Annotated in this window: 54 protein-coding genes and 1 riboswitch (2 of these 55 running past the window's edge); of the genes, 21 read left to right on the top strand and 33 right to left on the bottom strand. The window is 48.2% G+C overall.

The genetic code is table 11. The features are described from left to right. The 7 genes in view from mlaF to murA are tightly spaced (at most 12 nt apart) and all read left to right on the top strand, a layout consistent with a single transcriptional unit that may run on beyond the window. A protein-coding gene (gene mlaF / locus L9P36_RS01630) for a phospholipid ABC transporter ATP-binding protein MlaF (RefSeq protein WP_237464428.1) crosses the window boundary here: on the top strand, nt 1-334 show its final stretch. The gene continues 464 nt to the left of window position 1, outside the view; only the last 334 of its 798 coding nucleotides appear in the window; its start codon lies off the left edge, out of view; it ends in the stop codon at nt 332-334. Continuing rightward, nucleotides 334-1,110 carry a lipid asymmetry maintenance ABC transporter permease subunit MlaE gene (mlaE, locus tag L9P36_RS01635; RefSeq protein ID WP_237464430.1) on the top strand — a complete coding sequence of 259 codons (777 nt, stop codon included), beginning with the start codon at nt 334-336 and terminating at the stop codon, nt 1,108-1,110. The genes mlaF and mlaE overlap by 1 nt, the downstream gene beginning before the upstream one ends. Nucleotides 1,111-1,113: 3 nt before the next feature. After that, entirely contained in the window at nt 1,114-1,596 is a 483-nt protein-coding gene (gene mlaD / locus L9P36_RS01640) for an outer membrane lipid asymmetry maintenance protein MlaD (RefSeq protein WP_237464431.1), read from the top strand. Between the two features lie 3 nt (nt 1,597-1,599). Next, complete coding sequence (gene mlaC, locus L9P36_RS01645) at nt 1,600-2,298, top strand: phospholipid-binding protein MlaC (RefSeq protein ID WP_435532753.1); 699 nt, start codon at nt 1,600-1,602, stop codon at nt 2,296-2,298. Continuing rightward, nucleotides 2,295-2,612: an STAS domain-containing protein gene (locus L9P36_RS01650; protein ID WP_237464433.1), complete on the top strand. Its 318-nt coding sequence runs from the start codon at nt 2,295-2,297 to the stop codon at nt 2,610-2,612. Before mlaC ends, L9P36_RS01650 begins: the two co-directional genes overlap by 4 nt. 11 nt (nt 2,613-2,623) lie before the next feature. Then, a complete protein-coding gene (gene ibaG / locus L9P36_RS01655; protein ID WP_237464434.1) occupies nt 2,624-2,881 on the top strand; it encodes a BolA family iron metabolism protein IbaG in 258 nt (85 codons plus the stop codon). 12 nt (nt 2,882-2,893) lie between these two features. Further along, nucleotides 2,894-4,150 carry a UDP-N-acetylglucosamine 1-carboxyvinyltransferase gene (murA, locus tag L9P36_RS01660; protein ID WP_237464435.1) on the top strand — a complete coding sequence of 419 codons (1,257 nt, stop codon included), beginning with the start codon at nt 2,894-2,896 and terminating at the stop codon, nt 4,148-4,150. 113 nt (nt 4,151-4,263) lie between these two features. On the opposite strand, the gene degS is transcribed toward murA, so the two are convergent. Both degS and zapG read right to left on the bottom strand, forming a co-directional pair. Beyond that, nucleotides 4,264-5,334 carry an outer membrane-stress sensor serine endopeptidase DegS gene (gene degS / locus L9P36_RS01665; protein ID WP_237464436.1) on the bottom strand — a complete coding sequence of 357 codons (1,071 nt, stop codon included), beginning with the start codon at nt 5,332-5,334 and terminating at the stop codon, nt 4,264-4,266. Nucleotides 5,335-5,538: 204 nt separating this feature from the next. Further along, on the bottom strand, nt 5,539-5,958 hold the full coding sequence (gene zapG, locus L9P36_RS01670; protein WP_237464437.1) for a Z-ring associated protein ZapG: 420 nt from the start codon (nt 5,956-5,958) through the stop codon (nt 5,539-5,541). A 116-nt stretch (nt 5,959-6,074) separates the two neighbouring features. Between zapG and zapE the strand changes: the two genes are divergently transcribed. The 8 genes from zapE (at nt 6,075) to sspB (ending at nt 12,257) form a co-directional block, all read left to right on the top strand. Continuing rightward, a complete protein-coding gene (gene zapE / locus L9P36_RS01675) occupies nt 6,075-7,208 on the top strand; it encodes a cell division protein ZapE (protein ID WP_237464438.1) in 1,134 nt (377 codons plus the stop codon). A 168-nt stretch (nt 7,209-7,376) separates the two neighbouring features. Further along, nucleotides 7,377-7,805: a 50S ribosomal protein L13 gene (gene rplM / locus L9P36_RS01680; protein WP_237464439.1), complete on the top strand. Its 429-nt coding sequence runs from the start codon at nt 7,377-7,379 to the stop codon at nt 7,803-7,805. Nucleotides 7,806-7,821: 16 nt separating this feature from the next. After that, nucleotides 7,822-8,214 (top strand): 30S ribosomal protein S9, encoded by a 393-nt coding sequence (gene rpsI / locus L9P36_RS01685; protein ID WP_237464440.1) that lies wholly within the window; start codon nt 7,822-7,824, stop codon nt 8,212-8,214. 276 nt (nt 8,215-8,490) lie between these two features. Then, complete coding sequence (petA, locus tag L9P36_RS01690; protein WP_237467821.1) at nt 8,491-9,081, top strand: ubiquinol-cytochrome c reductase iron-sulfur subunit; 591 nt, start codon at nt 8,491-8,493, stop codon at nt 9,079-9,081. After that, on the top strand, nt 9,078-10,292 hold the full coding sequence (locus L9P36_RS01695; RefSeq protein ID WP_237464441.1) for a cytochrome b: 1,215 nt from the start codon (nt 9,078-9,080) through the stop codon (nt 10,290-10,292). The genes petA and L9P36_RS01695 overlap by 4 nt, the downstream gene beginning before the upstream one ends. Before the next feature lie 44 nt (nt 10,293-10,336). Further along, nucleotides 10,337-11,065 (top strand): cytochrome c1, encoded by a 729-nt coding sequence (locus tag L9P36_RS01700; protein ID WP_237467822.1) that lies wholly within the window; start codon nt 10,337-10,339, stop codon nt 11,063-11,065. 89 nt (nt 11,066-11,154) lie between these two features. Next, nucleotides 11,155-11,787 (top strand): stringent starvation protein SspA, encoded by a 633-nt coding sequence (gene sspA / locus L9P36_RS01705; RefSeq protein WP_237464443.1) that lies wholly within the window; start codon nt 11,155-11,157, stop codon nt 11,785-11,787. Nucleotides 11,788-11,789: 2 nt separating this feature from the next. Continuing rightward, nucleotides 11,790-12,257, top strand: a complete 468-nt coding sequence (gene sspB / locus L9P36_RS01710) for a ClpXP protease specificity-enhancing factor (RefSeq protein ID WP_237464444.1) — start codon at nt 11,790-11,792, stop codon at nt 12,255-12,257. Nucleotides 12,258-12,397: 140 nt separating this feature from the next. Here the strand turns inward: sspB and dolP are convergent, their stop codons facing one another. The 4 genes from dolP to L9P36_RS01730 are packed head-to-tail and all read right to left on the bottom strand — an operon-like array spanning nt 12,398 to nt 15,928. Next, nucleotides 12,398-13,123: a division/outer membrane stress-associated lipid-binding lipoprotein gene (gene dolP, locus L9P36_RS01715; RefSeq protein WP_237464446.1), complete on the bottom strand. Its 726-nt coding sequence runs from the start codon at nt 13,121-13,123 to the stop codon at nt 12,398-12,400. Between the two features lie 5 nt (nt 13,124-13,128). Continuing rightward, nucleotides 13,129-13,722, bottom strand: coding sequence for a phosphoheptose isomerase (locus L9P36_RS01720; RefSeq protein ID WP_237464448.1), 594 nt, complete (start codon nt 13,720-13,722; stop codon nt 13,129-13,131). Between the two features lie 3 nt (nt 13,723-13,725). Next, nucleotides 13,726-14,181, bottom strand: coding sequence for a YraN family protein (locus tag L9P36_RS01725; protein WP_354004715.1), 456 nt, complete (start codon nt 14,179-14,181; stop codon nt 13,726-13,728). After that, nucleotides 14,078-15,928, bottom strand: coding sequence for a penicillin-binding protein activator (locus L9P36_RS01730; RefSeq protein ID WP_237464450.1), 1,851 nt, complete (start codon nt 15,926-15,928; stop codon nt 14,078-14,080). Before L9P36_RS01730 ends, L9P36_RS01725 begins: the two co-directional genes overlap by 104 nt. A gap of 61 nt (nt 15,929-15,989) precedes the next feature. Here L9P36_RS01730 and rsmI point away from each other — a divergent pair, with 61 nt between their 5' ends. Then, nucleotides 15,990-16,856 (top strand): 16S rRNA (cytidine(1402)-2'-O)-methyltransferase, encoded by an 867-nt coding sequence (rsmI, locus tag L9P36_RS01735; RefSeq protein ID WP_237464451.1) that lies wholly within the window; start codon nt 15,990-15,992, stop codon nt 16,854-16,856. A gap of 115 nt (nt 16,857-16,971) precedes the next feature. On the opposite strand, the gene thiQ is transcribed toward rsmI, so the two are convergent. The 13 genes from thiQ to zrgA all read right to left on the bottom strand — a co-directional run bounded on the left by thiQ (nt 16,972) and on the right by zrgA (nt 30,927). Next, nucleotides 16,972-17,721 carry a thiamine ABC transporter ATP-binding protein gene (thiQ, locus tag L9P36_RS01740; RefSeq protein ID WP_237464454.1) on the bottom strand — a complete coding sequence of 250 codons (750 nt, stop codon included), beginning with the start codon at nt 17,719-17,721 and terminating at the stop codon, nt 16,972-16,974. Beyond that, entirely contained in the window at nt 17,714-19,357 is a 1,644-nt protein-coding gene (gene thiP, locus L9P36_RS01745) for a thiamine/thiamine pyrophosphate ABC transporter permease (RefSeq protein ID WP_237464455.1), read from the bottom strand. The genes thiQ and thiP overlap by 8 nt, the downstream gene beginning before the upstream one ends. Continuing rightward, entirely contained in the window at nt 19,333-20,331 is a 999-nt protein-coding gene (gene thiB / locus L9P36_RS01750) for a thiamine ABC transporter substrate binding subunit (RefSeq protein WP_237464457.1), read from the bottom strand. The genes thiP and thiB overlap by 25 nt, the downstream gene beginning before the upstream one ends. A gap of 79 nt (nt 20,332-20,410) precedes the next feature. Further along, nucleotides 20,411-21,211: a DUF547 domain-containing protein gene (locus L9P36_RS01755; RefSeq protein ID WP_237464459.1), complete on the bottom strand. Its 801-nt coding sequence runs from the start codon at nt 21,209-21,211 to the stop codon at nt 20,411-20,413. A 75-nt stretch (nt 21,212-21,286) separates the two neighbouring features. Next, entirely contained in the window at nt 21,287-21,889 is a 603-nt protein-coding gene (leuD, locus tag L9P36_RS01760) for a 3-isopropylmalate dehydratase small subunit (protein ID WP_237464460.1), read from the bottom strand. A gap of 9 nt (nt 21,890-21,898) precedes the next feature. After that, nucleotides 21,899-23,320, bottom strand: a complete 1,422-nt coding sequence (gene leuC, locus L9P36_RS01765) for a 3-isopropylmalate dehydratase large subunit (RefSeq protein WP_237464461.1) — start codon at nt 23,318-23,320, stop codon at nt 21,899-21,901. Nucleotides 23,321-23,322: 2 nt separating this feature from the next. Beyond that, nucleotides 23,323-24,414 carry a 3-isopropylmalate dehydrogenase gene (gene leuB / locus L9P36_RS01770; protein WP_237464462.1) on the bottom strand — a complete coding sequence of 364 codons (1,092 nt, stop codon included), beginning with the start codon at nt 24,412-24,414 and terminating at the stop codon, nt 23,323-23,325. Then, entirely contained in the window at nt 24,414-26,006 is a 1,593-nt protein-coding gene (leuA, locus tag L9P36_RS01775) for a 2-isopropylmalate synthase (protein WP_237464463.1), read from the bottom strand. The genes leuB and leuA overlap by 1 nt, the downstream gene beginning before the upstream one ends. Nucleotides 26,007-26,349: 343 nt before the next feature. Then, nucleotides 26,350-27,294, bottom strand: a complete 945-nt coding sequence (locus L9P36_RS01780; protein WP_237464464.1) for a TIGR03899 family protein — start codon at nt 27,292-27,294, stop codon at nt 26,350-26,352. Between the two features lie 474 nt (nt 27,295-27,768). Further along, complete coding sequence (locus tag L9P36_RS01785; protein WP_237464466.1) at nt 27,769-28,239, bottom strand: DUF3299 domain-containing protein; 471 nt, start codon at nt 28,237-28,239, stop codon at nt 27,769-27,771. A gap of 10 nt (nt 28,240-28,249) precedes the next feature. Next, entirely contained in the window at nt 28,250-29,506 is a 1,257-nt protein-coding gene (locus tag L9P36_RS01790) for an ABC transporter permease (protein ID WP_237464468.1), read from the bottom strand. Next, the gene (locus L9P36_RS01795) at nt 29,503-30,198 is read right to left on the bottom strand and encodes an ABC transporter ATP-binding protein (RefSeq protein WP_237464470.1); all 696 of its coding nucleotides are present in this window, start codon (nt 30,196-30,198) and stop codon (nt 29,503-29,505) included. The genes L9P36_RS01790 and L9P36_RS01795 overlap by 4 nt, the downstream gene beginning before the upstream one ends. A gap of 36 nt (nt 30,199-30,234) precedes the next feature. After that, a complete protein-coding gene (gene zrgA / locus L9P36_RS01800; RefSeq protein ID WP_237464472.1) occupies nt 30,235-30,927 on the bottom strand; it encodes a zinc uptake protein ZrgA in 693 nt (230 codons plus the stop codon). Between the two features lie 125 nt (nt 30,928-31,052). Here zrgA and L9P36_RS01805 point away from each other — a divergent pair, with 125 nt between their 5' ends. Then, entirely contained in the window at nt 31,053-31,361 is a 309-nt protein-coding gene (locus L9P36_RS01805; protein ID WP_237464473.1) for a hypothetical protein, read from the top strand. Nucleotides 31,362-31,406: 45 nt separating this feature from the next. Further along, on the top strand, nt 31,407-32,360 hold the full coding sequence (gene metA / locus L9P36_RS01810; protein ID WP_237467824.1) for a homoserine O-acetyltransferase MetA: 954 nt from the start codon (nt 31,407-31,409) through the stop codon (nt 32,358-32,360). 93 nt (nt 32,361-32,453) lie between these two features. Here the strand turns inward: metA and L9P36_RS01815 are convergent, their stop codons facing one another. Beyond that, complete coding sequence (locus L9P36_RS01815; RefSeq protein WP_237464475.1) at nt 32,454-33,794, bottom strand: cation:proton antiporter; 1,341 nt, start codon at nt 33,792-33,794, stop codon at nt 32,454-32,456. A gap of 224 nt (nt 33,795-34,018) precedes the next feature. Between L9P36_RS01815 and metH the strand changes: the two genes are divergently transcribed. Beyond that, the gene (gene metH, locus L9P36_RS01820) at nt 34,019-37,729 is read left to right on the top strand and encodes a methionine synthase (RefSeq protein ID WP_237464476.1); all 3,711 of its coding nucleotides are present in this window, start codon (nt 34,019-34,021) and stop codon (nt 37,727-37,729) included. Between the two features lie 98 nt (nt 37,730-37,827). Here the strand turns inward: metH and lysC are convergent, their stop codons facing one another. The 3 genes from lysC to uvrA form a co-directional block, all read right to left on the bottom strand. After that, the gene (lysC, locus tag L9P36_RS01825) at nt 37,828-39,117 is read right to left on the bottom strand and encodes a lysine-sensitive aspartokinase 3 (RefSeq protein WP_237467825.1); all 1,290 of its coding nucleotides are present in this window, start codon (nt 39,115-39,117) and stop codon (nt 37,828-37,830) included. A 148-nt stretch (nt 39,118-39,265) separates the two neighbouring features. Further along, nucleotides 39,266-39,434, bottom strand: a riboswitch (Lysine riboswitch). Nucleotides 39,435-39,506: 72 nt separating this feature from the next. Continuing rightward, a complete protein-coding gene (locus L9P36_RS01830) occupies nt 39,507-41,234 on the bottom strand; it encodes an O-antigen ligase family protein (RefSeq protein WP_237464478.1) in 1,728 nt (575 codons plus the stop codon). Nucleotides 41,235-41,237: 3 nt separating this feature from the next. Next, nucleotides 41,238-44,075 carry an excinuclease ABC subunit UvrA gene (gene uvrA, locus L9P36_RS01835; RefSeq protein WP_237464480.1) on the bottom strand — a complete coding sequence of 946 codons (2,838 nt, stop codon included), beginning with the start codon at nt 44,073-44,075 and terminating at the stop codon, nt 41,238-41,240. A gap of 215 nt (nt 44,076-44,290) precedes the next feature. Between uvrA and L9P36_RS01840 the strand changes: the two genes are divergently transcribed. Beyond that, nucleotides 44,291-44,839, top strand: a complete 549-nt coding sequence (locus tag L9P36_RS01840) for a single-stranded DNA-binding protein (RefSeq protein WP_237464481.1) — start codon at nt 44,291-44,293, stop codon at nt 44,837-44,839. Between the two features lie 95 nt (nt 44,840-44,934). Here the strand turns inward: L9P36_RS01840 and L9P36_RS01845 are convergent, their stop codons facing one another. The 9 genes from L9P36_RS01845 to argR all read right to left on the bottom strand — a co-directional run bounded on the left by L9P36_RS01845 (nt 44,935) and on the right by argR (nt 56,020). After that, complete coding sequence (locus L9P36_RS01845; protein ID WP_237464483.1) at nt 44,935-45,918, bottom strand: D-cysteine desulfhydrase family protein; 984 nt, start codon at nt 45,916-45,918, stop codon at nt 44,935-44,937. Nucleotides 45,919-45,991: 73 nt separating this feature from the next. Then, nucleotides 45,992-47,425 (bottom strand): Na+/H+ antiporter NhaC family protein, encoded by a 1,434-nt coding sequence (locus L9P36_RS01850; RefSeq protein WP_237464484.1) that lies wholly within the window; start codon nt 47,423-47,425, stop codon nt 45,992-45,994. Nucleotides 47,426-47,435: 10 nt separating this feature from the next. Continuing rightward, nucleotides 47,436-48,584: a trans-sulfuration enzyme family protein gene (locus L9P36_RS01855; protein WP_237464485.1), complete on the bottom strand. Its 1,149-nt coding sequence runs from the start codon at nt 48,582-48,584 to the stop codon at nt 47,436-47,438. 486 nt (nt 48,585-49,070) lie between these two features. Further along, nucleotides 49,071-49,445 (bottom strand): RidA family protein, encoded by a 375-nt coding sequence (locus L9P36_RS01860; RefSeq protein WP_237464486.1) that lies wholly within the window; start codon nt 49,443-49,445, stop codon nt 49,071-49,073. 29 nt (nt 49,446-49,474) lie between these two features. Next, nucleotides 49,475-50,767, bottom strand: a complete 1,293-nt coding sequence (locus L9P36_RS01865; RefSeq protein ID WP_290368702.1) for an L-cysteine desulfidase family protein — start codon at nt 50,765-50,767, stop codon at nt 49,475-49,477. A 296-nt stretch (nt 50,768-51,063) separates the two neighbouring features. Further along, entirely contained in the window at nt 51,064-51,495 is a 432-nt protein-coding gene (locus tag L9P36_RS01870) for a universal stress protein (protein WP_237464488.1), read from the bottom strand. Between the two features lie 52 nt (nt 51,496-51,547). Continuing rightward, nucleotides 51,548-54,175: a TRAP transporter permease gene (locus L9P36_RS01875; protein ID WP_237464489.1), complete on the bottom strand. Its 2,628-nt coding sequence runs from the start codon at nt 54,173-54,175 to the stop codon at nt 51,548-51,550. Between the two features lie 111 nt (nt 54,176-54,286). Further along, on the bottom strand, nt 54,287-55,258 hold the full coding sequence (locus L9P36_RS01880) for a TAXI family TRAP transporter solute-binding subunit (RefSeq protein ID WP_237464490.1): 972 nt from the start codon (nt 55,256-55,258) through the stop codon (nt 54,287-54,289). Nucleotides 55,259-55,549: 291 nt separating this feature from the next. Beyond that, on the bottom strand, nt 55,550-56,020 hold the full coding sequence (gene argR / locus L9P36_RS01885; RefSeq protein WP_237464491.1) for a transcriptional regulator ArgR: 471 nt from the start codon (nt 56,018-56,020) through the stop codon (nt 55,550-55,552). 320 nt (nt 56,021-56,340) lie between these two features. Here argR and mdh point away from each other — a divergent pair, with 320 nt between their 5' ends. Continuing rightward, nucleotides 56,341-57,288, top strand: coding sequence for a malate dehydrogenase (gene mdh, locus L9P36_RS01890; protein WP_237464492.1), 948 nt, complete (start codon nt 56,341-56,343; stop codon nt 57,286-57,288). 100 nt (nt 57,289-57,388) lie between these two features. Here the strand turns inward: mdh and ispB are convergent, their stop codons facing one another. Beyond that, nucleotides 57,389-57,671, bottom strand: the 3' portion of a protein-coding gene (gene ispB, locus L9P36_RS01895; RefSeq protein WP_237464493.1) for an octaprenyl diphosphate synthase. It continues 689 nt past the right edge of the window; the window shows 283 of its 972 coding nt (coding positions 690-972); the start codon falls outside the window, past its right edge — the gene reads right to left on this strand; it ends in the stop codon at nt 57,389-57,391.

The raw sequence follows: 57,671 nt of genomic DNA on the forward strand, positions 1-57,671 counted from the left end.
GCGCGCGATTGTGCTGGATCCAGAACTGGTGATGTATGACGAGCCTTTTGTCGGCCAAGACCCGATCACCATGGGCGTACTGGTTAAACTGATTCGCGATTTGAATCAGGCATTAGGTTTGACTTCAGTGGTGGTTTCCCATGATGTGCCTGAAGTGATGAGTATTGCTGATTATGTGTACCTGCTCGCAGATGGCAAAGTGATTGCTGAAGGGACACCGGAGGCGCTTGAGCAAATGGATGATGACATGGTGCGCCAATTTATTCAGGGATTGGCTGATGGTCCCGTGCCATTTCGTTATCCTGCCAAGCCATTGGCTGAGGAGTGGTTGTAATGCAATGGATTATTGCGCTGGGCGCACGTACATTGGCGGTCACCCAAGCGATGGGACAGGCAACCTTAATGCTGTTTGGCGCGTTAGTGGGTAAACCGCAGCCGCGAAAAATGGCACCACTGCTATTTCGCCAGCTATATGTTTTGGGCGTGCAATCTTTGGCGATCATCATGGTTTCTGGCCTATTTATCGGCATGGTGATTAGCTTGCAAGGCTATTTAGTGCTGGTGGATTTTGGTGCTGAAACCAATTTGGGCCAGATGGTTGCGTTGTCTTTGCTACGTGAATTGGGTCCGGTGGTAACAGCGCTACTCTTTGCTGGCCGCGCAGGCTCAGCATTAACCGCTGAAATTGGCTTGATGCGCGCTACCGAGCAACTTTCCAGTATGGAGATGATGGCTGTTGACCCACTGCGTCGTGTGATCTCACCTCGTTTCTGGGCTGGCGTGATTGTGATGCCACTACTCACAGCGATTTTTATCGTGGTGGGTATTTGGGGCGCAGAGTTAGTCGGCGTGGATTGGAAGGGCATTGACCACGGTAGTTTTTGGTCGGTAATGCAGGCATCCATTGAGCTTGGCTATGACGTTGGCAACTGCATGATCAAGAGTTTGGTTTTTGCCGTGACGGTCACTTGGATCGCGCTATTTAACGGTTACTACGCAACGCCAACATCGGCTGGGATTAGCCAAGCCACCACACGAACCGTGGTGCATGCTTCGTTGGCGGTATTGGGATTAGATTTTGTGCTCACCGCACTTATGTTTGGAAATTAACGTATGCAACAAACACGTAAATTAGAACTTTGGGTTGGTTTGTTCGTTTTAGCGGGAATCGCTGCGCTTTTGGTGTTGGTATTTAACATCGCCAATGTCAAAGGGCTGAGCCAAAGTGAGAGTTATCAGTTAACGGCTCGTTTTGACAATATTGGTGGGCTGAAAGTGCGCTCACCAGTAAAAATTGGTGGGGTGGTTGTTGGGCGCATCAGCGATATCGACTTAGATGTAGCGACTCACACGCCTGTGGTGACCATGAATATCGACAGTAAATATGGTTATTTCTCTGAGACCACATCGGCTTCTATTTATAGCGCGGGTCTTCTTGGCGAGCAGTTTGTGGGACTAATTCCCGGCTTTGTCGATGAGGAGGAAGGCTTTGATATGCTCGGTGATGGCGATGAAATACAAGATACCAAATCGGCACTGATCCTCGAGGATTTGATTGGCCAAGTGGTATACAGCTTAAAAGGCGAGGATGAATAAATGATGATGAAATTGCGCCAAATTAAGTTAGGCCAAGGGCAGATAGCCCAATGGTTTGTCGGTTTGAGCTTGATGCTGGCCATGCTATCTAGCAGTGTGCAAGCAAAAACGGTGGATCAAACTGACCCCTATCGTTTGATTGACGAGGTGGCACAAATTACCTTTGCGCGCCTCAAGGCAGAGCAGCCAAATATTGCGAAAAATCCTGAAATCTTACGCACCATTGTTAATGAGGAGTTGTTGCCTTACGTCAATGCGCGTTATGCCGCTTATAAAGTGCTGGGTAATCAGCAGTTGAAGAAATCGACGAAAGATCAACGCGATGCATTTGTGGTGGCTTTTGAAGATTATATGATTGCTTCCTATGCGCAGGTGATGACCAAATACAGCGATCAAACCGTGAAAGTGGAAGCCGCTCAGCCTGTACCAGCCGATCGCAAGATTGTGACTGTGCGTGTTGATCTGATTGAGGGGTCCCATCCACCGCTTCGCATCGACTTTAAATTGCGTAAAAACAAAGATGGTACTTGGCAAGCCTTTGACATGGTGGCTGAGGGTATCTCTATGGTGCAAACTAAGCAAAGTGAATGGCGCGATCCGCTAAAAAACAAGGGCATCGAAGCGGTGACGCAAGAGTTGCAACGTTTGGGTCGCCAACCGATTCGTTTGGATGGTGATGATGTGGATAGTAAAGCGCCATGAGTGAGCCAGCGCTAACCTTGGATATCGATGCCAAGGCTTTAACCTTATCTGGCGAACTGACGCGTCAGAGCATTCCACACCATTGGCCAAAAGGCTGGCAATGGATCGCTAAAGCCGAACAATGGCCAGTAATTTTAACAAATGTGACTCGGATCGACTCTGCAGGCGTGGCAATTCTGCTTCATTTGATACAGCAGGCTCGAATGCAAGGATGTCATGTATTATTATGCGCAGTTCCAAATCAGCTTCAGACTCTTCTGAAGCTTAGTAATCTTGATTCGGTGATTACTGAACATCTTGAAGATGTGCAATAAAGGGTGGCTAAGTGGACATTAGCGAAATTAAAACAATTCTAGAGCAGCAGCTAGATCTAGCTGAGGTTCATGTCAAAGGCGATGGTAGCCATTTTGAAGTAATCGCTGTGGGTGAGCTTTTCGACGGTATGAGTCGTGTGAAAAAGCAACAAACCATTTATGGACCATTGATGGAGCACATCGCTTCCAATGCAATCCATGCTTTAAGCATTAAAGCTTATACGCCTGATGAGTGGGCTCGCGATAAAAAATTGATCCTGCCATCGTAACTGAGAACCGTCATGCAAAAATTTATTATTCAAGGTGGCGGCCCGCTTAAAGGTGAGGTTGCTATTTCTGGGGCGAAAAACGCCGCTCTTCCTATTCTATTTGCCGCACTCTTGGCTGAAGAGCCTGTTGAAGTGGCGAATGTGCCAAAACTTCGTGATATCGATACCACCATGGCATTGCTTGAGCAATTGGGCGCTAAGGTTTCTCGTAACGGTTCTGTTCATGTCGATGCCAGCGGTGTAAATAATTTCTGTGCACCTTATGACTTGGTGAAAACCATGCGTGCATCAATTTGGGCTTTGGGTCCATTGGTCGCACGTTTTGGTCAAGGCCAAGTGTCTCTACCTGGTGGTTGCGCAATTGGTGCACGTCCTGTGGATTTACATATTCATGGTCTTGAGCAATTGGGCGCAACCATTGTGCTTGAAGAAGGCTATGTCAAAGCATCTGTCGATGGTCGCTTAAAAGGCGCGCATATCGTGATGGACAAAGTGAGCGTTGGTGCAACTGTTACCATTATGTGCGCTGCGACTTTGGCTGAAGGCACCACTGTGATTGAAAATGCAGCGCGTGAGCCTGAAATCGAAGATACCGCTGCGTTCTTAAATACCCTTGGCGCAAAAATCGAAGGTGCAGGTACTGATACCATCACCATTACCGGTGTTGAGCGTCTTGGTGGTGGTTACCACTCAGTGGTTGCTGACCGTATTGAAACCGGTACGTTTCTTGTGGCTGCTGCAGTATCTGGTGGTGATATTCGCTGTACCAATACACGTCCTTCACTACTTGAAGCTGCGCTTTCTAAGTTGGAAGAAGCGGGTGCTTTGGTTGAAACGGGTGATGATTGGATTCGTGTAAATATGACGGGGCGCGAGCTGAAAGCTGTCAACATTCGCACTGCACCGCATCCTGGTTTCCCAACCGATATGCAAGCGCAATTTAGTTTGTTGAACTTGGTGGCCAAGGGCACTGGGATCATCACTGAAACTATCTTTGAAAACCGCTTTATGCACATCCCTGAATTGATTCGTATGGGTGCGCATGCTGAGATTGAAGGCAACACTGTGATTTGTGGTGATTGCGAGCAATTAAGCGGTGCGCAAGTAATGGCGACGGATCTACGTGCATCCGCAAGTTTGGTCATTGCTGGCTGTATTGCGCAGGGCGAAACTGTGGTAGATCGTATTTATCATATCGATCGCGGTTATGATCGCATTGAAGATAAGCTAACCGCTCTGGGTGCTAACATTCAGCGCGCTGACGCTTAATAATACCGCGTCTTCAAATAGCAAAAAGCCCGCATTTATGCGGGCTTTTTTTATGATGTTGATATGAGCATTCTAGTGCTTTGAGTAACGCTATTTTTCAAATAGGCTGAGCATTAATGGCCGTTTTCTGGCTCTTCGGTAATGGTAATCGGCAAGGTTAAGAGCTGCTCTTCACGCAACACTGTGAATGGAACCTTGGTGCCAGGACGTAGTTCAGTTACTTGATCGCGTGCATCCTGCGGTCCTTGCACCCAGTGTTCACCAATTTTCACGATAATGTCGTGGCGACGCAGCCCAGCCAGTTCAGCAGGTCCGCCTGGCTCTAATTTATTGATCATCACCCCGTTGAGATATTGCGGATCAATCACTCGAGCCATGACTGGATTGATTGCACCAGCGCTAAGAATGCCGACATAACCACGAATCACGCGACCATCTGCGATGATCTTATCCATAATTTTATCTGCAAGGGTGTAGGGAATCGCAAAGGAGATACCATAGGTATCCATTTCTGTGGTTGGCTGAAAGGATGCGGTATTAATTCCCACAAGATTACCCTTTGCATTGACCAATGCACCGCCGGAATTTCCCTGATTGATTGCGGCATCAGTTTGCAGAAAATCTTGTCGACCAAAACTCATGCCCGTACGGCCAGTGGCAGAGATAATACCAAAGGTGGTGGTTTGCCCTAGGTTATAAGGGTTACCGATGGCCAGAACTACATCGCCAATTTGCGCTTGATATTGTTTGTCTTGCGGAATGACGGGGAGATTGTCGGCATCGATTTTAAGCACCGCTAAGTCAGTGAGTGCATCTTGGCCAATCAGCTGCGCCATAAAAATGCGACCATCTTGCAGCGCTACGACCACTTGATCCGATTCGGCAATGACATGAAGGTTGGTCAGAATATAGCCCTGACTATTCATGATCACCCCAGAGCCTAAGCCTTGAACGGCAAGCTCTAAGCTATTTTCATTGGTATAGCGGCGGCTATAGATGTTGACCACCGCGGGCGCGGCGCGCAGCACGGCATCGTGATAACTCTGGCGTGGCCCTTGCTCTAAGGGGGCGATGGTTTCACGCACTTGGCTAAGCAATTGCTGGCGTAGTTGTGGCAGCGCCAAAACGAGAATGACACCCACCAATAAACCGAGGCGAACGGAGCGAAGCAGCGTTTGCAACATGTTGTGAGGTCCTTTATCTCGATGCGTTGAAACAGAAAATTATCGCTAGAATAGCACCGAATGTAGGGGAAAAGTAGCGAGGAAATGGCAGGCATCTCACAAGCTAAGGCTTGATGTATTGCTAACTTTTATGACGGATGTTTACGGATAAAAAAATAGGACAGCCGCTGAGCAACTGTCCTATTTTGTGAGCGGTAAGCAATTTTAACTTGCTTGCTTGGTCAGCATCTCATCTTTTAGTGCACCACTGGCGCCATTAGCGTAATCACGTGGCTGCGCCGGATCTGCAATATCGCTGTGATCTTCTTCAAGCGCTTCAACAGCGCGAAGTGACGCGGTAAATGGATTGTCTTGATCCGATAGATTTGGCATCAAGTCCACAGAGGTCTTGGCCATATGCTGATAGAGCTTATTGTAATCTTTTGAGATGTTCTCAAGTAATTCAGCGCTGCGAGCAAAGTGATCTGAGAGCTCTTGGCGATACTGCTCAAGCTCATACTTGGACAGATCTAACTCTTTTTTCAAGTTCTTCTGCTGGGCCAAGTCTTTGTTATTGAAGCGAGCGATGAGGAGGCCGAGGAGAACTCCAATGGCTAAGAAGATAAGCGCGTTCATCCACATCATAGTGACTCCTTGATAAATATATAAATGACTTGTCTTCGTCTTAACTATACATGCTGTTTTGCGGCTGTGATACTCTCAACATAGCATTTTGCCGATTCCATCAGCAGGTATTCAGGATGAAACAAGGCCCACCAAGCCAGCTTTATCAGGCATTGCTGGCGGACCATCACATTGAAGAAAACACACAGCAAGTCGCAGTGTTGCGACATATCGACGCGATTTACCACACCTTTATGGTGCAGCCTTATCAGGAAAAAAAGTCGTTTTTGCCCGCATGGCTAGACCTTTTTCTAAGGTCAAAAAAATCCCCTCACTCAGTTGGTATTTATCTTTATGGCCAAGTAGGCCGGGGTAAAACCATGCTGATGGATTTACTCTGTCAATCCCTACCCAATGACCAATACCGGCGCTTGCATTATCTTGAGTGCATGCAGGCGGTTCATGGTCATCTGCAACAATTGCAGGGCCAGAAAACACCGATGCCTGCGGTGGCTAAAGCACTTATGGGGCCTGCACGTCTGCTGTGTCTAGATGAGATGATGGTTACCGATATTACCGATGCGATGTTGATAGGCGATTTACTCAGCGCGCTGGTGGCAGATGGTGTCACGCTATTTTTTACCAGTAATCAGGCGCCCAATGCGCTTTATCATAATGGGTTGCAGCGCGCGCGGTTTTTACCTGCTATTTCATTGATCGAGCAGCATTGTGTATTACTCGATCTGGATCATTGCTCTGATTATCGATTAGCACAGGGGGTATCTGAGCCCCATTACCAAATCGTGGCGTCATCCGCGCAGCAAGCCGCATTGCAAAAAACGCTGAGTCAAACCTATCTCGGGATACATTCAAAGGGGCAACAGCATTTGATGTTACATGGCCACCAGCTTGAAATATTGGCGGCTACTGAATCTGCGTTGATGCTTTCTTTTGCTGAGCTATGCCAAAAGCCAAGACATCCCCGTGATTATTTATGGTTAGCTCAACACTATCGGCGTCTGGTGTTGCTTGAGGTTCCTCAGCTAAGCGATCGAGAGCCAGAATCGGTACGTCGATTCATCGCTTTGATTGATGCGCTATACCAACAGCAGGTGCAATTGGTGATCACGGCAAAAGTCGATTTAATTGTGCTTTATCAGGATTCTCGCTTTGAAGCCCTGTTTTCTCGTTGTCAGTCTCGACTGATTGAGATGCAAAGCCACAGCTATTGGCATGCGAGCACTGTCAAGGCAGTGAAGAAAAAAGCGTGAAAAGGGGGTGATTTTTTTTTCACCTTTCCCTATAATCTCGCGACCCACTATTCCTGTAAAGGCGAAAGCCTAGAGTGCCACCACTCGAAGGGGTGATGGATGGGGCTCGAAGGAGCGGAATCATTCGATTCCATAAGTGTTAAATTTTAAATTTGGGTATGAATTAGCATGAAAACTTTCGTTGCTAAACCAGAATCAGTAAAACGCGACTGGTTCGTCGTAGACGCTGACGGTAAAACTCTTGGTCGTCTAGCTGCTGAAATCGCTACTCGCCTACGTGGTAAGCATAAAGCAGAATACACTCCTCACGTTGACACTGGTGATTACATCATCGTTGTAAACGCAGAGAAAATCACTGTGACTGGTAACAAAGCATCTGACAAGATGTACCACCGTCACTCTGAATTCCCTGGCGGTCTAAAATCAATGTCTTTCGAGAAATTGATCGATCGTAAACCAGAAATGGTTCTTGAGCTAGCGGTTAAAGGCATGCTGCCTAAAGGTCCTCTAGGTCGTGCCATGTACCGTAAACTGAAAGTATATGCTGGCGCTGAGCACAACCATGCTGCTCAACAACCACAAGTACTGGACATTTAATTAGGGGAACATGGCAATGGCAGAGAATCAATACTACGGCACTGGCCGTCGCAAAAGCTCAGCAGCTCGTGTATTCATCAAACCGGGTAGCGGCAACATCGTAATCAACAAGCGCTCTCTAGAAGAGTACTTTGGTCGTCCAACTGCACGTATGGTAGTTCGTCAACCACTAGAACTTGTTGAAATGATCGAAAAACTAGACCTATACATCACTGTTAAAGGTGGTGGTATCTCTGGTCAAGCAGGTGCGATCCGTCACGGTATCACTCGTGCATTGATGGAGTACGACGAGTCTCTACGTCCTGCACTACGCGCAGCGGGTTATGTAACTCGTGACGCACGTAGCGTTGAACGTAAGAAAGTTGGTCTACGTAAAGCACGTCGTCGTCCACAATTCTCTAAGCGTTAATTCGCTGGAAATTTGGATTACGCAAAAAGGATGCCTATGGGCATCCTTTTTTTATGTCACAATTTTACCTTCAAATTAAAATTGCCTTTTCTCACAACTTGTTAACTTCCATTCCCCTGTCTACGCTCAAAACAGAGTCGTGAATTGGATTCACGTCCCCAAAGCGTTATTGAAAGAAAAACGCCATTCAAAAGGATAAAAGCGTTCAGATAAGCGCTCGACAGAAAAGGAAGCACAATCATGGCCAAGGAATCATCAGCGCCTCAGCCGCCTGATATGGCGCCAGAAAACCCCAATCGTCGTCGATTTTTAACCATTTCCACCTGTGTGATCGGTGGTGCCGGTGCAGCTGCGCTCGCGGTCCCCTTCATCGGGGCTTGGAATCCCAGTGCCAAGGCAAAAGCGGATGGTGCTGCGGTCAGTGTTAATGTCAGTAAACTTGAGCCCGGTCAGATGATTCGTGTGGAGTGGCGCAAACAACCGGTATGGGTTGTTCGTCGTACTCAAGCTGTGATTGATACCCTCAACCAGCACGATAGTCAGCTGCGCGATCCAGAGTCGATTCAAGGGCAGCAACCTGTCTATGCACAAAATCCCCTGCGTTCTTTGAATCCTGAATTTTTTGTCGCCGTGGGTATTTGTACTCATTTGGGTTGCTCGCCCACTTATTTGCCAGATTCTTTTCAAGAGCAAGTTAGCGGTGTGCAAGCAGGTTTCTTTTGCCCCTGTCATGGCTCTAAATTCGATATGGCAGGACGGGTATTTCAAGGTGTACCTGCGCCATTAAATTTGATGGTGCCGCCCTATCATTTTGCTGATGAGCAAACCTTGGTGGTGGGTGAAGATCCCAAGGAGGCTCTGACATGAGTAAGTTACTCGACTGGGTCAATGAGCGTTTTCCCGTATCTAAGCTGTATTACGAGCATATGGGGCATTATCCGGCGCCGAAAAACCTTAATTTTTGGTATTACTTTGGCTCGCTAGCCACCTTGGTATTGGTTAATCAATTGCTCACCGGTATTTGGCTGACCATGCACTACAACCCTTCAGCTGAAGGCGCCATGGCATCCGTGGAGTACATTATGCGTGATGTCCCCTATGGCTGGTTATTACGTTATATGCATGCAGTGGGCGCTTCCGCATTTTTTGTAGTGGTCTACCTGCATATGTACCGTGCTCTGATCTATGGCTCTTATCAAAAGCCACGAGAGCTACTTTGGATCTTTGGCATGCTGATCTTTTTAGTGCTGATGGCCGAAGCCTTTATGGGCTATCTGTTGCCTTGGGGGCAGATGTCCTATTGGGGCGCACAGGTGATCATTTCATTATTTGGTGCGATCCCTGTGATTGGCGACGATCTCACGCTTTGGATTCGAGGGGATTATGTGGTTTCAGGGGCCACCCTTAATCGTTTTTTTGCGCTTCATGTGATTGCCTTGCCTTTGGTGCTGGTACTTCTGGTGGTGTTACACATTTTTGCGCTGCATGAGGTGGGCTCAAATAATCCAGATGGCATTGATATTAAGAAGGACAAAGATGAGCGGGGTTGGCCGAAAGATGCCATTCCATTTCATCCCTATTTTACGGTGAAGGATCTGATGGGCGCGGTGTTCTTTATGATCCTCTTTAGTTATGTGATCTTCTTTAACCCCGAAATGGGGGGCTATTTTTTAGAGCCGCCAAACTTTGAAGCGGCCAATCCACTAAAGACACCAGAGCATATTGCACCGGTTTGGTATTTCACCCCATTTTACGCCATTTTACGGGCGATCCCTGACAAATTGATGGGGGTCATTGGTATGGGCGGCGCGATCATCATGCTGTTTGTTTTGCCTTGGTTGGATCGCTGCAAGGTGCGCTCATTTCGCTATCGAAGCATTTGGCATAAATTGAATTTAGCACAATTTACGGTGAGCTTTATCGCCCTTGGGATTTTGGGCGCATTGCCAGCAACGCCCTTATACACACTGCTTTCGCGCTGTTTTAGCTTGTCCTACTTTATGTTCTTTGTACTGCTGTTTATCTACAGCAAATATGAGCGAACCAAGCCACTGCCAACACAGGTGACGATGCGATGAAACAGTTGATTCAAAAGATAATCTATCTGTCGCTGGCCTGGGCCATGCTAGCGCTGAGTTTTTCCGTGGGAACCGCTATGGCCGCTGGTGGTAGCGCAATTCCATTGATGTCAGCCAATACCGATCTGACCGATACTGCTTCTTTGCAACGTGGTGCCCAGCTCTACACCAATTTTTGTTTTGGCTGCCATAGCATGCAATATCAGCGTTATAACCGAGTCGCGCAGGATCTTAACATTCCTGAAGATCTGATGGTCGAACACTTGATTTTTGATCCCAATGCCAAAGTGGGAGATCTGATGATCAATGCGATGCCGGAAAATTATGCCAAAGCTTGGTTTGGCGCTGCGCCGCCTGATCTGACGTTGGTTGCGCGTGTGCGGGGGGCCGATTGGCTGTATACCTACCTACAGAGTTTTTACGCCGATCCCAATCGTCCCTTTGGATCCAATAATTTGCTCTATCCCAATGTGGGGATGCCGCATGTGTTAGAAACGCTGCAAGGTATATCCACACCGATTTATGAGATAGTCATTGATGAAAATGGGCAGTCGAAACAGGTGATCGTTGGCCTCGAAAGTGACGGACTAGGAGAGCTCAATGCGCAAGAATATCAGCAAGCGGTTCGCGATTTAGTCAACTTTTTGCAATACAGTGGCGAGCCCATTCAAGTGAAACGTCAACAAATTGGTTACTGGGTGATCGCATTTTTAGTGTTGTTTTTGATCTTTGCCTTCTTGTTAAAGAAAGAGTATTGGCGCGACGTCCATTGATCAGGTACTCTAGTAGGTTGAATATCCCGCAATGGGGGTTAATTTTGCCTCCGTTGCTTTTTGCGTAGATTGAAATTTTGGAGGGGTGAATGGCTGTTGCTGCCAATAAACGCTCTGTCATGACGTTATATTCTGATGCTTCTGATATTTATAGCCATCAGGTGCGTATCGTTCTTGCAGAGAAAGGGGTGAGTGTAGAGATTGAGTTGGTTGACCCTCAAAATCTACCTGAAGATCTAGTTGGTCTGAACCCATACAACTCAGTGCCAACCCTTGTGGATCGCGAATTGGCTCTTTATGAGTCACGTATCATCATGGAATATCTTGATGAGCGCTTCCCACATCCTCCATTGATGCCTGTTTACCCTGTATCTCGTGGCCATAGCCGTTTGATGATGTATCGCATTGAACGTAACTGGTACAGCCTTGCAGAAACCATCATGAAAGGTGAAGAAGGTGCAGATCGCGCACGTAAACAACTACGTGAAGAGATTCTAGCGCTTGCTCCTGTATTCTCTGAGTTCCCTTATTTTATGAGCGAAGAGTTTAGCTTGGTCGATTGCTATCTTGCACCACTTCTATGGCGTTTGCCTATCATGGGTATTGATTTGATCGGTACCGGTGCAAAAGAAGTGAAAGCGTATATGGCACGTGTATTTGAACGTGACTCTTTCCTCGCTTCAATGACTGAAGTTGAACGTGAAATGCGTCTAACGCGTTAATCATGATGAATGAGATGCTGACAGCCCGCCGTCCGTACTTGGTTCGTGCTTACTATGACTGGTTACTGGACAACGATTTAACGCCACACTTGGTGGTGGATGCCACGCAATCGGGTGTGCGTGTACCGCCTGAATTTATCAGTGACGGTCAAGTTGTTCTCAATATTGCACCGCGTGCCGTGGGTCACCTGGAGCTCGGCAATGATGCGATTAGCTTCAATGCGCGCTTTGGTGGCCAGCCTCATTCGGTGATCGTACCTATGAGTGCGGTGATGGCGATTTATGCCCGTGAAAATGGCGCAGGAACCATGTTTGAGCCTGAATTGGCCTATGATGTGAGCCCTGATGAAGGGATTGTTGATAGCGCAGAGCCAGAATTGCTGGAAGAGCCTTTAACAGCCGTAACGCCGCCGGATGATGAACCACCATCACCACCACGTGGACGCCCAAGTCTACGAGTGGTGAAGTAAGATTAAAATCACAGCATTGATCATCAAAAAACGCAGCCTTAAAGCTGCGTTTTTTATTGCCATTTCTTATTGTCTCGTCAATCAGGATGGCCTATCTTGGCTGTGTTTTAGTCAAGAAAGTACACCTTAAAAAGGGCATATTAGAAAGTCACTGGACTGGTGATTGCACCATCACTTTGCGACTCATCATAATAGGGTTGCGTTTGTGCACCTTCGCTTTCAGCACCTTGCTCAGCAAGAGGTTTTTGCTCGTTTGAGAGGCTCGTATCGCTTACCGCTGGCTCTGTGACGACAGGTTTGGGTTCCACATACTCAAAAGCTTTGATCACTTGTTTGACGCCAGAGACATGGCGAGCGATATCTACGGCAATGTCTGCTTGATTTTTATCGATATAACCGAGCAAAAAGACTTCTTTATTCTCAGTGACGACTTTGATCGGCATGCTTTTGAGGCGCTCATCTGCAAGCATTTGAGTGCGCACTTTGGTGGTGATCCAAGTATCTTCGCTGATTTGAGCCAAGGTGAGTGGCTGCTCTAGGCGCACTAAGTTATAAACAGTTTGTACGCGATTGACGCGGCGTACCTGCTCAATCACATGATCCAGTAATTCACGCTCTGTCGATTGACCAACCAGCAGGACTTTGCCGCCATAGCTCACGCCTTGAATACGTAGCTTGGCACGATATTCGGGTTTGGCCACGATACGGCCAACCTCCATTTCAATTTCTTGATCGTGCCACTGCTCTTGTGGGGTGCGAGGATCACTGACCACCAGCGCCGTGCCTGCAGCACCGGCAAGAATTACCCCGGCACAACCTTGAAGAAGCGTCAGGGTACAAAGCAAAATTAAACTAATTCGTTTCATGGGTATTACTCGTCATGCGACGGAAAGAGTACTTTATCAATAAGATCGCACAAGCAGTGAATGGTGAGCAAGTGTCCTTCTTGAATTCGCGCGGTACGTTGCGAAGGCAGGCGAATTTCGACATCTTTTTCATCGCTGAGTAGGCCCGCCATCTCACCACCATCTTTGCCAGTGAGTGCAATAATAGTCATATCACGGGTAACCGCAGCTTCCATTGCCTTGAGTACATCACGGCTGTTACCGCTGGTGGAAATGGCCACGAGGACATCACCTGCTTGGCCTAATGCACGGACTTGCTTGGCAAAAATATCATCATAAGCATAGTCGTTAGCCACCGCGGTGAGTGAGACTGAGTCTGCCGTTAACGCGATGGCTGGCAGGCTAGGGCGCTCAGTTTCATAGCGGTTAAGCAGGGCTGCAACCAATTGTTGTGAGTTTGCAGCTGAGCCACCATTACCGCAGCACAGAAGCTTATTGCCATTAAGCAGCGCCATCACAATGGTTTGTGCAGCCTTGGCGATAGTTTCTGGGAGTGCTTCTGCGGCAGCAATTTGAGTTTGGATGCTTTCTTTAAAATTTTCTTTAATGCTTTCAAGCATACATTAGCCTTCTGCGATAACGTTGGTGAGCCAGTCGATCGCTTGCTTACCATTAATGGCAACATAATCAAATCGATAGGCTGTTTGGTGTGGATCGTAGCCGCGCTGGAGTAACCAGTGTTGGGCGGTGATCAGCAGTTTTTGTTGTTTACTTGGGGTCAGGGCATAGTGAGCGCCACCAAAGCGTTCACTTTGTCTATATTTGACTTCGACAAAGACAATCTGTTGCTGTGGATCTTGCATGATGAGATCCACCTCACCCCGCTGACATTGGTAATTTCGCTCTAGAAGCAACAAGCCTTGGCCTGTCAAATATTGACAGGCCAAGGCTTCATAAAAATCGCCGACGGACCGCTTATTGTGCGGCGGGTTGGCTTTGTTGCGCTTCCACAGGGGCAATGCCGGTACCTGTATAAATTGCCCAGTCAAGCTTGCGCTGTACCACGCATTGGTTATCAATGCTGAGCAGGCCGCTTTGACCTGGAACAGTGTAACCCTGTAGGGCTTTCATTTGCGGTAGCTCAACCGCAAGGGTATAGCTATCCATCCCTAATGCATGCAAACGAACCATACCGGCACTTTGACCAGGCCAGAGTGATTGGTAGGCATCGTAGCTTGAGTTGCCTTCAATAAGCATTGGAATATCACTAAAGATAATGCCTTTGATCTCATTAAGCTGCTGCGGATCAATGTTGGTTGCATGGCCACGAGAGCTGGCATACATGCCTGGCTGCTTCGCTTCAGGGTTGATTGCAACGCGGATAAATGGTTTGAGCATGGCCAATTCAGCTGGTGATGCCACCATATAAATCGCATCAATATCACGACGGCTGCGTTTCTCAGACTCTAAACCACGGCGGGTAAGCTGACGCATTTGCGAGATGCGATTCGCACTTTCATTGAGACCCAAAACTTGGTTGATCTGCTGTTGCATCTCTTTCATGGTGCCAAAATACTGAATCACAGTTGGTGTTTCAGCAAGGGTTTTCCACTGGGCGCTAAAGGCTTCACTGCTGCGCTCACCCAAGGCATTGTTTGGCGCAAAAATCAGTGGGTATTGGAAACCATGGTCATGCAGGTAGGTTGCAGCTTGCGCAGCTTCTTGTTCAGGTGAGAGTGCAAGATAACAAACATCACCCGTAGCTTTTACATCACTTGGTTCATTGAGTGCCAACATTGGCAATTTGCCATTGTTGATACGTTCAAACTCAAACACTTTGTCTTTGAGTAGCGGACCGACCACAAAATCGATGTTATCGAGTAGCAGTTGCTGATAAATATCGGTCAATGGTGTGCTGGTGACATCGTAGATTTTCACGGTCATTTGTGGATCGCGATCTTGATCATCAAGCATGGCTTGTAGGAAGCCATCACGAATCACTTCAGCTTGCGATGCAAATTGACCACTGAGCGGCAAAAGTAGAGCAATGCTTTGTGGACGTACAATCTCAATATCAGCCAGTGTTGCTAGCTCAACTGGCATAAATTGAATCGCAGGATGGGTTGGATGGGCCTCGGTCCATTCTGCCAATGCGCGTTGTAGGCTAACAGGGCGACGAATAAACTGATGACGAATAATAGCTAAATCAACCCAGCCCTTGAGAACACCATCGGTTGGCTCATAGGTCAGTGCTTGGAGGTTTTCGACAGGCTCTTGCATCAGGCGCTGCCAAAGCGCATCCCAGTTCACCGCTTGTTGGTCTTCTGGTAGATATTGGCTGAGTGCAACACGAGCGCGTAGCGCTGGTAGAAGTTCGGTGGATTGAGCCAGCAGTTTCGCACGCATTTCATGGTAGCTACGATATTGGTTATCGTTGAGTTGCCACCAATCAGGGAAGTTGAGGCCAGCAAGTGCGTTATCATAGTCGCCTTGGCCATATTTGATATCGGCGCGTGCCAACTGCCATTCAGCCATTTGTACTGGGCTTAAGGCTTGGTTCGATAGCCAAACTAGTAAAGTTTCGGCTTCGGTATAACGTTGTGCATTGACCAGAGCTTTAAGCTCAAGGATCTTCCAATTTAGGCGAGTTTCTCCCTCACTGCCTTCAGCTAATGTGCGATATTGCTCTGGGGTGCTTTGCGCTTCCGCGGTAATATCGGCTCGAATATTTGAAACGCCTGTACTTTGACAAGCGGCAAGACCTATCGTCATCGCCGCAATCAGGACAAGACGTGATACAATTCCTTTACTGAATAAATTGAGCATAGCTTGGTTTTACCGTTACTTAGTTGCACTCTATATTAATCTCAGGAGCCACCTTAGACAAATGAGTAATATTCCATCCGTGGTGGTCGACGCTGCTACATTGTACATTGTTCCGACGCCAATAGGTAATTTAGCTGACATCACGCAGCGTGCTTTAGCTGTTTTAAATCAAGTAGATATCATTGCAGCTGAAGATACGCGTCATACTGGCCGTTTGCTCAGTCACTTTGGCATTCAAACGCGCACCATGGCCTTGCATGATCACAATGAGCAGCAAAAAGCCGATCAAGTGGTTGCGCAACTGACCGAAGGTAAAAGTATTGCACTGGTTTCAGATGCAGGCACTCCATTGATCAGTGATCCTGGCTATCATCTCGTCAACCGCTGTCGCCAAGCCGGCGTCAAAGTGGTACCACTGCCAGGTCCTTGCGCGGTGATCACCGCCCTAAGTGCTTCGGGTTTGCCATCAGATCGTTTTAGTTTTGAAGGCTTTTTGCCGCCAAAGAGTAAAGCCCGCCAAGATCGTTTTACTGAGTTGCGTGAAGCCTCACGTACTTTGATCTTTTATGAATCACCTCACCGTATTATGGACTCATTGGCCGATATGCTTGCTGTTCTGGGGCCAGACCGTGAAGTGGTTTTAGCCCGTGAGCTAACCAAAACCTTTGAAACTATTCATATGGCGCCGTTGGGTGAGCTGGTGGCTTGGTGCCAAGCCGACGACAATCAGCAAAAAGGTGAAATGGTGCTATTGGTCGCAGGTTTGCGTAAAAAAGATCAAGATGAGCTTCCAGCGAAAGCGCGCCAAGCCTTGGCTTTATTGGCGAAAGAATTGCCACTGAAAAAAGCAGCGGCTATTTGTGCTGAGCTTTATGATTTGAAAAAAAATGCCTTGTACAAATGGGGACTTGAGCATCTTGATGCTTGATAGTTTTCTGCTCGCTATTTATAACCAAACGGGATCCCATGGGATCCCGTTTTTTATCTTTGCTTGATAGATAAGTGTTAGTGAGCTGTTTATTTATCTGCTTTAGTCATGGCGTTTACATGTCCGGCGTAGCGCCGAGATAGTCGAGCCACGCTGAATCGCGGCGTGCTAAAAGCGCACTCATGGGTTGCCAGCACATGGCTTGGCCACGATCGACAAACAAAGCATGGCTCGCAATGGCCTTTGCATCATTGAGATCATGGGTCACCATCAATACCGTGATATTTTTCGCTTTGGCTTTTTCTGCCACCAAAGCCAGCATTTGTTGGCGCAGCGCCGGATCCAGCGCAGAAAAGGGCTCATCTAAAAGTAGCAGTGGCTTTTGTCGAATCAAACAGCGCGCTAATGCCACGCGTTGCTGCTGACCTCCAGAGAGTTGTGGCGGTAGCTGATTGAGCTGTTGGCTCAATCCCACTTGTGCTGCGGCTTGCTCAATGGCGCGTTTTTCTTGCGCGTTAAAACGAAGGGCTGGGCGAATGCCAAGACCAATGTTGTGCGCCACGGTGAGGTGATCAAATAGATTGTGCTGCTGAAATAGGATCGACAGTGGACGATCACTCACCGCCAATGGATTGAGCACTTGGCCTTGCCATTGCATCTCACCTTGCTTGGGTTGCAAAAATCCAGCGAGCAAGTGCAGTAGCGTGCTTTTCCCTGCACCGCTAGCGCCTAAAATGGCGGTAATGGTGCCCGCTTCAATTTCACAATGCGTGGAAAATTGTGTCTCAACACTGCCGTAATCGAAGCAAAGTTGGCGCAGAGTGAGTTGATTGCTCTGCGCTGATGTTTGAGCCAAATTAGACACGGCTTTTCTCCTTGCTGGCCCATTCGGCCAACACAAATAACAGCAAGGACAGCAGTAGCATCAGTAGCGCCACACCGGCAGCGGCCTGCATTTGATAGCTATCCATCAGTTGATAAAGATACATGGGTAGGGTCATTAAATCCTGATGGCCAAAAATGGCGATGGCACTGATATCTCCCAATGAGAGTAAAAAGCTTAAGGCCATGCCCTGTAAAATGGGCCGCTTCAGGAGCGGAAGATCGATAAGCCACCGTTGCTGCCATCTGGATAATCCCAAGCTTTGATTGAGCTGATGGTAGGTGAAATGCGCTGAAATCGCTGGTGCACTGATAGCACGCATCATATAGGGCAGCGCCATCACCGCATTGATCAACATAATGGTGAGTTTGCCATAGTCATAGGCCCAATCTCGTTGCCACAACCATAAAAAGAGTCCGGCGCTGAGCATGACCGCAGGTAGCACCAAAATTAAGCTTGCACAAAGCTCAAGCAAAGTGGCGCGTCGGTGCCAATGCCGATAACGCCAGCGTTTCAGTGTTTGTACTAATCCCAAGGCAAACATGGCGGCCAATAAGCTAGCCACGAGGGCAATTTGCAATGAAGTCCACAGCGCCTGCCATAAACTGGATTGAGACAATAGCTGTAAGCTGGCGCTGGAGATCCCTTGTTTCACTGTGATGATAAGTGGTGGTAATAGGCATAGGCAGAGTATGCCGAGCCATAGGTGATCCCAAGCACTGGCGCGATAGACGCTTGATTGCTGAGCACGAAATTGACGCCAGCTCGACTGCTTGGGTTGAAAGCGATAAAAGAGTAGAAAAAGCGCGCTACAAAGCACCATTTGCCAAAGCGCAATGAGGGCGCCATAACCATAATCGAGGTCGTAGCGAATGGCTTGGTAGATGGCCACTTCTAAGGTGCTCGACTGAGGGCCGCCGCCCATCACCATCACGGCCGCAAAGCTGGTAAAGCAAAGCATAAAAATCAAGCTTAATACGCTCGGTAATACGCGTTTGAGCGTGGGCCAGTAAAGGAGATAAAAGGCGTAAAATCCATAAAGATTGAGCTGCTGCGCTTGTTGTTGTTGCGCTTGCGGTAAATTGAGCAAGGCTTGATAAAACAAGCGAGTGGCAAAGGGGCCATTTAAAAACAGATGCACCAGAAGAATGCCGGGCAAACCGTAGATGTTGTAGTGCGGGCCAAACTCAAACCACTGGGTCACCAGACCACGATTACCGTAAAGCGCCAAGATGCCAAAGACGGCAATAAACACAGGCAGAACTAACGTCAGTCCACATAGCTGAAGCAGCAGTGCTTTACCACGCCATTGGCTTCGATATAACGCGATAGCGCAGGGAATGCCAAGTAAGACGCTGAGAAGGGTTGAGAGCGCCGCTTGATAGAGGCTAAATTGGCTGAGATGACGCAGGTAGGGATCCTGCCAAAGCGCCTGCCAGTTAAGCGCAGGCGCAGCATGAAACAGCTGATAAAAGCAAAGGATCAGCAGCGCCAATAAAGCGGCCGCCAGCCATACCCCCATGGAGGGAATGGCGCGGCGAAGTTTATGGTTCAAGGAGAGATTCAAGCGCGTGATTGTCTGCAATGCGTGCATTACTGCACGAGTGCTTGCTGCCATTGACGAATCCATTGGCGGCGATGCTGGGCAATGTCATCAGCGCTGAGCTCTAAGCTTTTGACTGGTTTTGGCAGTGCATCAAATCCTTTGGGTAAGAGCACATCGGTCACGGGATACATCCAGTTGCCTGTTGCCATTTGGCTTTGAAAATCTGGGGTGAGCACAAATTGCAGAAATTGTTGGGCTAATTGGGGCTGCGGTGCATGCTTAAGCTGCGCGGCTACTTCAACTTGGCGGTAGTTCCCTTCGTCAAAAATCGCTGCGGCAAAGCGCTGATCATTTTCGGCGATGATGTGATAAGCCGGTGAGCTGGTATAGGAGAGCACCATATCCGCCTCCCCTTGCAAGAAGAGGTTATACGCTTCAGACCAACCCTTGGTTACGGTGACTGTGTGCGAAGCTAATTGTTGCCATGCCTGCGCTGCTTGATCACCATATAAGGTTTGCAACCAAAGCATCAGCCCTTGGCCTGGTGTTGAGGTGCGCGGATCTTGGTAGATCACCTTGATACTCTGATCGGCCAAAAGCGCTTTCATGCTGGTGGGCGGTGTGCTCAGTTTGTCTTGGCGATAGACAAAGGCAAAGTAGCCGTAGTCATAGGGGACAAAGGTGTCATTGTGCCAATCACCGAGTGCTGGCACGAGTTTGATCGATGACAATTGATGCGGCGCAAAGAGACCTGTTTTTTTCGCCTCAGTGAGTAGGTTGTTATCTAAACCCAGCACTACATCGGCTTTGCTGCGCGCGCCTTCTAAACGAACGCGGTTTAAGATTGATACGCCATCATCGAGTGCGACCCACTGCAAGTCGCAATCACATTGCGCTTCAAAGGCTTTCTCAATGGCAGGCCCTGGCCCCCACTCAGAAGCAAAGGAGCTATAGGTATAGACGGTGAGGACCGGTTTTTGTGGCGCACTATTGGCGAATGCAAAAGGGGAAAATAACAGCGATAAAGCAAGTAAGCGGCGCAACATATGACTCTCCATGGCCAGTCCATTTCGGTTGCATATGGTATCGCGGCCGCTGTCTTGGGTAAATGCTACAAAATACGGCTTATTGCGATAGCGAACCGTCGTTGAGCTGCCAGTTGTAGTCGTAATTTATCTTTCCTGACCACTGCAACAGCGTTGAAGCCAGTTGGGGATTGTATTGCGCAAGGTGGGCAAGTAGCGCGGCACGGTCGCCAAAATCAGATCCATACCAATCATAAATCTGTGATAGCTGTAGTTGATTATTCTGTAGCTCTACGCCTTTATTACTGTTGATAAAGCGGGATGCTGCATGCTCAAGTTGCTCGTTGAGGGTGTCGGCATTGAGCGCTTTTGCTGGCAAATCAGGACAGCCCAAGCTGGCACAATTGACCACATAGTGAATGCGTGGATCGCGCCAAATCGGCCGCAAAATGCGGTGCTCAATATCGTTTAGGGTGAGCTTTTGGCCTGCAATGGTAATAATTTTTTCATCCCAAGGTCCGGCTTTATACCAAGGGCCAATTTTGCGAATGGAGCTCACGGGATAGTGATCCAAAATCAATTGCACCGTCAACGCATTGTAGAGATTGACCCAATAGGCAAATTGCTGGTTACGATTGAGCGTGCGTGGATCGATTTGACTCAGGCGCGTGATGTAGCGATCAAGCGCGGCGCGATGTTGGCTAAGGCTTTGGTAATTCACATTGTGCTGCTGCGGCGATATCACCAGATAGTCATTGAGAATTTGCTGCCAAGCTTGGTGATCGACGCGCTGGGTTGAATTGGCTTGATAGGGTTGCCAAAAGGACCATAAATCCGCTTTTGGTGCAGCCAAAGCCAGTGCACTAAAGCCATAAAATAGAATCGCAAGACCAATACGCATGCCCATCTCCTGTGATCAAAAAAAGCGCCGAAGCGCTTTTGAGTATAGAGAGTTTTCGCTGCTGATTCGCGCGTATTAGGCGAGAAAGTCAGGGATCTTTGCTTCGTATTCGGCGATTTTGTCTGCATGCTGCAAGGTTAGACCGATATTGTCCAAACCATTGAGCAAGCAGTGGCGGCGAAACTCATCAATTTCAAAATGATAGGTAGCTTCGCCCGCTTTAACCGTCATGCTTTCAAGATCAACCGTGACCTGCGCTTGCTCGTTGTTTGCGACATATTGGAAAATCGCATCCACTTCGCTGTCAGTCAGGCGTACTGGCACCATTTGGTTGTTGATCGAGTTGCCATAGAAAATATCGGCAAAACTCGGTGCGATCATCACACGAATCCCATAATCGGCCAGCGCCCATGGTGCATGCTCACGCGATGAGCCACAGCCAAAATTTTCTCGTGCGAGCAAAATGCTAGCGCCTTGGTAGCGCGGTTCATTGAGCACGAACGCCGGGTTGGGTTGCTCGCCAGCATCATCAAGAAAACGCCAGTCGTGGAAAAGGTGTTTGCCAAAGCCAACACGGGTGACTTTTTGCAAAAACTGCTTTGGAATGATGGCATCAGTATCAACGTTTGCCGCATCTAGTGGAACCACCAATCCTGTATGTTGTTGAAATCCGCTCATGGTGACTCCTTAAATTGCGTCGCTGGTTTCAAGTTGGAATTCACGAATATCGACAAAGTGACCGGCGCAAGCTGCAGCAGCGGCCATCGCCGGGCTCACTAAGTGAGTGCGACCTTCACGACCTTGGCGACCTTCAAAGTTACGGTTGCTGGTGGATGCGCAGCGCTCTTTTGGCCCTAAGCGATCGTTGTTCATTGCCAAGCACATGGAGCAGCCCGGCAAACGCCATTCAAAACCTGCATCGGTCAAAATCTTATCCAAGCCTTCACGCTCAGCTTGTGCGCGCACTTGCTCTGAGCCGGGAACCACCAAAGCTTGTACGCCTTGGGCTACGCGGCGGCCTTTGGCAATTGCAGCTGCAGCGCGAATATCTTCAATGCGTGAGTTGGTGCATGAACCGATAAAGACTTTATCAATGGGGAAGTCAGACAGTTTCTTGCCTGCTTCAAGGCCCATATACGCCAAGGCTTTTTGCGCTGAGCTTTGCTCGACCAAGTCGCTCAATAGCTCTGGATTTGGGATCAGTTGATCAATACCGATCACCTGACCTGGGTTGGTGCCCCAAGTCACTTGCGGGGTGATCTCCGCCGCATCAAGGATCACCTCAGCATCAAAGCTTGCGCCTTCATCGGTTTTCAGTGTTTGCCAGTATTCAACTGCGCGCTGCCATGCATCGCCCGATGGGCTGAACTTGCGATTTTCAAGGTAATCAAAGGTGGTTTGATCCGGCGCGATAAGACCCGCTTTAGCGCCCAATTCAATGGCCATATTACAGACCGTCATGCGACCTTCCATGGTGAGATCGCGAATCGCTTCACCACAAAACTCCACCACATAACCGGTGCCGCCAGCTGCGGTGGTTTTGCCGATGATCGCCAGTACGATATCTTTGGCGGTGATCCCCGGTGCGACTTTGCCGTGTACTTCAATCTTCATGGTTTTGGCGCGCGCTTGTTTGAGCGTTTGGGTGGCCAGTACATGCTCGACTTCTGAGGTTCCGATACCAAAAGCTAGTGCGCCAAATGCACCATGGGTGGCGGTGTGTGAGTCGCCACAAACAATGGTGGTGCCAGGCAATGTGATGCCAAGTTCAGGCCCCATGACATGGACAATACCTTGGTAGGGATGGTTGATGTCATACAAGGTGACCCCAAATTCAGCGCAGTTTTGCGATAGGGTTTCCATCTGAATACGTGCCATCTCGCCACTGGCATTGATGTCTTTGGTTTGCGTCGAGACGTTGTGATCCATGGTGGCAAAGGTTTTGCTAACCTGACGCACGGTGCGTCCCTTTTCACGCAGGCCATCAAAAGCCTGTGGCGAGGTCACTTCATGGACCAAGTGACGGTCGATATACAAAATTGGGTTCTCACCCTTGGCTTCAACGGCGATGTGCGCGTCAAAGATCTTTTGATAAAGCGTTTTAGCCATGATTACACTCCTTGAGCCACATAGGCGGCGATCACATCACCCATTTCATCGGTACCAAGCGCTGGTTCCTTGCCTGCCAAATCAGCCGTTAGCTGACCTTTGGCAAGGGCGGCTGAAACCGCAGCTTCAATGGCTTGCGCCGCTTCTTCTTCACCTAGGCTGTAGCGAAGCATTAGGGCGGCAGACAAAATTTGCGCCACAGGGTTGGCGATGTTTTTACCTGCGATATCTGGCGCTGAGCCACCTGCTGGCTCATATAGGCCAAATTGGCTTTCATTTAAGCTAGCAGAAGGCAGCATGCCCATGGAGCCGGTGATCATCGCGCACTCGTCGGACAAAATGTCGCCAAAGATGTTGGAGCAAAGCATCACATCAAACTGCGCAGGATCTTTGATCAGCTGCATGGTGGCGTTGTCGATATACATGTGGCTCAGTTCAACATCTGGGTAATCCTGCGCCACTTCGGTGACCACTTGGCGCCATAAAATGGAGCTTTGAAGGACGTTGGCTTTATCAATCGAGCACACTTTTTTGCGGCGTAGGCGCGCTGATTCAAAGGCGATCTTGGCGATACGCTCAATCTCAAAGCGATGATAGATCTCAGTATCAAAGGCTTTTTCCTGCGCACCTTCACCTTCGCGACCCTTTGGCTGACCAAAGTAGATTCCGCCGGTGAGCTCGCGCACTACCACGATATCAAAGCCCTTGGCAGAGATATCCGCACGCAGCGGTGAGAAGTTCTCTAGCCCTTGGTGAATTTGCGCTGGACGCAAATTACAAAACAAAGAAAAGTGCTTGCGAAGCGGAAGCAGTGCGCCGCGCTCTGGCTGTTCATCGGGTGGCAAATGCTCCCACTTTGGACCGCCTACTGAGCCAAATAGCACGGCATCAGCAGCTTCACAGCCGGCAATGGTCGATTGCGGTAGTGGGCAGCCGTGGTTGTCGATGGCGGCGCCGCCCACATCATAGGCTTGGCGGCTGAGGGTAAAGCCAAAGCGGGTTTCAATGGCGTCTAATACTTTGTTGGCTTGCACCATGACTTCAGGTCCGATGCCATCTCCGGCCAATACTGCGACTTGATAATTCCTTGTCATTACATTTGCTCCGATGAAATATTGTGCTCTTTCTGCGAGTGCGCTTGATGCTGTTGATTTGAATGTTTGATCGCGGCGATACGCTCGGCGCGATGAATACTGTTGATCACGTGAAGTAGGGCCTGGCCTGAGGCTTCAACGATATCGGTAGCAAGACCGGTACCGTGATATTTACAGCCCTTGTAGTTGGCGATGATATCCGCCTGACCTAGACCATCTTCACCTTCACCCTTGGCAGTCAGATCGAATTTATCCAACACGATCTCATAGCCAGTAATGCGGTAGATACACTGATAAAGGGCATCGACAGGACCGTTACCCACCGCAGCTTCACAGCGCTCTTCTTCGCCGCACTGCAAACGAATGCTGGTGGTGGCCATAATGCTGCCTGATTGCACGCTGAGATAGTTCATTTTGAAGAAGTCATCTTCATCGCGCACATTGGCAAAATACATCAAGGCTTCAAGGTCATAATCAAAAACTTGGCCCTTACGATCGGCAAGATCCAAGAAGTCTTGGTACAACACATCTAAGTCGTACTCACCCTCGGTGTAGCCCATGGCATCCATATGGCTTTTCACTGCGGCGCGGCCTGAGCGGCTGGTCAAGTTCAGCGCTTTGTTATTGAGGCCGATGGACTCTGGCGTCATGATCTCGTAGGTATTTTTGTTCTTGAGCATGCCATCTTGGTGAATGCCTGATGAGTGGCTAAAGGCGTTGGCGCCGACAATGGCTTTGTTGGGCTGTACTGGCATATTACAAAGCTGACTCACCATCTTGCTGGTGCGGTGAATCTCTTGATGATTCACATTGGTGGTAAGGCCGCCCAAGAAGGATTCGCGGGTTTTGATGATCATTGCGATCTCTTCTAGGGCGCAGTTGCCTGCGCGCTCACCAATGCCGTTAATGGTACCTTCCACTTGGCGCGCACCGGCTTGCACTGCGGCCATGGAGTTGGCCACCGACATGCCTAAATCATCATGGCAGTGCACCGAGATCACCGCTTTATCGATATTGGGGACGCGATTAAAGAGGGTTTCGATAATGCCGCCAAATTCATTGGGCAGGGTGTAACCTACGGTATCTGGAATATTCACCGTACTGGCACCGGCATCGATCGCTGCTTCGACCATGCGGCACAAATTATCAATGGGCGTGCGGCCAGCATCTTCACAGGAGAACTCGACATCATCGGTATAGCGACGGGCGCGTTTGACGGCGGCAACGGCCATCTCAACCACTTGGTCATAGCTGCGCTTGAGCTTATCTTCGACGTGAATGGTTGAGGTTGAAATAAAGGTGTGAATACGAAAGGCTTCAGCGACTTTTAACGCTTCATAAGCGGCATCAATGTCTTTATCGACCGCACGAGATAGGGCACAAACACGCGCACTTTTCAGGGTTTGTGCAATGGTTCGAACGGACTCAAAATCGCCGGGCGATGACACCGGAAAACCAGCTTCAATCACATCCATGCCTAGGCGCTCTAGGGCTAAGGCGATTTGTAATTTCTCTTTGACGGTTAGACTGGCCGATAGCGCTTGTTCGCCATCACGCAAGGTTGTATCAAATAAAATAACATTGTTGCTCATCATGTTTCCCTTCTTTGCCCTGAGTCGGCGCTTCTTGCGCGGGCTTTAAAGATGAAAAAACCCGCGCCTTAGCGCGGGTTACAATTCGGTCTGTGCTCTTCTTCAGCCAATACCTACCCGCGCGAACCAGTCACGATCAGGAGGAGGTTGAGGAGAAGAATGTTGAAACGCATTTGAATGCCTTTTTGCACAGAAACTGACTTATAAGTAACCGATTCCCTTCTTTGGAGTCAAGGCAGCAAAACAAGAACGTCATAGTTGAGCAGTGAATGATTTGTTTGCTGGTTTTTTATGCTACTTAAGTTGAGTGTTCTTGGTTTTTTTATCTAGAGCACTTTGCTGCTTATACCTGAGTATTCACTTGCCCACCATTCACTGAGCTATCAACAAAGAAGCGCTGCGCCAAAATATCGAGCAGATCCTGCTGATAGTTTTGCTGTGTCTTATTGCCTAATAGCTTGGCAAGCTCGTTACCAATTGGGGTAAAGCGGTAATAGAGCAGGCGCGTACCTTTCTGGCGAGGGGTGAGCTGATAACTGTGCTGCTGATATTGCAACACCAAGGGGGGCTGCATGGCGACTGTGCCGGATTCAAGCTCGGTGGATAGAATCAACCCCAGTTCCATCAGTACTAGCAAGCTAGAGTAAGGCAATTGATACTGTCCAAGGCTAATCAGTTGCGGCGCTTCTGGTTTAAACCATTGCTTAATACCCGCGCCAGATTTAATACCTGTCAGCAGCTTTTTACTGTGGTCGCCGCCAAAGCTACAAGAGAGCGCGCAGGCACGCTGAAACAGCTGCGCTTCGCGTTGCGTCATATTGAGCAGTACTTGTAGCGATTTCACCGAGAAGTGGCCGGGCTGAATCATTTCATGCTTAAGGATGCGTGCCCATAACTGCTGCATGCTGGTGCCATGGACTTGCTGCGCCATAGTAAAAAAATGGTGTAGCCAATCGCTGTCAGGCTCTTGCGACGCCTCGTTACGGCATTGACCGTAGCAAAGTTTGAGAATGTTCTCGAGGTTGGCTTGGCGGCGTTGTAGCTCATAGCGCTGACGTTCTGCGGTGCGCTCTGCTAAATCTTGCTCTGATTTTCCCGCTATCAAGGCATCAATATGAAAGCGTTTACCAATCTCTAATGCACGCGCTTCGCTACTCATCATGTAGTCGCGCTGCTTTTGTTTGTTGCCTTGAGAGGATTGCGATTGGCTCGATGATGCTGATTGTGCTTGCTCAATGACCACTGGGGTGGCGGTGGATTCAGGTTGCGGTGTAGAGGATTCAGACATAGTCATTTACTCGAGTGACTGAGGCGATCATATTTAGCAGATTGGGCAGGCTAGGGTATAGCAAAAGCGCTTTTTTTGAGCGACAAATGTGTCAATTTTTTCAGCAGTCCACGTTGTCGATAAAAACCACTTGAATTTGCAATGGATTCTTTTCATGGCGCAGAGATGTCAATGCAAAGAAATTGTAAAATACTTTCGCTGATGTTGAATTGATGTTAATAATTAAATCGAATTTAGCCGCAAGGAGTGATGTGATGCGTTTTCCTAAGGATAAACTCGATCTGTTAATGGTGGTGGGCTATTGCGCTGTACTGTTTTCGCTGGGATATATTCTCGTTCGTACAGGCTCAATGTAATCGCTGTTCCATTAAGTCACCACAGATAAAAACTGGGTTGCAGCGGTGGGGATAGCCGCAATGCAACCGCAGTTTTATTCTCTAAACGCTTCCCTTTTATTTCATTTCAACCGCTCATTTAATACTCGTCATAGGGAAGTACGGCATTGCCCTCTAGTATATAAGCTACTTCTGCTAGCTCACTGCTGATATGTTCTGTTTTTAAAATACCGGTAACGTAGACCACATCCCACAGCTCTTGTAGGGGCGCGCCCTTGGCAAATTTCACATAAACGATTTGATTCGGTGGTGGTGGCGGCACATGAATACAGGCGCCAAAATAGGGCACCAACAAAAATTCAGTCACGACCTGATCGTCGCCTTCTAAGGGGATCACAAAGCCGGGAATCTTCACCTCACTGCCATTAAGCTCGGTGCGCACGTCGCCAACCAAAGATTGTTGCGCTTCCCCTTCATGATCGATCATCGGCATGGCGATCACTTGGTTGCGCTCTTTTTCAGGGATTAAATCGATCCAATCAAGCAGCAACTCTTCTGCGGAGACCGTGGTTGAAAACAGTAAACAAATCGCAAGCCATAATCTGTGCATGGCTGTTCTCCTATAAACGAATATTCATGCCATCGGCGAGCGATTGGCGATAGGCGCGTCGGGCTGGAATGAGGCCGACCAAAGTGCCAATGATCAGGACGACCAATAAAATCAGCCACTCAGTTTGCGTGGGCCACTGCGTGCTTAAGGCAAGACCAAATTGATTGAGCACCCAAGGTGAGAGTCCTGTGATGGTGAGCATCAGCAGAGCAATACCAAGGGCGATACCAAGGGTACTGAGAAGCAGCGCTTCACTGCATAAAAGCCAGTAGATGTGTTTCGGGCGAGCACCCATGGCGCGCAAAATGGCCATTTCTCGCCGTCTTTCATTGAGGCTGGTGAGCATGCTGGTGAGCATACCAAGCAGCCCCGCAATCACCACAAAGACCGAGACCATGGTCAGCGCTTTTTCTGCAATGTTCATCATCTGCCACAGCTCTTGCAGTGCAACTCCCGGCAAAATAGCGCTGAGCGCTTCGCCGCGATATTGATTGAGCTGACGCTGCAGGGCAAAGGCTTGAACCCGGCTGTTTAATCCCACCATCACAGCGGTGAGCTGTTTGGGTTGAAATGGATGATTGGCTAGCTCACTTTGGCTAGGCGTTTGGCCGATTTTTGCGCCGCTTTGCCAACCGACATGAATCGCCTCGATGGCCTCTAGCGAGACATGCACGCTTTTATCGACCGGGGTACCCGTTGGGTTGAGAATGCCAACAATGGTAAAGGGCAGATTGTCGTGACGGTTAAAGGCTTGATCGCTAATGCCATGGGCAATGATGATGTGATCGCCTACCTGATAGCCCAATTTTTGCGCCACTTCGGCGCCAATGACGGTTTCAAACAATCCTTGAAATGGCCAACCTTTGGCAAAGCTTAGCGGTTGTTTTTTTCCGTAGCGCAGGTAGGTAAAGTAATTCTGATTGGTGCCAAGTACGCGAAAACCGCGATGGGAATCGCCCAGTGACAGCGGAATGGTCCATTTGACAGCGCGATGGTTTTTCACCATTTGATAGCTTTGCCAGTCAATATTATTGGTGGCATTGCCAATGCGAAACACGCTGTAGAGCAATAAATTCACTTGGCTAGAGCGCGCGCCAACGATGAGATCAGTGCCCGATACAGTGCGCGTAAAGCTTTGTTTGGTTTGTTCGCGAACCTGTGAAACGCCCAGCAGCAGTGCCACTGAAATAGCGATGCTGAAAATAGTGAGGATCGCCGTGAGCCGGCGATTGCTCAGACTTTGCCAAGCGAGTAGCAACATATTCATTGCGTGCTCTCCTGCTGTGCTTGATTAAGTTCCGGCAATGCATAGTGATGATCAAAATGCTTGGCTAGCGTCGGATCGTGACTGACAAAGAGCAAGCCAGTATCGGTTTGTGCCACCTGTTCTAGCAATAGCTTCATAAAGCTATCGCGATTAGCATGATCTAGCGCGGAGGTCGGCTCATCGGCAATGATCAGCTCTGGTGAGCCAATCAGTGCGCGCGCCACGGCGACTCGTTGCTGCTGACCGATACTTAGTTGATGAACGGGTCGATGAGCCATTTTAAGCGGTAATCCTAAGCCTTTAAGCAGATCTTCAGCAGCTTGCTGCGCTGGTTTTTCAAGGCGCTGACGTCGGCGCTTGGAAAATTGCAGGGGTAGCCGCACATTATCAATCACTGAAAGGTAGGGCAGCAGATTAAACATTTGAAAAACATAGCCCATATGATCGGCGCGCAGTTGATCGCGCTGACTGGCTTTTTGCGCCGAAAAGGGGGCATTGAGCAGCTTGATGCACCCCTGTTCTGGCGATAGAAAACCTGCAATTAAACTAAGCAAAGTTGATTTACCACAGCCGCTTGGGCCACGTAAAAAAACGCGATCGCCAGCGTTGAGCTCAAAGCGCGGCAATTTTAATAGCCATTCATCCTGCTTTGACCAGCGAAAGTGCACTTCATTAAGCGTGAGTAAGGACATCCAATATCGCCAAGGCTTTCGCCTTGGCGTCCTGCATTATGGGTGAGAGATGGACTGGCTTTTACCGTCACTGGCTTTGAGGGTGAGTGCGGTTTGTCCTTGAGCGCTAAGCCAAGCGACTTGTAGGGTTTGGCTTTGTGGGAAATAGGTAAACCAACGCACATCAAGTTGATTTAAGGCTTTTGGATTGCTGCATTGATAGTGGTAATTAGCATGAAACTCGCCATGTTGATCCGCCTGACTCTGGTCATGATCATGCGCGTGGTGATCAGCGTGGTCATGCTTGTCATCATGTTTGTCGCTATGTTTGTCACCATGGTGTTCATGGGCGTCATGATCTTTGTGCTGAGCATGGTCATGATGGTCGGTATGATCATCTGCAGCATCAGGGGCCATGCCATGGGTTTCTACGGTGACGTCGTTGAGTTTGCATTGCGCATTGTTTGGCAGTTGCCAAAGCGAATTAGCTTGCTCTAACTGCGCAATCGCAGCGCTTAATTTCGCGGCTTGTTCTGCATTGCTGGGCGCATGTTCAAAGCCAACCACATCGCTGCCCGGTGCGACCACTTCAATCAGCAGTTCACCTTCATCTTGTGCAATATTGAGTTGCACTTGGCCATGGACATGCGCTTGGTGCTGCAGCATATTCTCAGTGTGTTTTTGGGCATAAACAAAGGGCGCACTTAAGCAAAGCGCAAGGGTGGCGCTGGTGGTGATAAATTTATTCATTGTATTGATTCCAAACTGTTTCTTTTAAGATAGATGAGAAATATGGCAATTTGGTGGCAATGAAGGTGGCGCGCGAGCACGAGGCGCAAGTGCTAGTGCAACAATCGGAATGATCAGTAAAAAAGGTGTCGGGAGCCAGTGCTGAAGGCACACCAGAATCGTGCTCACTGGGCTGGGTGGTGCATAAATCAGCTGATGGCAAATTTGGCAATGGGTTGAATGGTCGAGACTGGCAGCATCATGCAGGTGACAAGTACTCGCAAGGATCGCAAGCACTATCAGAGCACAGCAGATTTGACGCCACCGATTTAAAACCACAACACACTCCCTTGTCTAAGTTTTGTTATGTTATAACAAATGAGATTGATTGCGAAAAAATTTCATTTTCTTTTTTTGTACATTTGTTGCTCGACATTCAACAGGCTGCGGGATAACATCTGGAAGTCTGGATGTCTACTATGCATGGAAAGGAGTCTGCCGTGCCGATCAATATTCCTGATCAATTGCCTGCAGCAGGAACGCTGCGTAAAGAAAACATCTTCGTCATGACGCAAAGCCGCGCCATGAGTCAAAATATTCGTCCGCTCAAGGTGTTACTGCTGAATCTGATGCCCAAAAAGATCGAGACAGAAACACAATTTTTACGTCTACTCTCCAACTCTCCATTACAGATTGATGTTGAGCTGCTGCGTATTGATAATCGTCCGAGCAAGAACACCCCGACTGAGCATCTCAATACCTTTTACCGTCAGTTTGAGATGATTCAGGACAAAAATTACGATGGTTTGATCATTACCGGTGCGCCGTTGGGTTTGGTGCAATTTGAGGATGTGATCTACTGGGATCACTTGCAGACCATTATGAGCTGGGCGCGTCAGCATGTGACCTCAACGCTGTTTGTTTGCTGGGCGGCACAAGCGGCGTTAAAGCTCTTTTATGATCTGCCAAAGCGCACGCGAAAAGTAAAATTGTCTGGGGTGTATCAGCACCGTACGCATCATCTATGTCACCCGCTACTACGTGGTTTTGATGATTATTTTCTGGCGCCGCATTCCCGCTTTGCCGATTTCTCAACTGAGTATTTGGCCGAGCATACGGATCTCGATATTTTGGCCAGCTCAGAAGACGCGGGGGTTTATCTCGCGGCGACCAAAGACAAGCGCAATGTCTTTGTTACGGGTCACCCCGAATACGATGCACTGACCCTGCATAATGAATATGTGCGTGATGTTGGTGAAGGGATGGAGCCTATGATTCCGGTGAATTACTATCCTGACAATGACCCTAATCAGCCACCGCGAGCAAGCTGGCGCAGTCATGGGCACCTGCTGTTTTCCAATTGGCTTAATTACTGCGTCTATCAGCAAACGCCCTATGATTTGAATCACTTTTCCGAGGCTAATTTCACCAAGGATGATGATAGTCAGGACTAAATCACGACGATCAAAAAAGCTGCTCCATGAGCAGCTTTTTTATTACCAAATGCCAGTGAGTCGCGAGTGCGTTCATTGGCAATGCTTAGCGCGTTACTCTGAAGCTTTACCTTCACCAGCAGTTTGCGCATTGGCTTGCGCTTCTGCGAGTGCTGCTTCGCGCTCTGCTTCAATAGCATTGGCTTTGCGAATCATTGGGGTGATGGTGGAGCCTTGTACCAAAATGGAGAAAACCACCACGGAGTAAGTCATCACCAGCATGATTTCACGAACATCGATGTGTTTGTCAGGGATCACCATAATTCCGGCTGGAATGGTCATCGCCATGGCCAGCGCCAAACCGCCACGCAAACCACCCCAAGTCAAAATTGGCACAGAGAGCGGGTTGTAGCTACGGAAGCGATTAAAACCAACGTAGGTGGCGCGCACACTGATCCAGCGCGCAGCAAGAACTAAAGGAATGGCCAAGAACATCAAAATCCAGTCTTCAGCATGGAAGGTGAAGAGCAGCATGGTGAGACCAATGAGCAGGAACAGCACGCCGTTGAGGAACTCATCGACCAATTCCCAGAAGTGATCCAGATGCTGTTCACTCTCTTTTGAAAAGCCGACATAGCGGGTCCAGTTACCAATCATGATCCCTGAAACCACCATGGCGAGCGGGCCAGAAACGCCAATGGTGTTGGCGAGTGCGTAACCTGCCGTTGGAACACCAATGGTCAGCAACAGCTCCATGGAGTGGTCATCGGTGGCACTAATGAGGTAGTGGAAAATGAGACCGAGCAAGAAACCAAAGACAATGCCGCCAATGGCTTCTTGTAAGAAGATGCCAGCCACATGCATGACTGTGAGTGATTCTGAGCTAAAGGCCAAGGTGTAAAGGGTGACAAAAATGACTAAGCCAAAGCCGTCGTTAAACAGAGATTCACCTTCAATTTGGCTAGATATGCGTTTAGGCGCATTCATTTTTTTCACAATCGCCAGCACTGCAATCGGGTCTGTTGGCGAGATCAGTGCGCCAAATAGCAAGCAGTAGATGAGATTCAGTGGAATGCCGATAAGCCAGCAAATGCCAAATAAACCAAGGCCGATGACGACGGTAGAGATGATGGTGGCACCAAGTGCCAGCAAAGTGATCTCCCACTTTTGATCCGCCATATTGGGCAGACGAATGCCAAGACCGCCAGCAAAAAGCAAAAAGCCCAGCACACCATTGAGCAGGAACTCGTTAAAGTTGATGCTCTCAATGGTCTGCTTGGCTACTTGATTGAGTTGGAACCAACCTTGTTGGCCGGCGATAACGATTCCAAGAGATAGGATCAGCGCACCTGCGGTGATGGCAATAGTGGTTTGCATGCGGCCGATTTTATGATTGATAAAGGCAATCATCATCGCCGCTGCGGACAGGAAGCAAAGGGTGTAATAGACAGACATGTTGGGTGCTCCAAGCACACAATGGTTGTATGGATATAATTGTCAGCCTCGACTTGTCAAAGATCAAACGGTTTTATAACGCCGTCGCAACATTTGTAATATAAACGATTGCGTCGAACGGATATGGACGTCTAGATTTCTATATTGACTATGGTAGGATGAAGAACAAATCAAGCTGTGCTTGAATCATGGATAAATCAGCGCAACAAGGATGGGGCGGTCTCGTGACAGGAAGTAGAATCAAACAACAAATCGAAGCACAACTGAAGCAACGAATTCTTTTGATTGATGGTGGTATGGGCACCATGATCCAAGGCTATAGCCTCAGTGAATCTGACTACCGTGGTGAGCGCTTTGCGAATTGGCATTGCGACGTCAAAGGCAACAATGATTTGTTAGTGCTCACTCAGCCTAAGATCATTGCTGATATCCATGATGCTTATTTAGCTGCGGGTGCGGACATTATTGAAACCAATACCTTTAATGCCACCACCATTGCCATGGCTGATTATGAGATGCAATCGCTCAGTCGTGAAATTAACCTGCAAGCGGCGACCATTGCACGTCGATTGGCTGATCAGTGGAGTGCTGAAACGCCAAATAAACCACGCTATGTTGCTGGCGTATTAGGTCCTACCAACCGAACCTGTTCGATTTCACCGGATGTGAATGACCCTGGTTACCGCAATGTCAGTTTTGATCAGTTAGTGACGGCTTACATGGAGTCCACTGAAGCGCTCATTGAAGGCGGCGCTGATATCATTTTGATTGAAACCATCTTTGATACTCTCAATGCTAAAGCCGCTGCATTTGCGATTGACTCGGTCTTTGAATCCTTAGGTTACAGCTTGCCGGTGATGATCTCTGGCACCATTACCGATGCCTCGGGGCGCACACTTTCCGGTCAAACCACAGAAGCTTTTTATAATGCGCTGCGCCACGTTAACCCCATCTCCTTTGGTTTGAACTGTGCCTTGGGCCCTGATGAGCTGCGTCCCTATGTGGAAGAATTATCGCGCATCAGCGAATGTGCTGTATCCGCCCATCCCAACGCAGGTTTACCCAACGCCTTTGGTGAATACGATTTGTCACCAGAAGATATGGCGGAGCATATTGCCGAGTGGGCGCAATCTGGCTTTTTAAATATGGTGGGGGGCTGCTGTGGTACCACGCCTGAGCATATTGCCGCTATGGCCGAAGCGGTTGAAGGTGTGACGCCGCGCGCTAAACCTCAGCTGCAAGTGGCTTGTCGTCTCTCTGGACTTGAGCCGCTGACTATTTTACCTGAAACCTTGTTTGTGAATGTCGGTGAACGAACCAACGTGACGGGCTCAGCTCGATTTAAGCGACTGATCAAAGAGGAAAAATATGATGAGGCCTTAGAGGTTGCGCAGCAGCAGGTGGAAAATGGCGCGCAGATCATCGACATCAATATGGATGAAGGGATGCTGGATGCGTTGGCATGCATGCAGCGTTTTCTCAATCTTTGTGCCTCTGAGCCTGAAATTGCCAAAGTGCCGGTGATGGTCGACTCCTCAAAATGGGAAGTGATTGAGGCGGGTTTAAAGTGCATTCAAGGCAAGGGAATCGTGAACTCCATCTCGCTCAAAGAGGGGGAAGAGAAATTCCTTCATCAAGCTAAGCTGGTTCGTCGTTATGGCGCTGCGGTGATCGTCATGGCTTTTGATGAGGTGGGACAAGCCGATACCCGTGAGCGCAAGATTGAAATCTGTCGCCGCGCTTATCATCTGTTGGTGGAGAAGGTTGGTTTTCCGCCAGAAGATATCATCTTTGACCCCAATATCTTTGCCGTCGCGACGGGGATTGAGGAGCACAATAATTACGCGGTTGATTTTATTGAGGCTGTGGCGGATATCAAACGCGAGCTGCCGCATGCGATGATTTCAGGCGGCGTCTCTAACGTGTCCTTCTCCTTTCGCGGCAATAACTACGTGCGCGAAGCCATTCATGCGGTATTCCTCTACCACTGTTTTAAAAACGGTATGGATATGGGGATCGTCAACGCAGGTCAGCTTGAGATCTATGACAATGTGCCTGATGAATTGCGTGAAGCCGTTGAAGATGTGGTGCTCAATCGTCGTGATGATGGCACGGAACGTCTGCTTGAAATTGCCGATAAATATCGTGAAAACGCCGTGGGCCACGAGGTGGATAACAGTGCTGCTGAGTGGCGCACTTGGCCCGTGGAAAAGCGCCTTGAGCATGCGCTGGTCAAAGGGATCACTGAGTTTATTGTGGAAGATACTGAAGTCGCGCGCGCGCAAGCCAGTAAACCCTTAGAAGTCATTGAAGGGCCACTGATGTCAGGCATGAACGTAGTGGGCGATCTCTTCGGTGAGGGCAAAATGTTCTTGCCGCAGGTGGTTAAATCAGCGCGAGTGATGAAGCAAGCGGTGGCCTATCTTGAGCCCTATATCAATGCACAAAAACAGGCGGGGCAAAGTAACGGTAAAATTTTGCTCGCCACAGTGAAAGGCGATGTGCATGACATTGGTAAGAACATTGTGGGCGTGGTGCTGCAGTGCAATAACTTTGAGATCATCGATCTTGGGGTGATGGTGCCTTGTGAGAAGATCCTGCAAGTGGCCAAAGAGGAGCAGGTGGACATTATTGGCTTGAGTGGCTTAATCACCCCATCTTTGGATGAAATGGTGCATGTTGCCAAAGAGATGGAGCGTCAAGGCTTTGATTTGCCCTTGATGATTGGTGGGGCCACCACCTCAAAAGCACATACCGCGGTGAAGATTGAGCAAAACTATAGTGAGCCTGTGGTTTATGTGCCCAATGCATCGCGCGCTGTGGGGGTTTGTACCTCGCTGTTAGCACCACATTTGAAGCCTGATTTTGTTGCACGTCTTAACGATGAATATGAGATTGTGCGCGAGCAACATGCACGTAAAACGCCGCGCACGAAACCAGTGTCGCTGCAGGCTGCGCGTGACAATGCGGTGCCTTTGGATTGGCAAAATTATCAGCCGCCAGCACCGGTGCAACCTGGCGTGCATTGTTATGATCAAGTCTCGGTTACAACCTTGCGTCAATATATCGATTGGACGCCTTTCTTTATGACCTGGTCATTGTCGGGCAAATATCCGGCCATTTTGCAGCATGAGCTGGTGGGTGAAGAGGCGCAAAAGCTATTCGCCGATGCCAACGAATGGCTGGATCGTATTGAACAAGAAGGCTTAATGCAGGCCAAAGGGGTGTGCGGCATTTTCCCTGCAAACCGCGTTGATGATGATATCGAAGTGTATCTTGATGAGTCACGGCAGCAATGTCGCGTGCGTTTGCATCATCTTCGTCAGCAGACACAAAAGCGAAACGGTCCTAATTATTGTTTGAGTGATTATGTTGCGCCGAAAAGCGCGGCACTTGCGGATTGGATTGGTGCCTTTGCGGTAACTGGTGGTATCGGTGAAGAGGCGCTAGCCAATGCCTATAAAGCCAAGGGTGATGACTATAACGCCATTATGATTCAGGCGGTGGCCGATCGCTTGGCAGAAGCTTTTGCGGAATATTTGCATCAAGAAGTGCGTACTAAAATTTGGGGTTTCTGTCCTGATGAGGAACTCAGTAACGCAGAGCTCATTCGAGAAAACTACCAAGGGATCCGTCCGGCGCCCGGTTATCCTGCGTGTCCAGAGCATACAGAAAAACAGGCCATTTGGGATTTGCTCAATGTTGAGGCGCATACGGGCATGCAGCTGACCACAAGTTATGCGATGTGGCCAGGCGCTTCGGTATCAGGATGGATCTTCTCTCATCCTGAGTCTCGCTATTTCGCTGTGGCACAGATTCAAGAGGATCAACTGCAAGACTATGCTAAGCGCAAAGGTTGGGATTTAGAAACGGCTGAAAAGTGGTTGGCACCTAACTTAGAGCTTAAAGCAAGCAAAGTGGTAGTCACTGCGTAAGCGGGTAAGTTTGTGGTTCCTCAGTGAAGATTTGATCATCTTTAGCAATAAAAAGGCGCGAAATTCGCGCCTTTTTTGAACCATTGCTGCTGTGTTGTTTATTCAAAAAGTGCTTCATGCAGTTTTTGAATCACCTCTTTGGCTTCATCGGCTGAGACCATAAAGCACAGGTTATGGGTGCTCGCACCGTAGCAAATCATTCGAATATTATGATCTTCTAGGGTTTCAAATACCGCTTTGCTGGCACCTTTGGTGTGACTCATTTGGTTACCAATCAGCGCAACCAAGCTCAGGTTTTGCTCGACTTCAACGCGGCATAGCTCTGAGAGCTCTTCAAGGGCTGCTGCTGGAAGTTGCGGCGCGCCGCCACTGGTGTCGGTTTTATCTAAGGTCAGTGCCACACTTACTTCTGAGGTGGTAATCAGATCGACCGAGATGCGATGCTTGGCCAAAATCTTAAAGACTTCAGCAAGAAAACCGTAGGCATGGAACATATTTAGGCTGTGCAAAGTGACCATGGTTTGGTTGTTGCGCAGCGCTAAAGCGCGGAACAGCGGTGAGCTGTCAGCTGATTTACGGACCCAAGTGCCGCCTTGTTCTGGCGCTTTTGATGAGCCAACAAAGACAGGAATTTGCTGGCGAATTGCTGGGATCAGTGTCGATGGGTGCAAAATTTTAGCGCCGAAGTTCGCCATTTCAGAGGCTTCACTAAAGCTGATTTCTGCAATTGGGCCAGCTTTGGGGGCAATGCGGGGATCTGTGGTGTAGATACCCGGAACATCGGTCCAGATCTCAAGGGTGCCCGCATCAATGGCTTCAGCAAGAAGCGCGGCGCTGTAATCACTACCACCACGACCTAGGGTGGTGGTATTGCCTTGCGCATCACGGCCTATAAAACCTTGTGATACGATCATCTGCTGTTGGCACAGCGGTGCCAGCTGGGATTGTACCAATTCGCGAATGGCTTCCAGTTGTGGCTGGGCGCGGCCAAATTGATCATCGGTACGCATCACATCGCGAATATCGAAACGCGCTGCATTATTGCCGCGTTCGCGAAGCAGTTGCGCAAAAATATGGGTTGATAGCAATTCACCACAGGCAACCAGTGCATCTGTGGTTTGCACTGACGATGCCATGGCTGCTGTTTTTGCCAGTGTAGCGACATCATCGAGTAGCGCATCAATATCAGATTTGACGCTATCGCCTTGTTGCAGATCATCCAAAATGCTGTAGTGAATTTGCTGCAGTTGGCTAAGTAGTGCTTGCTGACGGGCGGCATCAACGCCATTGGCCAGTTCGACCAATAGGTTGGTAACACCTGAGCAGGCACTGATAATCACTAAACGTGTTGAAGGGTTGTTTTCCACCACTTGCGCACTGAGGCTCATGGCTTGAAAATCGGCCACCGAGGTGCCGCCGAATTTTGCTACGGTAATAGGGCTCACTTGTGTAACTCCGCGTAATTACTTCATGTTGCGGGATAATTCCCAACGTCCATTGTTAGGAGAGCTGACGTGGCGGGGCGTAAGCGGGTGCCATATCAGAAGCTCTCCACCGCCGATGGCGGTGACAGCCCGAGGGATTCAGCCCTCGTAGCCGACCTTTGCCCGTCCCGCAGGCATTGGCCTCGGCGTTACTCCCCTGATCGTCGGACTTGAGCGGGTCTCCCCGACGACTACCTGAGTAACGCACCTCTTCTGAGTGATCGCATCATGCGATTTGAAGATGCACTATTGATAAACAGTTGTGGTTATTTTGTCAACAATCACAAACGTCTTTATTTTTCTGTTGGTTGATTTTCTATACGGCGCAGGTCGATCTGTGCTTTGAGTGAGGCATCCATACTCACATCTTGGTTTGGAAATAGCATTGCGGCCTCACGCTGAATCTGCGCGATTTGAACATCATCCTTAAGGAGATAGCAGGCTATTAACATATCTCGGTAGAGATCCAGCTCGACACGATGCGTGGTGTATCTTTTCGCCCAGTTCAGGTAGTTGCGCGCAGCAGTTAAATCGTTGGTTGTAACTGCGAGAGCGAGTTGCTGCTGATATAGGGTTGCCTGATATTGCTGTGGCTGTGCTCTGGTGTTGAAGATGGTGTGCTGCTGTAAAAAGGTGGACTGAGCCGTATCATGATGAGCGATACGATGTAGTTGCATTGATGTATGTAGTGCGGTGATGACGAATAGACTCAGCGTGATGCAAAGCACAGGTATGGCAAATTTGAACGTTTTATTTGCCCAAGTTGCAATGGCATAGGGCTGGCTTTTTCGTGGTGTAAAATAGCAAACAATGAGTAGAAAGGTGAGCCAATAAGGTAAAGCGTTTTCAAATGGGCTCGATGTCAGCAACTGCATCAATAACGGTAAGATGATCGCAAGGTAAGTGATTTGCTGACTATGATGTTGTGATTTAGCCAGTGATATCAGCACATAAGCAAAAATAACACAGCCAATCAGTGGTATGACGCCGCCTTCAACCACCCAATAGAGCAGCTCGCTATTCGGATGCGAAGGGTAATGGGTCATGTTTGTTGGCATGATGCCTTGCACCGCATACTGCTGAGCGATGATTTGCCCAAAGTTGCCATAGCCATAACCAAGCCAAGGCTGCTTCAGAAAGAGAACCAACGTTTGTTGCCAAAGCGTGAGTTGTGATGAGATATCATGCCAATTGAATTGTGAAAGACGCTCAATATAACCTTGCAGCAATAATTGGAAGACAAAAGCAGTGGCTAGCAAAGTGACTAGAAAATAGAGGCGTTTTTTACGATGGGCTTGCCAATGACCGTAGATGAGTAGCGCTAGAGACACACAGAAAATCAGTAGTTGCTTGAATGCATGGATTTCGAGCAAAAGGCTCAAGAATAAAACGCAGCTAAGAAGCGTGGCTGCATCAGACCAGCGATATGCAGTTGAACGATGAACATAGAGGTAGCAAGACAGTACTGCGGCGATGAGCAAAAATGCGCTGAGGCTTTCTTTGTACTCAAATATACCGTATTGCATATCAGATAGTTCAGGCGTGAAATATAATCGCTGTCCCCACACGAATAGTGTTTCGATGACTGCAGCGCTAACAATGAGCCAGAATTGTGCGTTTTTACGACGTAGATGAATTTGCTGCCAAGCGATAAAAAATAAACCACCACTCCAAAGACCAACCATGCGCAGTAGGCTGGATGATGATTCTGTTGTCGAATAGAAGAATGGGATGGAGAGCAGTAAACAGATGCTTGTGATTGCTACGCTATAGCGATTGAGCTGAACATTGCCTCGGATGAATGCCTGTGCAATCCCTAAAACGATAGCGAAACCAAAGGGAAGAATGGATAGCACATTAAAAGGTAACTCAAGTCCTTCACGACCAGAGTGTGGTTGAAAGTAATGCATGGTCCCTAAGTAAAACAATGCAATACATGTGAAAAAAGGCAGAGCCAGTGATTTCTCACTGGCTTGCATGGGTTCAAGTTGCGTTCCTTGTAGATAGAGTGTCTTGCTCATCGGTTATGATTTTTTAATGTGCAACATCGGTTTTAAGAAATGCGCCGTGTGCGATCCTTTCACTTGAGCCACTTGCTCTGGTGTGCCTTGGGCAATAATTTCACCACCGCCGTTGCCGCCTTCAGGGCCGAGATCCACAATCCAATCAGCTGTTTTAATAACATCAAGGTTGTGCTCAATCACCACCACGGTATTGCCATGATCACGCAGACGATGCAAAACGGTCAGTAGCTGCTTGATATCATGGAAATGTAGACCTGTGGTTGGCTCATCCAAAATATACAGCGTTTTACCTGTATCGCGTTTTGATAGTTCTCGCGCCAATTTAACGCGTTGTGCTTCACCACCGGAGAGGGTGGTCGCGGCTTGGCCAAGGCGAACATAAGATAAACCGACATCGATTAAGGTTTGCAGTTTTCGCGCAATTACGGGAACTGGGTCAAAGAATTCACGTGCATCTTCGACAGTCATTTCAAGCACATCGTCGATGGATTTACCTTTGTATTGAATCTCCAGTGTTTCGCGGTTGTAGCGTTTTCCTTTACAGCTATCACAAGGCACATAGACATCCGGTAAGAAGTGCATTTCAACTTTGATCACACCATCGCCCTGACAGGCTTCGCAGCGACCGCCGCGCACGTTAAAGCTAAAGCGGCCTACTTTATAGCCGCGCGCGCGTGACTCTTGCGTGCCAGCAAATAGTTCACGAATTGGGGTAAAGATCCCTGTGTAGGTGGCTGGGTTTGAACGCGGCGTACGACCAATAGGACTTTGATCAATATCGATCACTTTATCAAACTGATCCAAACCTTGAATTGCTTGATAAGGAGCCGGCTCATTGACAGTTGCACCATTGAGATCGCGATGGGCAATACGGAAGAAGGTGTCGTTAATTAAGGTTGATTTACCCGAGCCAGAAACGCCAGTTACACAGGTAAATAAGCCGACAGGTAAGGTTAAATTAACGGCTTTGAGGTTATTACCTGTCGCGCCTTTTAAGGTGACAACGCGTTTGGGATCGAAGGCCACGCGCTCAGTTGGTAACTCAATCTGTTGTTGGCCGCTGAGATATTGGCCTGTGAGTGATTCTGGGGTGTCAATAATGGCTTGATAGTCACCCGCTGCAACCACTTGGCCACCATGCACACCAGCACCTGGACCGATATCGACGATATAGTCGGCTTGGCGAATGGCATCCTCGTCGTGCTCAACCACCACCACGGTATTGCCAAGATCACGAAGATGATTCAAGGTTTTGAGTAGTCGCTCGTTATCACGTTGATGCAAACCAATGGATGGCTCATCAAGAACATACATAACACCCACCAACCCAGCACCAATTTGGCTTGCCAAACGGATCCGCTGTGCTTCACCACCAGAAAGGGTCTCTGCACTGCGTGAGAGATTCAGGTAATTGAGGCCGACGTTAACCAAGAAGGAGAGGCGTTCGCGAATCTCTTTCAGTACTTTTTCGGCAATTTGCGCTTTTTGCCCGCTAAATTTCAGCGAGTCAAAAAAGTCCATGGCCTGTTGAATGCTCATTTCGCAGATTTGCGGTAGGTTCGTTTGATCAATAAAGACATGGCGAGCTTCGAGGCGTAAACGCGAACCATCACAACTGGCGCAAGGTTTGGTCGACACATACTTGGCTAACTCTTCACGGACGGCATTGGACTCCGTGTCGTGATAACGACGAGCAAGATTATTCAAAATCCCTTCAAAGGGGTGGCGTTTTACGCGGGTATCACCACGGTCATTGACATAGCGAAACTCAATTTCTTCATTGCCTGATCCATGCAAAATGATGTTTTGAATCTTTTGCGGGAGTGCATTAAAAGGCGCATGCAGATCAAAGCCATAATGCTCTGCTAGTGAATTGAGCATTTGGAAATAATAGAAATTACGTTGATCCCAGCCGCGAATTGCTCCGCCAGCAAGACTGAGTTCGGCATTTTGCACCACACGATTGGCATCAAAATATTGCTGAACGCCTAAACCATCACAGGTTGGGCAAGCGCCTGCTGGATTGTTAAAGGAGAATAGGCGAGGCTCAAGCTCAGCCATACTGTAGCCACAATGGTTACAGGCAAAATTGGCTGAGAAAATTTTGTTGTGCGCTTCAATCTCTTCCATGGAAGCGATATGCACTAAGCCGCCGGAAAGCTCCAGTGCCGTTTCAAAAGATTCAGCCAAGCGCTGCTTAAGATCATCACGCACCTTAAAGCGATCCACCACCACTTCGATGGTATGTTTTTTATGAAGCTCAAGCTTTGGTGGATCGGAAAGATCGCACACATCACCATCAATGCGTGCACGAATAAATCCTTGAGCGGCTAGATTGGCCAGCGTTTTCACATGCTCCCCTTTACGCTCGCGTACAATCGGAGCAAGGAGCATCAACTTGCTGCCTTCAGGCAAGTTCAGAACTTCATCCACCATCTGGCTGACGGTTTGTGCGGCCAGCGGCGTGTCGTGGGTTGGGCATCGAGGTTCACCGACGCGCGCATAAAGCAAGCGAAGATAGTCATAGACTTCGGTGATGGTCCCCACCGTTGAGCGTGGGTTATGGGAGGTTGATTTTTGCTCAATGGAGATCGCAGGCGACAATCCTTCAATATGATCCACATCGGGTTTTTCCATCAAAGATAGAAATTGACGAGCGTAAGCAGACAGTGATTCCACATAGCGGCGCTGCCCTTCGGCATAGAGGGTGTCAAAGGCTAAGGAGGACTTTCCTGAGCCTGAGAGGCCGGTGATCACAATGAGTTTATCGCGAGGGAGCTCAAGACTGATATTTTTTAGATTATGGGTGCGAGCTCCGCGGACTTCGATATGGTTCATAACACTACTTCACTGAGCAAATGACGAGCAGCAAGTATCGCACAGCGGGAAAAATACGCAATCACTAACTGTGATTATACACAGTGGTTTTTCCGTGCTAATCTTGAGATCTGCGCCTGTTTTCGCGCTATGGTTTTGACCACGAAGCGTGGTAAACTCGTCCGTTATTTTCAGTGGCGCAATGATGCGTCCATCAACTAGATCTGGAGCTCATTATGGCCAGTCGTGGCGTCAATAAAGTTATTCTTGTAGGTCACTTGGGTAACGATCCTGAAATCCGTTATATGCCAAATGGCGGTGCCGTTGCCAATATCACTGTGGCAACCTCTGAATCATGGCGTGATAAAAACACCGGTGAACAGCGTGAAAAAACTGAATGGCACCGTGTGGCGCTGTTTGGCAAAGTCGCTGAAGTGGCTGGTGAGTACCTGAAAAAAGGTTCACAAGTTTACATTGAAGGCCAATTACAAACCCGTAAATGGCAAGATCAAAACGGCCAAGAGCGTTACACCACGGAAGTGGTTGTACAAGGCTTTAACGGCAGCATGCAAATGCTAGGTGGTCGTCAAGGTGGCGGTGCTTCAGCACAGCAACAAGGCGGTTGGGGTCAACCTCAGCAACCTGCGCCACAAGCTCAGCAACAACAAGCGCCTTATCAAGCGCAGCAGCAATCTTACAATGCGCCTCAGCAGTCGGCTCCGCAACAATCTGCGCCGCAGTACAATGAGCCACCAATGGATTTTGAAGACGACATTCCGTTCTAATTTCGATGAGAACCATGTTTCTTTGATTAGAAAAAAACCGCGCTTGGCGCGGTTTTTTGTTTTTAGCGAATAAGCTTGGTCGCAATAACGCTTTTTTAAAAGGTGCTGCGGTAGGCAAACAAAGCAGGGCTGCCGCCGGTGTGTAAAAAGAGCTGTCGCGAACTTTTGTCGATTTGATTTGTGGTCACCAAGTCAATCAATCCTGCCATTGCTTTGCCGGTATAAACCGGATCAAGCAAGATCCCCTCAAGGCTGGCGCAACGTTTGACTGCGTCATTGGCTTGCTCGGTGACGATGCCATAGCCAGGGCCAAAGTAGTCGCCATTGGTATGTACGTAATCACTCGCATGGCTTGAATCAAGACCAAGAAAATCCAAAATTTCCACTAAGAGAGCCGTGACTTTGGTATTTTGTTCGCTGCTGCTGCGGCTAACATTGATTCCTAAAACTGGCGTGTGGTTATTGGCGAGGATCAAACCGGCAATTAAGCCTGCTTGAGTACCAGCACTGCCTGAAGCGAGGACGATTTGATCGACAGGGTTGTCTTTGAGTTGTTCGCTAAGCTCTAGTGCGCATTGTACATAACCCAAGCTACCGATCACATTGGATCCGCCCATGGGAATGATGTACGGGCGGCGACCTTGCGCTTTAAGCTCATCAGCGCGCTTGTTGATCGCATCGTCACAGCTTTGACCTTCTGCCAATTCAATGATCTGAGCGCCGCAGAGTTGGTTCAGTAGCAGATTGCCATTGTCATGGTAATTTTCGGTCGGTGTACCGCTCACTTGCTCCAAAATGAGCTCACATTCAAAGCCAAATTTTGCCGCAGCCGCCGCGGTCTGCCTTGCATGGTTCGATTGAATACCACCCACAGTGAGTAAGATATCAGCACCTTGTTTTTGTGCATCGGCAATTAAATATTCAAGTTTGCGTGTCTTATTGCCGCCACCTGCAAGTCCAGTGCAATCATCGCGCTTGATCCAAATATCACAGCCCAGCGCCTGTGAGAGACGCGGCATTGACTCTACTGGGGTGGGATTATGGCTGATGGTGACGCGCGGTATTCGTGAAAATTGCATGTTGCTTCCTTAACAAAAAACATCGGCACTGAAATCAGTGCCGATGTGGAAATTATAGGGGGAATCAAAGGCCTTAGCCCAACATCATAAAGCCAAGAATGGTAAAGAGCACGGTGGCAATCGCACCTGTTAACAATGCATATGGGAACTGCGTACGAATATGGTCAATATGGTCGTTACCCGTTGCCATGGAGGCTACAATACCGGTATCACTGATTGGTGAAGTCATATCACCGAAAATCGCACCGGAAATTGCTGCACCAATCATGAGCTGTGGGTCGATACCAATGGCCGTACCAATTTGAATACCGATTGGGATCATGATGGAGAAGGTGCCCCATGATGTACCCGTTGCCAGTGACATAATCGCAGCAATTAAGAATACAAACGCTGCAGAGAAGCCTGATGGAATGATGCCATCAATGGCGTTGGTAATATATGCGCCAGTGTTCAAATCACCAGAGATGCTGCCCATCAAGAACGCAAGGGTCATAATCGCACCCAGTGGGATCATGCTTGAGTAACCTGCAAATAGGTGTTTGAAGAAGTTCTCAATATTCATCATGCCGCGACCAACGAACCAGATCATGGAGATCGCAGTACCTGTCATCACACCCCAGAATACAGAAGTTGAGCCTGAACCCTGTGCAATATCGCCATTACCAGTGATTAACAGACCGATTGGCACCATCAAAATGGTTGGTACAAGCGGAATGAAGAAGTTGAGCATGCTGTTACATGCTGGGTGATCAATCACCTCTAGATCTTCTTCAGTTGAGATTGGGAATGCGCCTTCGCGAAGCTCTTGACCATTGGCTGCGCGAATATCTGCGGTCTTCATTGGGCCCCATGAGAAGTCACTGAAGATGTAGAACAACACGGATGCCAAAGAGAGCCAAGCCATCAAGTTAAAGACCATGGAGCCAGCTAGAATGCCAAATGGTTCGCCGTCGATGAAGCCTTTGCTGATCTGAACGCCAATGACACCCATCATTGCCGCACCCCAGCCGTTCACCATCACGCTAGAGCAAACAGAAACGCAAGATGATTGGATCACATAAGCCATTTTCTCACGTGATACGCCATAGGGTTTCGCAAGCTCTTTCGTCGCGGTACCCGCAGCCATTTCAGAGATTGAGCTTTCAATAAAGATCAGCGATGTGATCAACATAGAAAGTAGCTGCACTGCTTTCTTGTTGTTGATGACGTTTGCTTTTTCAGTCAACCAACGCACCAAACCAACAGTACCGCCAGTCACTTGCATCAAACGGATCAGACCGCCCACCATAAAACAGAACAAAATGGTGCGGGTGTTACCAGCAGAACCAAAAGTGTTGATGATGCCATCGAGTGTTGAAGCAGCACCTTGAAGAGGATTAAAGCCTGCGATAACAGTTGAGCCGACAAAAACACCAGCCAACAATGAGAGTATTACTTGGCGCGTGAAGACTGCCAGCAGGATGGTGACCAGAGGCGTCACTACCGTCCAAATTCCATAATCAGTCATAGTTATTTCCTTAAGCAAGGGCGTGAGTTAAATCGGCAATCAGATCATTGATATCTTCAATGCCTACAGAGAGGCGCAGGGTGGTATCAAACACACCAATAGCTTCTCTTTCTTCTGGAGTCATAGAGCCGTGTGACATGGACGCTGAGTGGTTGAGCATGCTCTCCACACCGCCTAGAGACTCGGCTAAAACGAAATATTGCAGTTTGCCAATGAAGGATTTCACTGTCGTCATATCGCCAGCTAAGCGAATGGTGACCACTGCGCCGCCGGTGCGCATTTGACGCTGACACAGTTCAAACTGTGGGTGTGATGCAAGGCCGGGGTAGTGCACTTCCACAACTGCAGGGTGATTTTCTAAGAAAGTTGCAATTTGTTGGGCGTTATCGCATTGACGTTGCATGCGAACATCTAGAGTTTTCATGCCACGCAGTGCTAGATAAGCATCAAATGGTGAGGCTACGGCGCCCACTGTGGTTTTGATAAAATCTATTTTTTCAGCAAGCTCAGGTTTATTGGTGATCAATGCACCGCCAATCAGATCCGAGTGACCGCCGATATATTTACTGGTGGAGAGCATCACAATGTCTGCACCAAGCGCCAATGGCTGCTGGTTCCACGCGGTTGAGAAGGTGTTATCAACGCAGGTGAGAATATTTTTTTCTTGTGCCAGCTTGCAGATGGCTTGAATATCAACCAGCTCAAGCAGCGGGTTGGTTGGTGTTTCAATCCAGATCATCTGCGTGTTATCGCGAATCGCAGCTTCGACAGCAGCAAGATCATTGAGGTTGATATATTCAAATTCAATGCCAGAGGTATTGCGACGCAGTTTTTCAAATAAACGGTAAGTCCCTCCGTATACGCCACACATGACAATCACATGGGCATCTTTAGGTAGAAGTTCCATCGCAAGTGCCGTTGCCGCCATCCCTGATGCTGTCGCAGTGGCGTAAATACCGCCTTCTAGCGCTGCAAGCGCTGTTTCATAGGCATGGCGAGTTGGGTTGCCACAACGTGCATAGCAAAAATCGCCACCTTCACCCAAATTGGTTTGAATAAAGGTACTGGCAGTGGTGATTGGCGGAAAAATAGCGTGATGACCTTTGTCATGCTGATCTCCACCGTGAATGGCTAGGGTTGCGATGTTTTTACTTTTCATAGTAATACCACGAATTGTTTATATTTATGGGTTTGCTAGCGATTTAAACCAACCGGATGAAAAAGAAGCAAAAATCATTTAATTGATAGAAAATTAAAGATTTACCCATCGAATTGACTTAAAGATTACTCGCGTTGAAAGAGAAAAAATTGTAATAAATTCTGCTGAGGCATGACTTCAAAGAAATATTTTGCTGTATAACTCAAAAGGCCGAGGTAACTTTTCTTTGCGTTGATTTAGATCAGTTTTGAAATATATAAAACATTAGCAAATTCAAACAAATAAAACGAAATCACCTAATTTGTCTGATAAATTAAGGTCACCAAGAATGACTGATGTCTCAATTTTAACAAAAGCATCAGTATTGTCTTATCATTTGCAAGTGGGCGTGTGATTTTAAAGTTAAATTCATTCACGCGATCAATAAAAAAGGGCTCGCAATATGCGAGCCCTTTTTCGATGTTTTAAAAATAAACGAAAGTTGATTTATTTTACAGCAATCACTTCAATTTCTACTTTTGCATCAAGTGGCAAGCGAGCGACTTCAACACAACTACGCGCGGGACAGTTTTCACCAAAAAATTCAGCATAAGCAGCGTTCACTTGTGCAAAATCATTGAGATCTTTAACAAACACAGTTGCTTTTACGATTTTGCTTTTGTCTGAGCCTGCCGCGAGCAAAATGGCTTCAACATTGGCCAATGATTGTTGTGTTTGTGCGCTGATATCCTCTGGCATTTTGCCAGTGGCAGGATTAATCGGAAGCTGACCCGAGGTGTAGATCATCTCACCAACGACTTTTGCTTGAACATATGGGCCGACTGCCGCAGGTGCTTTTTCAGTATTAATAATTTGAATCATGGAGCATTACTCTTTTTTATCGCTAAATATTAGGATGCTTTGTGCATCATAATGTCTAAAATTTGTACGTCAGTTTGTGCCATTGCACCATTGGCAAGTGCCGATAGATTACGAATTGAGGCATCGGCATCTTCCGCCACAATACCTTCATGGCCGGTGACACGTAGATCATCGAGTGCCATCAATGCCGCTTTTACCGCGGCACCAGCCGATGACGAAACTTTCATGGCGCAGCTTGTTTTTGCGCCGTCACAGATCATGCCCGAAATATCGCCAATCATGCTGCAAATGGCATGATTCATTTGTTGAAAATTGCCACCGAGTAACCAAGTAATCGCTGCGGCTGAGCCCATACACGCTGTGGTTGCACCGCACAATGCGGACAATTTGTTTTGATGGCTCTTAATATAAATCGCAGTGAGGTGTGACAAAGTCAAAGCGCGAGTGAGCTGTTCTGGGCTGACTTGTAGATGATCGGCAACAGCAACCACTGGCATTGTTGCGGCAATACCTTGATTGCCCGAACCTGAATTACTCATGGCCGCTTTCATGGCGCCATCCATTCGAGCATCGGATGCTGCCGCAGTGCGAGACAATACTGAGGTTAGTAAACCGGCTGAGAGCAGGCCGCGAGTCACATTACGTTCAAAAGTTGCACCCACTTGTAGACCATATTTGCCAGTGAGGCCTTCTTGAGAGAGGGCGTTATTGAGCTCATAGGCTTGCTGCATCAACTCAAGATCGCTCACTGGAGCCTGCGTTGCAAAATCAAAAACATCTTGCAGATTCGCTTGCTCAAATGGATTGTCGATTGGGTCATTGGCACTTGCTTTGACCGCGGTTGCAAAGCTTTCTACATTGGCATTTTCTTCAATGGCAATGATATTGGTATGTTGATCAGCAATGGTGACTGCGACACGATGTTGGTTCGATTGCAATTGAACTTTGGCATACAAAATATGCGGTACATCTGCGACATGTACTTGTACTTGGCCTTGGTCGACCATGGCTTTTGCAGCTTGTACATCTGAGCTCTGAATGGCTTTCAATACTTCCAATTTGGCATTTGCATCACCAGCAATCGCGCCCAATGCGGCTGCAATCGGTAGACCAACCATCCCTGTGCCTGGAATGCCTACGCCCATGCCATTTTTCATCAGATTCGCAGATACATAGATTTGAATCGAGTCAATTGGGCCGGTGAGTTTGGTCATGGCGGTGGCTGCGGCCAAAGCGACTGAGACGGGCTCAGTACAGCCAAGAGAGGGCACCACTTCACGCTTAAGAGTATCGATAAAGTGTGGCCACAAATTAGTTTTGATCATGTCAATGCCTTAAAGAGGCGTCGATGCGCGTCTATTGTCGTAGGTAAGGGCGATGTGAATCATCGGCATTTCATGTTCACTAATATACGAGTTTTGCTAGAAAGATATTTTCCATTTGCCAATGAAAATAGACTGAGTAAGAGAAATATATTCTCTTATTGCTTGTAACTTGACGTGTGATCTTTCTATAAAATTGCAACGTGATGGTTGTCACGTTTTTAAGGGGCAGGAAAACACGTCACTATCGACAAATGACACATTAAATTGTGAACGGGAGTTGTGCCATGTAGGTATTAAGGTTTGATGACCATGATATGAATGGGTGAGTGCGCGGCAACTTTGGTTGCAACGGAACCTAGCATAACCTTATCTACTTTACTGCGTTTATGGCTGGGTAATACGATTAAATCGGCATTTAAGTGTTGTGCATGCTCGATAATGGTGGTGTAAGGTTTTCCCTCTTTGATCGTTGTGGTGTAGGTAATTGGTGCTGGAATATGTTGCGCTGCAAATTGCTCCAGCTGCTGCTGAGCAGCGTGCTTCATGGCCTGCGCAGCATCTTTGGGAAAGTAGGTGGCAACCATGGATTGATGAATTCCGGGAACCACATTAAGCAGGTGAAGCGTGGCATGACAGTGCTGTGCAAGCCAAATGGCATGTTTGAGGGCTTTATCACTCAGCTTGTTTTCGTTGAGATCCACTGGGATCAGAATCTGTTGATACATATTTTTTCCCACATATCGATAAGGTAAAGGCAGCGCTATGGCTGCCTTTGTATTAATGAATGGGCTGATGCGGCAGGCGGCGTTTTTGATTCCAAGCCATGAGTCCAACCAAGAAAAGAACGGGAATAAACAGCCACTCTTTCATCGGCCGATCGGCCGGCAAAATGACCTGTTCAATTTGCCAGTCAAATTGAATTTTGGCTTTATCCGCAGGGCTATCAAAGGCCACCATATCGACGATCAATTGCTCATTGCGTTCGCTGAGTATTAGTCCAGTTGATTCAACGCGCGCCAGTCCGCCTTTGGCTTTTTCATCAAAGGGAAGATGAACAATTTTACTGACTTCATCACCTTCAATCGTCAGCCCAGAAACTTGCAAATTAAGTGGCTCACCAATGGCAAGTTGATCGGCGATTTCAACTAGCTGGCTTCCAGGATAGGTTTCAGTCGCGGGATAGATTTTGTCCCACCAAAAACCCGGACGAAATAGGCTAAAGGTAAAGACCAGCAGTAGTAAGGTTTCCCACCATTTATTGCGGGTCAGCCAATAGCCTTGGGTGGCGGCCGAAAAGAGCAAAATGGCAATGGTGGCGGAGGTTACGGTTAAGGCAAGGTGCCACAGTGAATCAATGCCTATCATCAATAGTTGGGTATTGAAGATAAACATAAAGGGCAAAATCGCGGTGCGAATATCGTAAGTGAAACCTTGAATACCGGTTCGAATTGGATCTGATTTTGCGATTGCGGCTGCGGCAAAAGCCGCAAGCCCCACCGGCGGCGTGTCGTCAGCTAAGATGCCAAAATAGAAGACAAATAGATGAACAGCAATGAGCGGTACAATCAGGCCATGTTGGCCGCCAAGTTCCACAATCACGGGTGCCATGAGGGTCGAAACCACAATATAGTTAGCTGTGGTGGGCAGGCCCATTCCTAGTAATAGGCTGATCACTGCGGTAAAGATCAACATCAAAATCATATTACCGCCAGAGATAAACTCGACAAATTCAGTCAAAATTAAGCCGATCCCTGTCAGCGTGACGACGCCAACCACAACCCCAGCCGCAGCTGTTGCAACACCTATTCCAATCATATTGCGCGCACCAATCACCATGCTTTCAAGCACATCTCGACAGCCACTGCGTAAGCTGGCTTGCTCGGCGTTTTCATGATCATTGGATAAATGCATTTGGCGGCGGAAATAGCGAATCAATGGATGCTGAGTGATCAAAATAAAGATCATCATGCAGCTAGCCCAAAATGCGGAAAGCCCAGGAGATAAACGCTCTACGGTTAAGCACCAGACCAATATCACAATGGGTAGTAAAAAATGCAGGCCCGAAAGAAAGGTCGGTAGTGGTGCTGGCAGCTCATCAAACTGCTGATCATGATTATAAATTTCAGGGGCGTAATAGCGCGCTGAAATACGAATCAGTCCAAGATAGGCAGTGATGGACAGCACCAGAACAAAATAGATGGTTGCGGCACCTAGCGCAGTTTTGACCCAGCTGAGTCCGTAGTAAAAGAAAAAGCTTAAGGCGATGACTAGGGTGGGGATGGTGAGCCAATAGAGGCTTTTTATCACAAAGCACATGGTGGCGGATTGCGCCAATGCACGCTCAGATTGATGGCGCGGTAATCCTTGCATGCCTGCTTTTAGCGCTTCTAAGTGAACGATATAAAGCAAGGCAATATAGGAGATGATCGCAGGTAAGAAGGCGTGTTTGATGACCTCGATATAAGAGATCCCCACATACTCCACCATTAAAAATGCCGCTGCGCCCATAACTGGCGGTGTGAGCTGACCATTGGTGGAAGCGGCCACTTCTACCGCGCCTGCTTTGGTGCCAGGAAAGCCAACGCGCTTCATCAGTGGAATCGTAAAGGTCCCCGTGGTCACCACATTGGCAATAGAAGATCCTGAAACCATGCCAGAAAGCCCAGAGGCGACGACTGACGCTTTCGCAGGGCCACCACGCATATGCCCCAATAGGGAAAATGCGACGCGAATGAAATAACTGCCTGCCCCTGCTTTTTCAAGCATGGCGCCAAAGAGTACAAAGAGAAACACAAAGGTCACTGAAACCCGCAGGGCGACACCAAAAACGCCTTCAGTAGTCAACCAAAGGTGTGACATCGCCTTATTAATGCTCGCACCTTTATGTGCGATTACATCGGGCATATAGGGGCCAGCAAAGGCATAGGTTAAAAAGAGTGTGGCGACAATCATTAATGGTGCGCCCAGTGCACGACGTGTCGCTTCGAGTAGTAGCACCATACCAATCACTGCAAAGATGATATCCATTTGGGTTGGCGCGCCTGCTCGATTGGCCAATTGTTCATGGAAAATATAGATATAGGCCGCGGCAAAGCTGCCAAACAAAGCAAAGATCCAATCAAATAGTGGAATGCGATCACGCGGTGAGCGACGAAATGCAGGGTAGGCCATAAAGGCTAAAAATACAGCAAAGGCGAGGTGAATAGAGCGCGCCTGCGTGCTGGTAAATACACCAATATTGAAATCTGTTGGAAAAGGCGATGCATACCACAGCTGAAAAAATGACCAGCAAAGTGGTACATACCAAAGAAGATGGCGTGCAAAGCCTTGTGGATTACGTGCACCAGAGTCGGCTTGAGCGACCATTTCCTGTGCATCTTGCGCGGTTGCGTGGGGCTGATTCATGCCTGGTCCTTCTTATTATGAATATCAAAATAGCGCAAAAGGATGGCGCAGTGCCGTGAAAAACACGGCACTGAGAATGACGAGTATTGAACCCGATATAAGTTAAAGGGATTACTTCAGTAGCCCCACTTCCTTGTAGTAACGAACCGCGCCTGGGTGCAATGGAATCGAGATGCCATCTTTGACCATGTCCTCTTTTTTGAGGTTGGCAAAGGCTGGGTGCAGGCGTTTAAAGGTATCGAAATTTTCAAACACGGCTTTGGTCACCACATAGGCGGTTTCTTCTGACATCGCTGTGGTAGTGACTAAGGTCGCAGCTACGCCAAAGCTTTGAATGTCTTTATCTGTACCTCGGTATGTACCCGCAGGTAGCGTGGTTTTCGCGTAATAACTGTTGTCTTTGACCAGTTTGTTTACTTCAGGGCCTTTAGCGCTGATCAGGACGGCATCGCAAGAGGTGGTCGCCTCTTTAATGGATCCATTGGGGTGGCCAACGACGTAAACAAAGGCATCAATTTTATTGTCACATAGGGCTTGTGAGCGCTCGGAACCTTTAAATTCAGCCGGTAGGGCAAAATCAGATTTATCCCATCCCATGGCCGCCATTACCACTTCCATAGTCGCGCGATCACCAGAACCAGGGTTACCGATATTGACACGCTTGCCTTTTAAATCGCTTAGATTAGTGATTCCAGCATCCTTGCGCGCAATGATATTGAAAGGTTCAGTTTGTAGTGAAAAGAGTGCGCGAAGGTTTGGCATTGCGCCAAGCTCTTTAAATTGATTGGAGCCATTAAAGGCATGGTATTGCCAATCAGATTGCACAATACCGAGATCCAATTCGCCAGAGCGCATGGTGTTGATGTTGTAGATAGAGCCGCCTGTGGATTCGACGTTACAGCGGACTTGATGATCTTTTCGATCTTTATTCACAAGTCGGCAAATCGCACCACCTGTTGGATAGTAGACGCCGGTGACTGAGCCAGTACCAATTGTAATGAACTCTTGCGCTTGCGCAGTACCAGCCGCCGCTGCAAGACCAATCGCAAGGCCTGTTGCTTTGAGGAGCGTGGAGAATCTCATAATGTCCCTTCCTTTTCATATGATCATTTCGAGTGTAGTCCACTGTGGATACAAACTAATGAATATGGATGCGTCATTGCATTGGCCGCAGATGATAGCAAAGAAAAAAATAGAATTTAAAAGATGAAAGCGGATTGGAATGCCCTGAATGGCGTCGAGAAAGAGGGATAAAAGGAATCAATGCGGTGTTAGAATAGGCTTTGATTCGTAAATTTAATTGTCAAGATAAATAATATTTTTGGTGATTTTGAGAGCAGGCGCACGATTAAGTGCGCCTCAATTTGCGGTGAATTAGCGTTTATAGCCAAACAATTCACAAACCGATTTAAAGAGTTTGGTTGTTGCCGTTTCTTTGGTTGGGGTGATAAAGAGGGTATCGTCACCTGCAACAACGCCAAGAATACCTTCGGCTTTGCCTAAAGAATCAAGCAAGCGTGCAATCAGCTGCGCTGCACCTGGTCCGGTATGAATCACCACAAGGTAATCGTTGTGGTCAATTTCCATTACCAACTCTTTGAGTGGGCTTGAGGTGGTCGGTACACCCAGCTCTGCTGGCATGCAGTAAACCATCTCCATTTTTGCATTGCGCGTACGCACTGCACCAAATTTGGTCAACATCCGTGACACTTTGGATTGGTTAATATTTTCAAAACCTTCGTGTTTTAGCGCCTCAACAATCTCTCCCTGAGAGCTGAACTTTTCTTCCTTTAAAATGGCTTTAAACGCTTTGGTCAGTTGTTCTTGCTTATCTGAGCTACGCATAGATTTGAATACCGAGGGTTGAAAAATGCTATTTTTGCATATTCATGCAGCTTGCCGCAAAAAAAGATGCGATAGTTTGTGTTCAGCTTCGCGATCTTTACTTAATGTGTGAAATTTAAGCATGTTTATGCATTTCGCCAAAAATAGACCAGATCTTCGGAAAAATCCTGCAATTATGCATGGAAAATGATCCCGTCTGCGCAAGGTCGCAAAGCTGTTGTTACAAGATTGTTTTTAAATTGGTCATGGGATAGTTTGGTAACAGGTCTGAAACATAATAATAGTCTGATAATCACTCTTACGAATGTAAGGAGATAATTATGAAAGTGGCTGTAATTGGAGCTGCGGGGGGGATTGGCCAGGCACTCGCCTTGCTACTCAAGACCCAGCTACCACCAAAAACTGTATTGTCTCTCTACGATGTTGCGCCAGTGACCCCTGGTGTGGCCAAGGATCTGAGCCATATTCCGACAGATGTTGTTGTCGAAGGTTTTGCCGGTGACGATCCAACGCCAGCGCTGCAAGGCGCGGATATCGTGATGATCTCTGCAGGTGTTGCACGTAAGCCAGGTATGGATCGTGCGGATCTTTTTAACGTGAATGCGGGCATTGTAAAGTCTTTGGCTGAAGTGATTGCCAAAGTGTGTCCTAAGGCTTGTGTTGGCATTATTACCAACCCAGTCAATACCACAGTGGCGATTGCCGCTGAAGTCCTTAAGAAAGCGGGTGTTTACGATCCGCGCAAATTGTTTGGTGTAACTACCTTGGATGTAATTCGGTCTGAAACCTTTGTTTCTGAGCTGAAAGGCAAGCCACTCGGCAGCTTTACGGTGCCAGTGATTGGTGGCCATTCCGGTGTGACCATTTTACCGCTGCTCTCACAAATCGAGGGTGTTGCGTTTAGTGATGAGGAAATTGCGCAGCTCACCCATCGAATTCAAAATGCGGGTACGGAAGTGGTAGAAGCAAAGGCGGGTGGTGGCTCTGCAACGCTGTCTATGGGGCAGGCGGGCTGCCGTTTTACATTATCGCTACTGCGCGCGTTACAAGGCGAACGCAATGTGGTGGAGTGTGCTTACGTCGAAGGTAAAAGTACGCATAATCGATTCTTTTCACAACCGCTGCTACTTGGGCGTGAAGGGGTTGAACAAGTGCTTGACTATGGCGTCGTGAGTGCTTTTGAACAGCAAGCGATTGAGACAATGCAGCCGATTTTGGCGAAAGACATTGTTACAGGAGAAGAGTTTGTCGCTGAAGCAGTGATTTAATTGTTCTCATTTGGAAATGCATAAAAACGGCCACATCATGTGGCCGTTTTTATTTGGATCTGAATGGATCTAAATTGATCCTATGATATGTATGCGAGCCTTAGCTACGACGTTCAACCGCAATGTGTGCAACTGCAATCAAGGCCTGCTTGTAAATGGAGTCTGGAATTGGCGCGAGTGCATCAATGGCTTTTTGCGCTTCCATTTGCGCGCGGGTTTCAGTGTAAGCCAGCGAGCCAACGCGTTCCATGCAAGCGAGGATGGGTTGTAACAGTGCTCGGCCATTACCTTGCTCAATGGCTTGGCGAATCATAATTTGCTCTTCTGCGGTGCCATGGGTCATCGCATGTAAAAGCGGTAGCGTAGGTTTACCTTCCGCTAAG

The organism is Vibrio stylophorae (assembly GCF_921293875.1).
In the GTDB taxonomy this organism is placed as follows: domain Bacteria; phylum Pseudomonadota; class Gammaproteobacteria; order Enterobacterales; family Vibrionaceae; genus Vibrio_A; species Vibrio_A stylophorae.

Coding starts and splice junctions, on each gene's coding strand:
- mlaD (WP_237464431.1), top strand. CDS start 1,114: ATGCAACAAACACGTAAATTAGAACTTTGGGTTGGTTTGTTCGTTTTA.
- L9P36_RS01840 (WP_237464481.1), top strand. CDS start 44,291: ATGGCCAGTCGTGGCGTCAATAAAGTTATTCTTGTAGGTCACTTGGGT.
- zapE (WP_237464438.1), top strand. CDS start 6,075: ATGAAACAAGGCCCACCAAGCCAGCTTTATCAGGCATTGCTGGCGGAC.
- mlaC (WP_435532753.1), top strand. CDS start 1,600: ATGATGAAATTGCGCCAAATTAAGTTAGGCCAAGGGCAGATAGCCCAA.
- L9P36_RS01870 (WP_237464488.1), bottom strand. CDS start 51,495: ATGTATCAACAGATTCTGATCCCAGTGGATCTCAACGAAAACAAGCTG.
- sspA (WP_237464443.1), top strand. CDS start 11,155: ATGGCTGTTGCTGCCAATAAACGCTCTGTCATGACGTTATATTCTGAT.
- L9P36_RS01780 (WP_237464464.1), bottom strand. CDS start 27,294: ATGTCTGAATCCTCTACACCGCAACCTGAATCCACCGCCACCCCAGTG.
- leuC (WP_237464461.1), bottom strand. CDS start 23,320: ATGGCTAAAACGCTTTATCAAAAGATCTTTGACGCGCACATCGCCGTT.
- uvrA (WP_237464480.1), bottom strand. CDS start 44,075: ATGAACCATATCGAAGTCCGCGGAGCTCGCACCCATAATCTAAAAAAT.
- L9P36_RS01795 (WP_237464470.1), bottom strand. CDS start 30,198: ATGTCCTTACTCACGCTTAATGAAGTGCACTTTCGCTGGTCAAAGCAG.
- L9P36_RS01845 (WP_237464483.1), bottom strand. CDS start 45,918: ATGCAATTTTCACGAATACCGCGCGTCACCATCAGCCATAATCCCACC.
- zapG (WP_237464437.1), bottom strand. CDS start 5,958: ATGATGTGGATGAACGCGCTTATCTTCTTAGCCATTGGAGTTCTCCTC.
- L9P36_RS01850 (WP_237464484.1), bottom strand. CDS start 47,425: ATGACTGATTATGGAATTTGGACGGTAGTGACGCCTCTGGTCACCATC.
- L9P36_RS01730 (WP_237464450.1), bottom strand. CDS start 15,928: ATGCTCAATTTATTCAGTAAAGGAATTGTATCACGTCTTGTCCTGATT.
- L9P36_RS01880 (WP_237464490.1), bottom strand. CDS start 55,258: ATGAGATTCTCCACGCTCCTCAAAGCAACAGGCCTTGCGATTGGTCTT.
- L9P36_RS01755 (WP_237464459.1), bottom strand. CDS start 21,211: ATGCGTATTGGTCTTGCGATTCTATTTTATGGCTTTAGTGCACTGGCT.
- petA (WP_237467821.1), top strand. CDS start 8,491: ATGGCGCCAGAAAACCCCAATCGTCGTCGATTTTTAACCATTTCCACC.
- sspB (WP_237464444.1), top strand. CDS start 11,790: ATGATGAATGAGATGCTGACAGCCCGCCGTCCGTACTTGGTTCGTGCT.
- dolP (WP_237464446.1), bottom strand. CDS start 13,123: ATGAAACGAATTAGTTTAATTTTGCTTTGTACCCTGACGCTTCTTCAA.
- mdh (WP_237464492.1), top strand. CDS start 56,341: ATGAAAGTGGCTGTAATTGGAGCTGCGGGGGGGATTGGCCAGGCACTC.
- zrgA (WP_237464472.1), bottom strand. CDS start 30,927: ATGAATAAATTTATCACCACCAGCGCCACCCTTGCGCTTTGCTTAAGT.
- mlaE (WP_237464430.1), top strand. CDS start 334: ATGCAATGGATTATTGCGCTGGGCGCACGTACATTGGCGGTCACCCAA.
- rpsI (WP_237464440.1), top strand. CDS start 7,822: ATGGCAGAGAATCAATACTACGGCACTGGCCGTCGCAAAAGCTCAGCA.
- thiB (WP_237464457.1), bottom strand. CDS start 20,331: ATGTTGCGCCGCTTACTTGCTTTATCGCTGTTATTTTCCCCTTTTGCA.
- murA (WP_237464435.1), top strand. CDS start 2,894: ATGCAAAAATTTATTATTCAAGGTGGCGGCCCGCTTAAAGGTGAGGTT.
- argR (WP_237464491.1), bottom strand. CDS start 56,020: ATGCGTAGCTCAGATAAGCAAGAACAACTGACCAAAGCGTTTAAAGCC.
- L9P36_RS01855 (WP_237464485.1), bottom strand. CDS start 48,584: ATGAAAAGTAAAAACATCGCAACCCTAGCCATTCACGGTGGAGATCAG.
- L9P36_RS01695 (WP_237464441.1), top strand. CDS start 9,078: ATGAGTAAGTTACTCGACTGGGTCAATGAGCGTTTTCCCGTATCTAAG.
- L9P36_RS01785 (WP_237464466.1), bottom strand. CDS start 28,239: ATGCACAGATTATGGCTTGCGATTTGTTTACTGTTTTCAACCACGGTC.
- L9P36_RS01815 (WP_237464475.1), bottom strand. CDS start 33,794: ATGTCTGTCTATTACACCCTTTGCTTCCTGTCCGCAGCGGCGATGATG.
- rsmI (WP_237464451.1), top strand. CDS start 15,990: ATGAGTAATATTCCATCCGTGGTGGTCGACGCTGCTACATTGTACATT.
- L9P36_RS01650 (WP_237464433.1), top strand. CDS start 2,295: ATGAGTGAGCCAGCGCTAACCTTGGATATCGATGCCAAGGCTTTAACC.
- rplM (WP_237464439.1), top strand. CDS start 7,377: ATGAAAACTTTCGTTGCTAAACCAGAATCAGTAAAACGCGACTGGTTC.
- leuD (WP_237464460.1), bottom strand. CDS start 21,889: ATGAGCGGATTTCAACAACATACAGGATTGGTGGTTCCACTAGATGCG.
- L9P36_RS01860 (WP_237464486.1), bottom strand. CDS start 49,445: ATGATTCAAATTATTAATACTGAAAAAGCACCTGCGGCAGTCGGCCCA.
- L9P36_RS01790 (WP_237464468.1), bottom strand. CDS start 29,506: ATGAATATGTTGCTACTCGCTTGGCAAAGTCTGAGCAATCGCCGGCTC.
- leuB (WP_237464462.1), bottom strand. CDS start 24,414: ATGACAAGGAATTATCAAGTCGCAGTATTGGCCGGAGATGGCATCGGA.
- lysC (WP_237467825.1), bottom strand. CDS start 39,117: ATGAGCCTCAGTGCGCAAGTGGTGGAAAACAACCCTTCAACACGTTTA.
- degS (WP_237464436.1), bottom strand. CDS start 5,334: ATGTTGCAAACGCTGCTTCGCTCCGTTCGCCTCGGTTTATTGGTGGGT.
- leuA (WP_237464463.1), bottom strand. CDS start 26,006: ATGAGCAACAATGTTATTTTATTTGATACAACCTTGCGTGATGGCGAA.
- thiP (WP_237464455.1), bottom strand. CDS start 19,357: ATGGCAGCAAGCACTCGTGCAGTAATGCACGCATTGCAGACAATCACG.
- L9P36_RS01720 (WP_237464448.1), bottom strand. CDS start 13,722: ATGCTTGAAAGCATTAAAGAAAATTTTAAAGAAAGCATCCAAACTCAA.
- L9P36_RS01875 (WP_237464489.1), bottom strand. CDS start 54,175: ATGAATCAGCCCCACGCAACCGCGCAAGATGCACAGGAAATGGTCGCT.
- L9P36_RS01830 (WP_237464478.1), bottom strand. CDS start 41,234: ATGAGCAAGACACTCTATCTACAAGGAACGCAACTTGAACCCATGCAA.
- L9P36_RS01700 (WP_237467822.1), top strand. CDS start 10,337: ATGCTAGCGCTGAGTTTTTCCGTGGGAACCGCTATGGCCGCTGGTGGT.